Here is a 55361-nt window from a genome sequence, read left to right on the forward strand (position 1 = left end):
GCGGTCGTGATTGCATTGACGTCACAGCAGATGGCTGTGGCGCGCGGCACCCATGTCGACGCGGCGGGGCAGGTCGTGATCTGCACGGGGCAGGGGGTCCAAACCATAACCGTTGATCGGGACGGTCAGCCGGTTGAGGTTGTCCATATCTGTCCTGACTGCGTTGTGACGTTTGCGGGCATACTGCCCCTCATTGCGCAGCATGATGTGCCCGATATCTACCTTCTAAACACGCAGTATCGTGTTGAAGATGTTGCCGGTTTCAGCGCGCGCCCATTGATTTGGAATGGCCGCGGGCCACCGCGATCTGTTTGAAACTGACTTTCACTTTTTCAACATCTTGCAGATCACATCAGGAGCCATCCTATGTCTTTCATCACGTCCCTTATCGGCGTGCTTTCAGCGCTGACCTTTGCCTGTCCGGCCCTTGCCGACATCGAAATTCATGACCCCTATGCGCGGTCCTCAAACCCGATGGCCGGTGCGGCCTTTATGATCATTCACAATGATGGTGACGTGGATGACCGCCTCGTCTCGGTCATCTCTGAGGTTCCGGCGCGCACGGAACTTCACACCCATATCGAAGACGCGGACGGCGTTTTGCGCATGACCCACCTTGAGGACGGTATGGACCTGCCCGCAGGCGGAAAGATCGCGATGAAGCGCGGCGCCAAACATGTGATGTTCATGGGGCTGGGCGATGGATTTGAAGATGGAGAGGTCATCACCATCACCTTCCAATTTGAACAGGCCGGTGACGTTGTCGTCGAAATCCCCGTGGATCAAACCCGGACCGAGGTCATGGACCACAGCGATATGGACCACGGCACGTCAACCGATGAGGGTCACGACCACTAGGTCAACACCTCAGCCACCCAAGCCGGCACCACTTCGGTAGCCGGACCAAACCGGGCGTCCGCGAAATCGGACGCCCGTTCACTGGGGGCGAGGTTAAGCTCCAACGTCGCCGCCCCGGCCTGACGGGCCACGCGCACGAAGCCTGCGGCAGGATAGACCACGCCACTGGTGCCGATGGCCACAAACAGATCGGCCTGCGACAGTGCGGCGCCGATGCGGTCCATGTGATAGGGGACCTCCCCGAACCAGACCACATCGGGCCGCGCCTTGCCGCCACAGGCGCAGCGCGTGTCCACATCCATGACCGCAGGTGCAGGCCACCGGGCATCACAGTCCGCACACAGCGCCACCAGATGGGTCCCGTGCATGTGGATCACATCCCGCGATCCGGCCCGTTCATGCAGGTCATCCACGTTCTGCGTGACCAAGGTGACCTGCGCCCGCGGGTCCTGCTGCAAAGCGGCCAGCGCCACATGGGCCGCGTTGGGCTGGCACGACCGCACCTTGGCCCGCCGCATGTTGTAAAACGCATGCACAGCAGCCGGATCTTCGGCAAAGCCTTCGGGCGTGGCCAGCTTCATCAGGTCCGCGTTTTCCCACAGGCCGCCCTTGTCACGGAACGTTCCCATCCCGCTTTCCGCAGAAATCCCCGCCCCTGTTAAAATCACGATGCGCATGGCGCGTCCTCTGCTATGATCACCTCATGCACCGTATTCTTTTCGTCTGTCTGGGCAACATCTGCCGGTCCCCCACGGCGGAGGCCGTCACGCGCGCCAAAGCGCCCCACCTGGCCTTGGACAGTGCGGGCACCGCTGGTTATCACATCGGCAACCCACCTTAGGGCCCCATGCAATCGGCGGCCCGCCCGCGCGGCTACGACCTGTCCGGCCTGCGCGCGCGTCAGTTTTCGCCCAATGATTTCAACAGCTTTGATATGATCGTCGCCATGGACGCCGACAACCTGCGCGATATTGAGGCCCAGCGGCCCGCAGGCAACACCACCCCTGTCACGATTTTCACGCCCGACGGCGCGCCCGTGCCCGACCCCTATTATACCCGCGATTTCGACGGCTGCCTTGATCTGATCGAAGACTGCGCCGACCGTCTGATCGCAGGTCTTAGCCGCACTGACGACGCGACGCGCTGATAAAGCTGCGGTAGCGGTCCCAAAAGGCGTCATTGGCGCGGGTGTCGCTGATCTTGGTGGCGTGCGCGACCTCTGGATCGTCAAAGAACGAGGCCACGCGGCTGCGGTCCCGCGCGCTCAACTCCGCATTGGCGACCCCTTGGACGCAGGTGCACAGCTGCACGGAGGCCGCCGATCTGTCCGCCGCCAAACAGGCGCGGCTGATTTCACCGGTGGCACCCCGGGTCGAGCCGGACCGCCCCCCACAGGCCGCCAAGGCCACCATGCACGTTAAAAGGACAATTGCCCGCATCATCTCACCTCACTCTGGCCCGCCGATTTTGTGGTCTGGGCTGTTTGCTGCTGGGGCGAGTATGGCATGGGGGGCAGGGTGGGGCAATGCGCGGTTGGGGGCGTATATGGTTTCAGGTGATAGTGCCCCGTTCTCGAAGTACAGTAGTTCTAAGCTTGAATGCGAGAATTGTTTCATTGGGGAAATAAATTGCAGTATCGTACAGTTTTAGTCCAAGCTTAAGAATATGAAATGAAAGGGGTATAAGTGAATTACGAGTCGCCCGCATTAAACAAGATTCATGATAAACGGATCGTCGCAAAGAACGAATGCTTTTTCATCGGGTTTATTGAAGGAATAGTTGCAAATAATCGTGTCGATGTTTCGGAAGTTGAGCCGCTGCTTGCAGAATGCGCGGCCTTGTGTCGACAGGTGCATGATGAGGATGCATTTGAAATAATTGAAGAAGCCTCTGCCGGTCATTTCGATACGGTTGCTGAACTCCTAGAACTCCTCCGCCAGATCATCGAGATCCGGCTCTTGAACATAGATCAAAATTGCAAACGATCGTCGGCGAATAGGATTTTAGGGTTTTGTGCGGGCATTAATTGCGATGCAGATATAACGAAACGCGAGGCAGAAGAGCTGCTGGAGAAGCTAGATAGCGATCATGATCTGTCATCCGACCCAAGAATTTCAGCTCTCTATTTACGTGTGGTTGACGCTCTTGAAGACGGGCTCATAGATAGCGATGAGTCGGACGAGATTGGAAATCTAATTGCGGCGCTCGTGGGCGACAGCTTTTCCGACACCGGTATTGCAAGTTCCGACTCCATCCCTGTCATTCAGGATTTGGATCAAGTCGATATGGAAACCCTTGAAGGGAAGAAAACTATTCTGACCGGAAAATTTCGCTTCGGGACGCGCAATGAAGTGACAGAGAAGTTGACAGTCTTCGGTGCGGATGTTCAGCGCAACACGACCAATCAAACTGAAATAGTAATAGTAGGCTCAGAAGGTTCCCCATTTTACACGCATAAGAACCATGGCGGAAAACTTGCAAAGGCCCTCAACCGTAGAATGGCCGGAACCCTGCCACGAATTTATGTCGAAGGTCAGTTTCGCAAGCTGCTAGGTTGAGGCCTGAATATGTGGTCGAGTGCAGCAGATTGGGAGGCAAAGTAGGTGCGCCGATCCTCCTCACCAAACCCCATTGCCAAACCCCCTAAATCGCACCATATCCTGCACCATGACCGACATATCAAAAATCCGCAATTTCTCCATCGTCGCCCACATCGACCACGGGAAATCCACGCTCGCTGATCGCCTGATCCAGTCCACCAACACGGTGGCCGAACGGGATATGAAGGCGCAGATGCTGGACAGCATGGACATCGAACGCGAACGCGGCATCACCATCAAGGCCAACACCGTCCGCATCGATTACACCGCGCAGGACGGCGAAACCTACGTTCTCAACCTCATCGACACACCCGGTCACGTCGATTTCGCCTATGAGGTCAGCCGCTCCATGCGTGCCGTCGAAGGCTCGCTTTTGGTCGTGGACAGCACCCAAGGGGTCGAAGCGCAGACGCTCGCCAATGTCTATCATGCGATTGAGGCGGACCACGAATTGGTCCCTGTTTTCAACAAGATCGATCTGCCCGCGTCTGATATTTCCCGCGTGGCCGAACAGGTCGAGGACGTCATCGGCATCGACGCCTCCGGCGCCATCGCCGTCTCCGCCAAGACCGGTCAAGGCATCGAAGAAACGCTTGAGGCCATCGTCACCCAACTGCCCGCGCCCAAGGGCGACCCGGACGCGCCGCTGAAAGCGATGCTGGTCGATTCATGGTACGACAGCTATCTGGGCGTGATCGTTTTGGTCCGCATCATCGACGGCAAGCTCAAGAAGGGCGAAAAGGTTAAATTCCTCAGCAACGGCACGATCCACCACGTGGACCGCATCGGCGTCTTCCGACCTGAGATGACGATGATCGAAGAGCTCGGCCCCGGCGAAATCGGCTTTCTCACCGCGTCGATCAAACAGGTCCGCGACACCCGCGTGGGCGATACAATCACCCACCAACGCTCCGAAGTCACCGCCCTGCCGGGCTTCAAACCTGCGCAACCGGTGGTCTTCTGTGGCCTCTTCCCCGTGGATTCCGCCCAATTCGAAGACTTGCGCGAAAGCATCGACAAACTTGCGCTGAACGATGCGTCGTTCAGCTTTGAAATGGAGTCCTCCGCCGCACTCGGCTTCGGTTTCCGCTGCGGCTTCCTCGGGCTTTTGCACCTCGAAGTGATCCGCGACCGGATCGAGAGGGAGTTCGACATCGAACTCATCACCACCGCGCCCTCGGTCATCTACCACATCCACATGAAGGACGGCACCAAGCTCGACCTTCATAACCCCGCCGACATGCCCGACGTCACGCTGGTCGATCACGTGGCCGAACCGCGCATCAAGGCCACGATCCTCGTGCCTGATGAATATCTGGGCGAGGTCCTGAAGCTCTGCCAAGACCGCCGCGGCATCCAGGAAGACCTGACCTACGCCGGCACCCGCGCCATGGCCGTCTATGACCTGCCGCTGAACGAAGTCGTCTTCGACTTCTACGACCGCCTGAAATCGGTCACCAAAGGCTACGCATCCTTCGACTACCAACTCACCGGTTACCGGCAGGACAATCTGGTGAAGATGTCCGTGCTGGTGAACGAGGAGCCCGTCGACGCCCTCTCCATGATGGTCCACCGCGACCGCGCCGAGGCCCGAGGCCGCGCCATGGTCGAAAAACTCAAAGACCTGATCCCCCGTCACATGTTCAAAATCCCGATCCAGGCGGCGATCGGCGGCAAAGTCATCGCGCGAGAAACCCTGTCCGCCATGCGCAAAGACGTCACTGCGAAGTGTTATGGCGGCGATGCGTCAAGAAAACGTAAACTGCTGGACAAGCAGAAAGCGGGTAAGAAAAAGATGCGCCAGTTCGGGAAGGTGGACATCCCGCAAGAGGCGTTTATTTCGGCGCTTAAGATGGACAGCTAAAAGCGGGCCATTTTTTGTGCGCGTGCGTGGCAGGGTATTGCGTAGCAATGCCCTTACGCACTCAGGAGCTAAGGCTCGCTAAGGAAGAGTGGTCCAATTTAGCGCGAGCGCGTAGGCATTGTGGAGTTGAGGCAGATAGTACTGCGAAAAGGAAACATTATTTCGAAAGGCTTTATAAATGAACTGAAGGTCCTTCTTCGGCCCGTAGGTCTAAATTGGTATCGCCTTGCACAAACCGTTTTTGGCGTTTTTTCGTTTCATTCTCTCGGGTTCATTTTAGGATTGCCGAAACAGGCTTGGGGTTTGATTGACCTGGCCACCGTAACATATCTCTCATCGCAGCTGGCAGTATTCTTATTTATCGGCTTAGTCGTTTGCTGGAGTTCAAAGAGCCTGTTGCTCTCTGCAGGGGGATTTGGGAACTTCCTGCTCGCAAAGTTCGCTGTCCGCTCTCGTGTCTCGATCCATGACAAACGCAAACAAAGATGGATGCAAATCCGTGAAGTTGCGACGTTGAGCTTTGTTGAAAAATACGGATTTCTCATTTCGGTTGTTTCTGGGGCGCTTGTCTTTTTCCTGTTCTATCTGGGCGCTGCAATAGTGAATGTCTTCTGGGCGGCTTTCTTCTTTATCATGTTTTCCTTGTTGGGCCTTCGCTCAAAAAGGTACCCGAGGAAATTTACTAGCCTAGCCTTTTGGTTGAACGACTCAGTTGGCAATTCTATCTTGGTCGCCTTTATCATATTGATTTGCGTCGTTACGGGCTACTCACGAAACGAGAGTTTGCGCAAAAGTCCTGACGGCACGATGATGATCGATCAGACTGAGTTGGAGGTATCGTTGATGACACATTCTTCTCTAGGCCCAATCTTTTTCGATCACATCAATAATGAGTACTTAGTATTTGAGAAACTACCGGCGTTTCTTTTGATCAGTGATCAATAATTTGAAGATTAGCCAAACGCTCCGCGTTTGGCTGCGCCGAACCGCCCCCACGGAGCGGGCGCTTCTCGCCCACCCCTCGGTTCGGGCGCGCCCTAGATTAGAAGTTGTATGAAACTCAGATGCCCTCGGGGCTCCGCCCGTGATTGCCCCAAAAATGTCCACTTGACGTCTCACCCTACTGGTTCAGGCAATCACACCCACCGACGGAACGCCCGCCAACCCACGTATAACCCTCATGATCCAATCAGAGGGCCCCGTCATGTACTACCTGCCACACCTGTTCATCGTCACCGCTGGCGCCGCGTCGCTTCTGGTTTTCCTCACGGGAACAACCTTTTAGCCGAAAAACGCCCGCACCGTCGCCTCGAATTCGCGCGGTTTTTGCGCGTGGAGCCAGTGGCCTGCGCCGGGCAGTTTGGCGAATTTCGCATCCGGGAAAAGCCGTTTGATCTCAGGCCGGTGCGCGGCGGTAACATAGTCGCTGTCTGCCCCCGACAGGAACAACGTCGGCCCCTCAAACGCCCCAGATACCTCAGGAAACCCGATGATCTTGGGCATCTCGGCCTCCAGCACGTCCAAATTCAACGTCCAACGTTTGCCTTTCACATCAAGGCTTTGCAGCAGGAAATCCCGCACCTCAGGGTCCAGCGTTTCCCCCGCCTGGCCCCGCCGTTCCACCCCCGACAAATCCACCGCGCGCATGGCCGCGATGTGCTGCGCTTGGCTGTGGCTGTAGCCCACGGGCGCGATGTCCGCGACGATCAGTTTCTCAACCAAATCAGGATGTTGCAGGGCCAGCACCATCGCGGCCTTGCCCCCCATGGAATGACCCACCACCAGCGATGGCCCCTCCAACAACCCCGCCAGATCATCGGCCATGTCAAAGTAGCTTTGCGTGTCGAACCAAGGGCTGGCCCCGTGGTTTCGCATGTCAGGGCAGATCACGTAAAACGCATCCGACAGCCGTTTCGCGATCACGTTCCAGTTTCGTCCCGATCCGAAAAGACCGTGTGCAATCAACAGGGTAGGGTTCGACGGGTCGCCATGGGTGAGGATATTGAGCATCCCATTTGACTAGCCCCCCACGGGCGGAATTGAAACCCCCGCCCAACCGCGCTACCCCGTAACCATGGACATCGAAACCGCCGCCGAAAACATCCGCGCCCTGATCGAGGAGCGCCTGCGCCTCAAGGCCCGCAGCCTGTCCCACGGCGTGCGCAAGGCGGGGCGGTTGTTGCCCACTTGGGCGCGGCGTGAGGCGCGGTATCTGGTTCAGGCCGCTGAAATGGCGCGTCACCCGAAAATGCAGGCCCGGATTGACGACGCGCGGGTGGCCAAGGCCCATCGCGACCTCACCGAATACCTCACCTCCATCGACCCGAAGGAACGGCGAAAGACCCGTGTTCTGAATGTCTTAGGCGCGGTCAGCTTTAATCTGATTGTCGTGGTTGCAGCTTTCATCACCTATCTGGTCTGGCGCGGATTTGTTTGACCCCAGCGGGGCGCGAATGACCAAGGTGACGGTCACGAAGCTGACGTAAAGCAGCAGATACCAACTGCCCATTTTGCTGATCGACGCCCAGTCAAAGTTTGCCGATCCGGCGTAGACCCATGTGCCCGTCAGGGTGCCGATATTCTCAGCCACCCAAAGGAAGAACGACGCCAGGAACGCCGCGACGGGCAGGGGCATCCAATAGGTCTGGCCCACGGTAAAGGTGATCCGCGTGCGCCCGTAGAGAAGCACTGTTGCCGCGAACAGCCCCCACCGGATGTCCCAGACAAAGTGGTGCGCAAAGAAATTCACGTAGATCGCCACGGCCAAAACGACCGTCATCCAGAAAGGCGGGTAGGGGGCGAACCGCATGTCGAAAATGCGGATCACCCGCGCGATGTAGCTGCCCACGGACGCATACATGAACCCGCTGAACAGTGGCACACCCATGACCATGAAAACGGCCTCTTCGGGGTAGGCCCATGATCCGGCGCTGACCTTGAAAAACTCCATGGCGGTGCCGGTTAGGTGAAACAGCAAGATGACCTTCGCCTCTTTGAGGGTTTCCAGCCGAAACAACAGCATAGCGGCCTGTGTTAAGACGGCGAAGACAAACAGGGCGTCATATCGGGTGATCAGCCAATCATCGCCCCAGATCGCTTTTGTGCAAATTACGGCCACCAACAGCAGCCCGCCAAACAGACACGCCCACCCCTGTTTAAGAACAAACATCACGAATTCTGCAACCCCGTGGGGCAGTCGGCGGCGCACCCATGTGCCAAAGCCACGTTCGAGGGATCTTGTGCTATTCATATCCCCCAAATGCACGAAAGCCGCCGTGGATGTCCACGACGGCTTTGCGCATCACTTGTGCAGATGTCTTACAGGTTTGGATACATCGGGAAGGTATCGCAAAGCGCCTCAACCTCGGCGCGCACCTTGGCCTCAACCGCACCGTTGCCGTCTTCGCCGTTCGCGGCCAGACCGTCGACGACTTCGACGATCCAGTCAGCGATCTGGCGGAATTCCACCTCGGTAAAGCCGCGCGTCGTACCTGCGGGGGACCCCAGACGCACGCCGGAGGTGACCATGGGCTTTTCAGGGTCAAACGGGATGCCGTTCTTGTTGCAGGTGATGTGGGCGCGTTCCAGCGCGGCCTCGGTCGCGTTGCCTTTGACACCCTTGGGGCGCAGGTCCACCAGCATCACGTGGCTGTCCGTGCCGCCCGTGACGATGTCCAGACCGCCCTTCATCAGTTGATCGGCCAGTGCTTGGGCGTTTTTGACCACCTGTTCCTGATAGGCTTTGAACTCGGGGCGCAGGGCCTCACCAAAGGCCACGGCCTTACCGGCGATCACATGCATCAGGGGGCCGCCCTGAATGCCGGGGAAAATGGCGGAGTTGAACTTCTTCGCCAACGCCTCGTCATTGGTCAGGATCATGCCGCCGCGTGGGCCGCGCAGGGTTTTGTGCGTCGTCGTCGTGGCCACATGGGCATGGGGGAAGGGGGATGGGTACAGACCCGCTGCCACCAGACCGGCAAAGTGTGCCATGTCGACCAGCAGGTACGCGCCCACAGAATCCGCAATCTCACGCATGCGTTTGAAATCGATGATCCGCGGAATGGCGGAGCCACCGGCGATGATCAGCTTGGGCTGATGTTCCGTCGCCAGTTCTTGCACTTGGTCGTAGTCCAACAGGCTGTCCTGCTTGCGCACACCGTATTGGATGGCGTTGTAAATCTTGCCCGACTGGTTCGGCTTGGCCCCGTGGGTCAGGTGACCACCGGCGTCCAAGGACATGCCCAAAATGGTGTCACCGGGTTTGATCAGCGCCTGAAATACACCTTGGTTGGCCTGCGAACCGGAATTGGGCTGCACATTGGCAAAGCCGCAATCAAACAGCTGCTTGGCGCGGTCAATCGCCAGGTTTTCGGCCACGTCCACGTGCTGACAGCCACCGTAATAGCGACGGCCAGGATACCCTTCGGCGTATTTGTTCGTCATGACGGAGCCTTGGGCCTCCATCACGGCGGCGCTCACGATGTTTTCGGATGCGATCAGCTCAATCTCTTTGCGCTGACGGCCCAGTTCAGCGCCAATGGCGGCAGCCACTTCGGGGTCGCGGGTGTCCAGTTTTTCGGTGAAAAAACCGTCGTCTTTGGTCGGGGCGTTCATGGCAGCGTCCTTTCGGCGTTGGGTTTGCGGCCTTTTAAGCGGTCCGCCTGCGCCATTAAACCCCAATTTTGCGCATGATCTTTATGCCGCAGGCGGCAGTTTGCGCCCGATCCGCGACTTGCGTTTCCGAAATGGGCGGGCGACAACAGATGGGAAACCCTTCAAGGACAGGGCCTTACAATGCCAAAACAGCTTGCCTTTGTGGCCAGTGACGCCCCCATCGCCCAACAGGCGCGCACGGCATTGACGCAGCAATATGGCGGTGTCGCGGTTGAGGACGCAGATATTATCGTGGCCTTGGGCGGGGATGGCTTCATGTTGCAGACCCTGCACAACACCCAAAACCTGCCCGCGCCAGTCTACGGGATGAACCGTGGCACGGTGGGCTTTTTGATGAACAGCTATTCGTCCCAAGGCCTGCGCGACCGTCTGGACCGCGCCGAGGAAGAGGTCATCAACCCGCTTCACATGGCGGCCACCTGTGTCGAAGGCCAACAACACAACGCCCTTGCGATCAACGAAGTGTCGCTTTTGCGCGCAGGGCCGCAGGCTGCGAAATTGCGCATCCATGTGGATGGCAAAATGCGGATGGAAGAACTGGTCTGCGACGGCGCGTTGTTGTCCACGCCCGCAGGGTCGACCGCCTACAACTACTCCGCCCACGGGCCGATTGTGCCCATCGGGTCCGATGTTCTGGCGCTGACGGCGGTTGCGGCCTTTCGCCCCCGCCGGTGGCGTGGCGCGCTTTTGCCCAAATCCGCGCGCGTCACCTTTGAGGTCACGAACCCCGACAAACGCCCCGTCAATGCGGATGCCGATGGCGTGTCTGTCAAAAACGTCGCAACCGTCGATGTCTGGTCCGCGCCAGAAATCGCGCACCGTATCCTGTTTGACCCCGGTCACGGTCTCGAAGAACGGCTGATCCGCGAACAATTCGCCTGACGTCTCACATTTTCTTTGGAACGAATGTCCGTGGCTTTGGTTGTATCCCCGAAGCCGCGCGGGGCGGGACCTCGCATGTGTCACAAGAGAAGGAGACACCGATGAACTGGGATGTCGTTAAGGGAAAATGGAAAGAAATCAAAGGTTCCGCCCGTGAACGTTGGGGCGAGTTGACCGATGAAGACCTTGATGAAGCCCACGGTGAACGTGAACAGCTCGTGGGTAAGGTTCAACAGAAATACGGCAAGACCAAAGCCGAAGCCGAGCGTGAAGTCGATGACTTCATCGCCAGCCTCTGAGGAGGCTGAACATGGTAGGGGGGCGGCTCTGTGGTGGGGTCGCCCTTTTACCCAGTCCCGATTTTCGGGGCGATTGAAAACCGCAGGTGGCACCGCCTGCGGTTTTTTATTTGGCGTAACCGATGGTTTGCAGCGCTGTTTTGATCTCATCCAAAATCGCAGGGTCATCGATGGTCGCAGGCAGTTTGAACGCCTCGCTATCCGCGATCTTCACCATCGTGCCGCGCAGGATTTTGCCGGACCGTGTTTTCGGCAACCGGTCCACCACGCAGCACAGTTTGAACGCGGCCACAGGCCCGATGGTGTCGCGCACCAGTTTCACGCAGCCCTGCTCCACGTCCTCGGGCGCGGTCTCCACCCCTTTGCTGAGGCAGACAAACCCCACCGGCAGCTGACCTTTCAACGCATCCGTCACCCCGATGACGGCACATTCGGCGACATCCGGATGGGCGGCGAGAACTTCTTCCATCGCACCGGTCGACAACCGGTGTCCGGCGACGTTGATCACGTCATCGGTGCGCGCCATAATATAAAGGTACCCGTCCTCATCAATCATACCCGCATCGCCGGTTTCATAATAGCCCGGAAAGGTGGTGAGGTAGGATTTCAAGAACCTCTCTTCGGCATTCCACAACGTGGGCAGGGTGCCCGGCGGCAGCGGCAGCTTTACCGCAATGGCGCCCAGTTCACCGGCGCCCAAAGGATGGCCCTCGTCGCTGAGGATTTGCACATCAAATCCCGGCATCGCCACCGTGGGCGACCCCAGCTTCACCGGCAGCGGTTCAATCCCCACCGGATTGCCCGCAATGGTAAAGCCCGTTTCGGTCTGCCACCAATGGTCGTAAATCGGCTTGCCCAGCTTGTCCTGCATCCATTCGATCGTGTCCGGATCGGCCCGCTCACCGGCCAGATAAATCTGCCCCAGACAGCTCAGGTCATATTTCTTCACGAACTCACCCGCAGGGTCTTCGCGTTTCACGGCGCGGAAGGCCGTGGGGGCCGTGAAGAAGGATTTGACGTCGTGTTCTTCGATCACCCGCCAAAAGGTGCCCGCGTCGGGGGTGCCGATGGGCTTGCCTTCGAAGACAATGGTGGTGTTGCCGTGGATCAGCGGCGCGTAGCAAATATAGCTGTGCCCCACGACCCAACCCACATCGGACGCCGCCCAGAACACATCGCCGGGGTCCACGTTATAGATGTTCTTCATGGTCCAGTTCAGTGCCACCAGATGCCCCGCCGTGGGCCGCACCACGCCTTTGGGCGCGCCGGTGGTCCCGGATGTATATAGGATATAGGCCGGATGGGTGCCCTCAACTGGGACACAGGCGGCGGGGGCGGTCCCCTCCTGAAAGCCATGCCAATCCACATCTCGCGCGCCTAGGTCACAGGGGTGTTGTTCTCGTTGCAAGATCACGCAGAAATCTGGCGTGTGGTCGGCCAGTTCGATCGCACCGTCCAGCAGGGGTTTGTAATCCACGACCCGCCCCGGTTCCAACCCGCAGGACGCGGCGATGATCGCCTTGGGCGTCGCATCATCAATCCGCACCGCCAATTCATTGGCTGCAAAGCCACCGAAAACCACCGAGTGGATCGCCCCCAACCGTGCGCAGGCTAACATCGCCTCCAACGCTTCGGGCACCATGGGCATGTAGATGATGACGCGGTCGCCCTTGCCGACACCTTTCGCCGCCAGACCACCGGCCAAAGCCGCCACGCGGGTCTGCAATTCGGCATAGGTGAATTTGGCCTTGGTTCCAGTGATGGGGCTGTCATAAATGACCGCCACCTGATCCCCGCGCCCCTGTTCCACATGGCGATCTACTGCGTTGTAGCAGGTGTTCACCTTTGTATCGCGGAACCATTCATACAGCGGTGCCTTGTCGTCAAACAGCGCCTTGGTCGGGGCCACATCCCAGTCAATCGCCTCCGCCGCCTTTAGCCAGAACGCTTCAGGATTGTCCTGCCAACTTTGGTAAACGTCGCGATATGCCATATGAATGTCCCTTCCCTCACTGGGACATGTGTAAAAGGACGGGCAGGCCACGCGCAAGCAATAGGGCCTCGCAAATTTGCGAAATTATCCCAGCCATCCGCGGGTCAGTTGCAAAGTTGCAAATACGATCAGCCGTATTGCTGCACCGGCGTGCCCGCAATGGCGGCCATGTTCAACAGGCCCCGCGCGGTGATCGCAGGTGTCACGATGTGGGCGCGGTTGCCCATGCCCATCAGGATCGGCCCGACCTCAAGCCCGCCTGCGCGCATTTTCAGGATGTTGCGCACCCCGCTGGCCGCATCTGCATGGCCAAAGATCAGCACATTGGCGACCCCCTGCATCCGGTTATTTGGCATCAGTCTCGCCCGCAGGTCGGGATCAAGGGCCGCATCGATGTTCATCTCCCCCTCATAGGCGAAATCAACCTTTTGGGCGTCGAGGATATCCATCGCCGCGCGGATGCGTGTGCCCGTGTCGCAATCCAGATTGCCAAACTGCGACTGCGCGCAAAAGGCGATATTGGGCGCAAGGCCGAACCGCTTTACATGACGTGCCGCCCCGATGGCCGATTGGGCAATCTGTTCGGGGGATGGTTCAGACCGCACATGGGTGTCCGCAATGAAAAGCGGCCCGTCTTCCAAAATCATCATCGACAACGCGCCCTGCACGCTGTGGTTTTTGCCCAGCACGTTTTCGATGTACTTCAGGTGCCAGCGGAACTGCCCGAAGGTGCCGCAAATCAGGCTGTCTGCCTCACCGCGTTCCACCATGACGGCGCCGATCGCCGTCGTATTGGTGCGCATGATCGCCCGCGCCAGATCGGGTGTGACCCCCTTGCGTGCCATCAGGCCGTGATAGGTTTCCCAATAATCCCGGTATCTTGGGTCGTTTTCGGGGTTCACGATGTCCAGCTTGCTGAGGTCCATTTCCAACCCCGCCCGCAACGCCCGTGCGCGGATCACGTCCGGTCGCCCGATCAGGATGGGGGTCTCTGTCGTTTCCTCCAAGATCGCCTGTGACGCGCGCAGCACCCGTTCGTCTTCGCCTTCGGCAAAGACGATCCGCCGCGCTGCTGTGGCCGCCGCCTGAAACACGGGCCGCATCAGCATGGCGGATTTGAACACGGACGCGTCCAGCGCTGCCTTATAGGTCGGAATATCCACCTCGCGTGTGGCTACACCTGTTTCCATGGCGGCCTTGGCGACCGCGCTGGCCACCACCCCCATGAGGCGCGGATCAAAGGGTTTGGGGATCAAATACTCCGCCCCGAAAATCAGCTGCTCGCCCTGATAGGCCGACGCCGCCTCAGCACTTGTGGTGGCCCGCGCCAGCGCCGCGATCCCCTCAACACAGCCGATCTGCATGGCGTCGTTGATCTGTGTGGCGCCCACATCCAGCGCGCCGCGAAAGATAAACGGAAAGCACAGCACGTTGTTGACTTGGTTGGGAAAATCACTGCGCCCCGTGGCGATCAATGCGTCCGGTTTCACCGCCCGCGCATCGTCGGGCAGGATTTCCGGCGTGGGGTTGGCCAGCGCAAAGATGATGGGCGTGTCCGCCATTTTGGCAACCATATCGGGCGTCAGAACACCGGGGCCGGACAGCCCAAGGAACATATCTGCCCCGCCGATCACATCGTCCAACGTCGCGGGCTTGGTGCCCTGCGCGTAACCTGCCTTTTGCGGGCTCATATCCGCCTCGCGGCCCTCGTAAACCAGCCCCTCAATATCGCACAGCCAGACGTTTTCGCGTTTGACCCCCAGCTTTAGCAGCATGTTCAGGCAGGCAATGCCCGCCGCCCCGCCGCCGGTGCTGACGATCTTGATGTCCTCAAACCGTTTACCGGCCACCCGCAACGCATTGGTCGCAGCCGCCCCCACAACAATCGCCGTGCCGTGCTGGTCGTCGTGAAACACGGGGATGTTCATCCTCTCACGGCACAGCTTTTCCACGATAAAACAATCCGGGGCTTTGATGTCTTCGAGGTTGATCGCGCCAAAAGTCGGCTCCATCGCGCAGACGATATCGGCCAGTTTTTCGGGATCCGGTTCATTTAGTTCAATGTCAAAGCAATCGATGTCCGCGAACTTTTTGAACAGGACAGCCTTGCCCTCCATCACCGGTTTTGACGCCAAGCCGCCGATGTTGCCCAGCCCCAGAACGGCCGTGCCGTTTGTCACCACCGCCACCAGATTTCCGCGCGATGTGTAGTCCCGAGCGGTGGCCGGATCGGCCTTGATTTCAAGGCAGGCCTCGGCCACGCCAGGGCTGTAGGCCCGCGCCAGATCACGCCCGTTGGCCAAGGGCTTCGTCGCCCTGATTTCCAACTTCCCGGGCTTGGGGTGCCGGTGATACTCCAATGCCGCCTGCCGCAGTGTTTCTTTGTGCGTCTCGTTGGGCGTATCGGCCATGTCGGGCTCTCTTTTCTGTTCGGTTTGGATGGGGTCGCACGAAGTGGTTTAACGTTAAACTACTTTTTGCGACCTAAGGTCAATTCGTCTGTCATACACAGGTGCATTGGGCTCTTGCAATTCCTGTTAGCGCACAACACCCTGCGCAAATGACGGAAAATGCTGATATTCGCGCCGAAGTGTGCCTGCCCACCGCTGATTTGACCGCAGACATCGGGTTTTTCACCAAAACGTTGAAGATGCGGATGGACACGATCTATCCCGCCGATGACCCCAGCGTCGCGGTCTTCTCCGGACACGGCCTGCGTGTAAGGCTGGATCAGTCCAGCCAAGCGCCCGCCGGTCACATCCGCATTCTCACCGATACACCGTGGACCGATGGGCAGCTGACCTCACCTGGCGGGACGCGCGTTGATATCGCCCCCCTCGATCCGCCGTTGCAGATGCCGCAAACGGACCACGCCTTTGTGGTGCGCCGTCTGGCCGATCAAGCGCCATGGGTCATTGGCCGCGCGGGGATGCATTACCGTGATCTGATCCCCACACGGCTCGGCGGGTCCATCATCGCGTCCCACATCCGCATCCCCGATGGCGGACCGGTTCCCGATATGGTGCATTTCCACAAGGTCGGGTTTCAGCTGATCTATTGTTATCGCGGCTGGGTCGATGTGGTTTACGAAGACCAAGGCGGCCCCATCCGCCTGCACGCAGGCGATTGTTTCATCCAACCCCCCGAAATCCGCCACCGCGTGTTGGAGGCCTCGGACGGCATCGAAGTCATCGAAATCGGCGTCCCAGCAGAACACGTCACTGAAATCGACCACGACATGACCCTGCCCACCCCACACCATCGCCCCGACCGCGAATGGCAGGGGCAAAGGTTCGTGCACAATGTTGGTAAAGACGCCCCGTGGCATCCGTTCCGCCTGCAAGGGTTCATCGCCCGCGACACCACCATCAACGACGCCACAAAATCCGTCGCAGGCGTTCAGGTCATCCGTCGCGGGCAGGGCACGCCAGAATGGACGCGCCATGATGCCGACATTCATTTCACCTTCGTGATGGAGGGCGCCATGACGCTGCAGGGTGAGGGCAAGGACCCCCACCGGTTGGAACCCGGCGATGCCTTCGTCATCCCGCCGGGGCTGATGACCCGCTATGCCGACCCGACCGAAGACCTTGAATTGCTTGAGGTTTCCTTGCCGGGTGCCTTCAGCACAACTGCTTAATCCGCCTGATCTTCCAGCAGGCGGATGCGTTCCATCGCCTGTTGCTGGTTCAATGCTGCATCAAACGGCTCATCCAGTTTGTCGCACAGTTTTTGCAGTTTTGCGGCCTGCACTTCGGTCATAGGGGCGTCCGCATCGTAATGCGGATCGAGGTTCAAATTGGCTTCCGCCACGCGCAATGTGTTGGGCATGTTGATCTCCTTTCGTGCTTAACCCTTGGTCCGCCTGTCCGGTTCCCCCTTGCGCTTGGGGCCACGGGTTGCGACAAATCTGACCAACACAGGAGCTGCCCCCATGTCCCTTCTCGACGCTGCCCGCGCCGTGCGTGAAAACGCCTACGCCCCCTATTCCAACTTCAAGGTCGGCGCGGCCCTGCGCACCGCTGACGGCACGGTTTTCACCGGGATCAACGTGGAAAACGTGGCCTACCCCGAAGGCACCTGCGCCGAAGCGGGGGCGATCGCAGCCATGTGCGCCACCGGCGCGCGTGAGATTGCTGAGGTCGCGGTGATCGCCGACGCCCCAGCCCCCGTGCCCCCTTGCGGTGGGTGCCGCCAGAAGATCGCGGAATTTGCGGGGCCGGATGTGGTCGTGACCATGGCCACCACCGACGGCGCGACCTTGCAGATGACCGTGGCCGATCTGCTGCCTGGCCGGTTCGATGCCTCCCACATGGATCGCACCTGATCCATGGATGCGCGCACGATCATTGCCAAAGTTCGGCGGGGCGATACGCCCACGGCGGATGAATTGGCGTGGTTCGCGGGGGGGCTGGCCACGCGCGACGTGTCCGACGCACAGGCCGGTGCCTTTGCCATGGCCGTCTGCCTGAACGGCCTGTCAGACGAAGGCCGCGTGGCGCTGACCACCGGAATGCGCGACAGTGGGGAGGTCTTGTCATGGGACCTGGGCGGTCCCGTCCTCGACAAACATTCGACCGGCGGGGTGGGGGACCCAGTGTCGCTGCTGCTGGCACCCGCCTTGGCGGCCTGCGATGTCTTCGTGCCCATGGTGTCGGGGCGGGGCCTTGGCCACACCGGCGGGACGCTGGATAAACTCGACTCCATCCCCGGCCTCAGCACCACCCAGACCACCGCCAATTTCCGCAAAATCACCCGCGATATCGGCTGCGCCATCGTCGGGGCCACCAAATCCATCGCACCTGCAGATAGACGGTTATATGCTATTCGGGACGTCACAGCGACGATTGAGTCCGTTGATTTGATCTGCGCGTCGATCCTGTCCAAGAAACTGGCCGCCGGTCTGGACGGTCTGATCCTCGATGTGAAAACCGGCAGCGGGGCGTTTATGAAAACGCCCGAAGACGCGGCCACGCTGGCGCGCGCGCTGGCCTCTACCGCCAATGGCGCAGGCACGCCCACCGCCGCCTTCATCACCGATATGTCGCAGCCGCTGGCCCCGGCCCTTGGCAATGCCACCGAAGTGGCCGTTTGCCTTGAACTGTTGTCCGGCAACCGCGCCGCCGCCCCCCGTTTGCATGACGTGACCGTGGCGCTGGCCGGGCGTCTTCTGGCGCTGGCGGGTCACTCTGAAGGCGAAGCCGAGGAGAGGGTCGCCGCCGCCATTTCCTCAGGCCACGCCATGGTCTGTTTCGCCGCCATGGTCCGCGCCATGGGCGGACCGCCCGATATCGCCGAAGACTGGCACACCCACCTGCCCAAGGCCCCCGTGGTGGGCGACGTGCCCGCCATGCGCGACGGATATGTCACCGCGATTGACGGCGAGGCTCTGGGCCTGGCCGTGGTGCGCATGGGCGGCGGGCGGCAGGTCGAAACCGACCGCATCAACCCCGCCGTGGGCCTGTCCGACGTGGTGGACTTGGGCCGCAAAGTATCCCGTGGGGACCCCATCGCTACGATCCACGCCGCGGATGAGGCCAGCGCCGAACAGGCCGCCCGCGCAATCCTCGACGCGATCACCATCGCGGATGCAGCCCCCGACCTTCCCGATCTTATCCGTGAACGGATCGACCCATGACCGACGCCCGCGCCTTTCTTCTGGTCATCGACAGCGTCGGCATCGGCGGCGCGCCCGACGCGCATAAGTTCTTCAATGACGACACGCCCGACACAGGCGCGAACACGCTGGGCCACATCGCACAGGCCTGTGCTGCAGGACAGGCCGAGGACGGGCGCAGCGGCCCGCTGAACATCCCCACTCTCAACGCCATGGGGGCAGGGGAGGCGATCAAACTGGCCACCGGCCTCGACCTTGGCTGGCCCGCGCCCACCGGTGCCTTTGCCGTCGCGACCGAGGTCAGCATGGGCAAGGACACCCCGTCGGGCCATTGGGAACTGGCCGGCGTGCCCGTCCCGTGGGATTGGACGACCTTCCCCAAAACCACCCCCGCATTCCCGCCGGACGTCACCGCGCGCATCTGCGAATTGGCGGGCACGACCGGCATCCTGTGCAACGCCCACGCCTCCGGCACAGGGGTCATCAACACCTTCGGGGCCGAGCACGTCAAAACCGGCTGGCCCATCTGCTACACCTCCGTGGACAGCGTCTTGCAGATCGCCGCCCATGAGGACCACTTCGGCTTGGACCGTCTTTTGACGCTTTGCGAGGCCCTCGCCCCCATGCTGCACGACATGAAAGTCGGCCGCGTCATCGCGCGGCCCTTCGTAGGGACGGACGGCGCATTCGAACGCACGATCAACCGCCATGACTATGCCATTGCCCCGCCCAGCCCCACCTTGTGCGACTGGGTTCAAGGCGCAGGCCGATCTGTGCAAGCCATTGGCAAGATTGGGGATATCTTCTCAATGTCCGGCATTGATGAGGTCCGCAAAGGCGCCGACGCGACCCTCATGGACCACCTGTCCGACATGATCGACACCGCCCCCGCAGGCGGGCTGGTCTTCGCCAATTTCGTGGAATTCGACAGCCTGTATGGCCACCGCCGCGATGTCTCAGGCTATGCGCGACATCTGGAATGGTTCGACGCAGCCCTTGGCCAGCTGTTGCCCAAAGTGCGGCCCCATGACCTGCTGATCGTCACGGCTGACCATGGCAACGACCCCACATGGACGGGCGGCGATCACACCCGCGAACGGGTGCCGGTCTTGATCCACGGCGCAGGACAGCGCACCCTTGGCCATGTGGCGTTTGTCGATGTGGCAGCCTCCGTCGCGGCGCATCTGGGCGTCCCCTCATACAACGGAACTTCTTTCCTATGACCTATCAGTCTTTGCCCAAAGTCGAATTGCACACCCACCTTGAGGGCTGCGCGCCGCCCGCCTTCATCCGTGGGCTGGCACAGGAAAAATCCATCGACATTTCCGGTATTTTCAACGCCGACGGCACCTATGCCTATCGCGACTTTGATCACTTCCTAAAGGTGTATGAGGCCGCCTGCACGACCCTTCAGACCCCGCAAGATTTCTACCGTCTGACCCGCGCGGTGCTCGAAGAAAGTGCGGCCCACGGCGTCGTGTATCAAGAAACCTTCGTCAGCCCCGACTTTTGCGGCGGCGGTGATCTGGCCGCTTGGCGCGACTATATGGCCGCGATGAAACAGGCCGCCGATGAGATGGACGACCAGATCACGCTGCGCGCCATCGTCACCTGCATCCGCCACTTCGGCCCCGACGCCGCCAAACCCGCCGCCCTCTGCGCGGCTGAAACCTTTGGCGATTTCATCACCGGCTTTGGCATGGCAGGGGCCGAAATGGTGGGCCGTCCGGGCGATTACGCCTATGCCTTCGACATGGCGCGAGAGGCCGGGATGCCGTTGACCTGTCACGCAGGCGAATGGGGCGGGCCGGACATGGTCGCAGACACCCTGCGCGATTTGCGCGTGGCCCGCATCGGCCACGGCATCAACGCCATCAAAGACCCCGCTTTGGTGGATCAACTGGCCGAACACGGCGTGGTGCTTGAGGTCTGCCCAGGCTCCAACGTGTTCCTCAAAGCCTCGGGCGATTGGCCACAGCACCCCATCGCCAAACTGCGCGACGCGGGCGTCAAAGTGACCGTCTCAACCGATGATCCGCCGTTTTTCGGCACCACCATGACCCGCGAATTCGACATGCTGGCCCAGACCTTCGGCTGGGATGAGGATGATTTCAAAGCCCTCAATCAAACCGCCCTCGACGCCGCCTTCTGCGACGCCGCCACCCGCACCAAAATTGCCAAACGACTGGACACCCAATGACGACCTTGCCGCACCTGACCCATGTCACGCACCCGCTGGTGCAACACAAACTGACGCTGATGCGCGACCAAGACACGCCCACTGCGGTCTTCCGCCAGCTTCTGCGCGAAATCAGCCAGCTTCTGGCCTATGAGGTCACGCGCGAATTGCCCATGACCACGAAATCCATCGAAACCCCTATGGAAGCGATGGAAGCGCCCACGTTGGAGGGCCGCAAACTGGCCCTGATTTCCATCCTGCGGGCGGGCAATGGTCTGCTGGACGGCATGTTGGAACTGATCCCGTCGGCCCGTGTCGGGTTTGTGGGCCTCTACCGTGACGAAGAAACCCTGCAGCCGGTGCAATATTATTTCAAAGTCCCCGATCATCTTGAGGACCGCATGGTCATCGCCGTGGACCCGATGTTGGCCACGGGCAATTCGTCGATCGCGGCGATTGATCTGCTTGAGAAAGCGGGCGCAAAAGACATCCGATTCCTGTGTCTTCTGGCCTCCCCCGAAGGGATCGCTGCCATGAAAGAGGCGCACCCCGACGTGCCCATCGTGACCGCCGCAGTGGATAGTCACTTGAATGACAATGGATATATTGTGCCAGGACTAGGGGATGCGGGCGATCGCATGTTTGGCACTAAATAAGGGCAACAATTCCTTTACTTCCTAGGCATTGTTCTGCATGCTTCCACAATATCTTGTGGGGGCAAATATGCAGTTTTTCAAAAAACGATCCGTCGTGTTCTCGACCGTCACTGCCGTGGCGCTTGTTTTGGGGGCTCAGGCGTCGGCGCAAGCGCTGCGCGATGCGACTGGACCGGCGGAATTTCCGCCGTCGTCTTACACCGGCAACCAATACGTGGACAGCCGTGGCTGTGTCTTCGTGCGCGCAGGCATCGGCGGCACCGTCAACTGGGTCCCCCGTGTGTCGCGGTCGCGCGAACAGCTGTGCGGCTTCCAGCCGACACAGGTCGCAGGTGCCACGCGCACAGCACCGATCGCAGACGTGCCCAACCCGTTGGACACACCCGTCGCGGGCCTTGCCCCACGAGATGAGGTCACGCCAGCCCCCGCACCGGTCGTGACAGCGGCACCGGCCCCGGTTGCTGCCCCGACACCCGCCCCGGCCCCTGTCGCCACGCCCCCCGCCACCGCGCGGCTCGGCTTGCCGACCTCAACCGCCGGTTCGATCAACCCGCTGACAGCCCGCCCTGCCAATGCCGCACCTGCACCCGCAGCTGCTCCGGCCCCTGTGGTCACGGCCAGCCCATCGCCACGCGTCATCACGCCTGAACCAGCAGCCGAGCAGCCGCGCACCATCACCCGCGCCGAAGCCTGCGCAGGCCGCACGGGCATCCAGCCCAATCTTGTCAGCCGCAGAACCGGCCAGCCCATCGATTGTGGCGGCACAACAGCCCCCGTGCAAACCGCGACCGTCGTGGCCCCTGTCGCCGCTCCAACACCGGCCCCCACACCCGTGGCCCCCGCACAGCGACGGTTTTCGCTGGCTGAGGCCTGCGCCGCCGTGGAAACGCGTGGCCTGCAATTCGTCAGCGCCACGACAGGCCAGCCTCTTGATTGCGGCGAACGTCTGCGCGGACGCACCATCGCAAGTGCGGCACCGCGGTCCGGCGGTCTGTCGCTGGAACAGCTGCGCGCTGATCTGAACGCGCCGCAGCGGCCCTATTCCAACCCTCTCGATGCGGCACCGGGCAGCGTCTTTGTGCCCCCTGTCGCCACACGGGCGGCCACGACCACACGGCCCTATTCCAACCCACTTGATGCCCCTCCCGGTGCGACCTTTGTGCCGGGTGTGAACACGCAAGTGGGCGCGACCTGCGCTTACGGCGCGGTCGGTACGGTCGAAGGCCTGCCTGTGCGCTGTGGCCCGCAGGCGCTGTCGCCTTCGGGTGGCGGTGCAGTTCAAACGGTCGGCCGCGCCCAAGCGCGCACCTTGGGGGAGCTTCAGCCCCAAAACACGGTCGCGGCCTTGCTGGGCCAGCAGCCCGCGCCCTATTCCAACCCAACGCGCGGCGTCTCTGCCGCGAATATCACGGTCCCCCACGGCTACGCCCGTGTCTGGTCTGATGGGCGGTTGAATACGCAACGCGGTCTGCCGACCACCAATGTGGTCCCCGCCGGCACTGTGCGCTACGCCACCCAGCCGCGCGCGCAGGTGCAGGCCACGCCGCAGACGACCACCCGCGCCGTGGCCCCCGCCCCAAGGCGTGAGGCGATCTCGGGCCACCGCTATGTACAGGTCGCCACCTTCGCCAGCCGTGATCAGGCACAGGCCGCCGCGCGCGCTTTGCGGTCCCGTGGCCTGCCCATGCGGATCGGCGTGTTTGAAAACAATGGCCGCCAACTGCGCATGGTTCTGGCCGGTCCGTTCGGCAGCGAACAGCAGTTGCAATCGGCCTTGGGCACCGCCCGTGGCGCGGGCTACGGCGGGGCCTTCACCCGCCGCTGATCCGGACACCACAAACCGATCAAAGGGCCTCGCCAAATGCGGGGCCCTTTTTCGTTTTCGCACTGACACAGGATCTTAGCTGCAAATGCCCTGCAGGCTGATCCATTCCGCATCGGTCAAAACCGGCAGGACATCGCGGCCCTGCATGGGGTCGGCCTCAATCAGGCCCAAGGTGGTTTCACCGGTGATGTCCACGGAATAGGCAAAGGGGGTCGATGGCAGCGACGCTGCCTCAAACAAATCCAGCAAAATCGCATCAGACACCCGTGGGGGTGGATCGGCCAGCAGGGTTTCGGCGTAGCCGCGCAAGGTCTCAGGTGCGATGTCACCGGTCGTCAGCAAAGTGAACGTCGTGCCCAGCCCCGTGGCCTGCAACAGCCGCGCCAAGGGATCCTCGGCGCGCAACTGCCCTGCGGCGGCAATGACATGGCCTGCCACCACGGCAGGGTCCTCGGTGTCCTCGATCAAATCGCGGTTCAGCACGATCAGACCACCCGGCAGATACAGGCTGATCTCAGACCCCGACGGCACCACAAAGACCTGACCGCCCGCCTCAGCCCCCAAAGTGCGGCGGTGCAGCTTGGCCAGCGCCTCCGCACCCAAGGTGCTGCGACAGGTCTGTCCCGTCATCCGTTGAATATGGCCCAGCAGCGTGGCCCCGATCTCGGCGCGTTTGACCTGCGGGACCACGGACATGGTCTGGCGGATCAGCGCATCGGGCAGCCAAAAGACGCCCAAGCCGAGAACTGCCGCCACCGTGGCAATGACACCCAAACTGCGCAACCGCCCCGGCCGTGCGCGTCTGCGGCGCACGGTCTTGCGGACCTTTTCCATGGCGTCGGTCATCAGATCGTCTTCGATCTCAAGGGTTTCGGTCGCCCCTGCATCGGGCGAAAAGACGGCAGGTCGCACACCGGGATTGACCCGCGACACCGCAGGCAGGGACCAATGGGTCAGGGGTCGTCCGGCGGTGTCAGAAATGACCAAGGTCGCGGCCCCGAAAGACACCAGAACCTCACGCAGTTGCGCATCTGGTGCCGCACGCCACAGCCCGCCGCTCTCCAATCGGGAAAATTCTGTCAGTGCCGTGTGTTGCGATGCCATCTGGGGCCTGCTCTGCCTCCGGTTTCGTCACACTATAGGGGGGCGGTGCGAAAATGACAGCCCCGCGCGGGGGGCAAATCCTGTCACAGGATTTGGCCCCTCACGCCAACGTCTTGCGCAATTCGAACTTCTGGATTTTGCCGGTCGATGTCTTGGGCAATTCCCCGAACACCACTTTCTTGGGGCATTTGAACCCCGCCAGCCTTTCACGCGTAAAGGCAATCAACGCAGCTTCATCCCCGTCGCGGCCCTCTTTCAATTCCACAAAGGCGCAAGGCACCTCGCCCCATTTGTCGTCGGGCATCGCCACCACCGCACACAGCATCACATCAGGATGCCCCATCAGCGCACTTTCCACTTCCACGGATGAGATATTCTCCCCCCCCGAAATGATGATGTCCTTGGCCCGATCCGCAATCTGCATGGACCCGTCAGGGTGTTGCACCGCCAAATCCTCGGAATGGAAATAGCCCCCCGCAAAAGCCTTCGCCGTGGCCTCAGGGTTTTTCAGATAGCCTTTCATGACCGAATTGCCGCGAATGACGATTTCCCCTTGGGTGGCCCCATCCATGGGCACCTGTTCCATGGCGTCGGACATAACGGTGATGTCCTCCATCTGTGGAAAGGCCACACCCTGACGCGCCTTAATGGCGGCCTGTTCGTCTTGCGGCAGAGCGTCCCAATCGGCGTTCCACAGACATTCGGTGACATGGCCGTAAGTCTCCGTCAGCCCGTAGACCTGTTGGACATGAAACCCCAGCTTGCCGATGGCGGCCAAGGTGGCGGGGGCAGGGGGCGCGCCTGCGGTAAAGACCTCAACCGTGTGGTCAAAATCGCGGCGCTCGTCGTCTTTCGCGTTGACCAACAGGTTCAACACAATGGGCGCGCCGCCGAAATGCGTGACCCCTTCGTCCGCAATGGCATCATAAATGGCCTTGGCCGAAATATCGCGACAACACACAACCGTGCCGCCCATCATCGGCATCATCCAGGTGTGGTTCCAGCCGTTGCAATGAAACAGCGGCACGATGGTTAGAAACACCGGATAAAGTGTCATCCGCCATGTCACCGGCGTGCCAACCGTCATCAGGTATGCGCCGCGGTGATGGTACACGACCCCCTTGGGCCTGCCAGTCGTGCCGGAGGTGTAGTTCAGCGCAAGGCTCTCCCATTCATCCTCGGGCATGATCCAGTCAAACGCAGGATCGCCTGCGGCCAGAAAGGTCTCGTAATCAATCTGTTCGCCGATCTCGGGCACACCGGCTTGGGTGTCGGGCACTTCGACGACCAGCGGGGCCTCGCCCTCCATCAGATCAATCGCGGCCATGCAGACGGGCAGGAACTGGCTGTCACACAACACGACCTTGGCCCCACCGTGGTCGAAAATATAGGCGATGGTGTCCACATCCAGCCGGATGTTGATGGTATTCAGAACCGCCCCACAGGCGGGCACCCCGAAATGCGCCTCCGCCTGTGCGGGCACATTGGGCAACAGCGTCGCCACCACATCACCGGGCGCCACCCCCGCCATCTGCAGCGCCGAGGCCAGCTGGCTGACCCGTGCATGATACTGCGCATAGGTCAGGCGCATATTGCCATAGACCAGCGCCTCACGGTCGGTAAACACTTTGGCCGCCCGCGCCAGATGGCTCAGCGGGGTCAGGGGCACGTAATTGGCTGGCGTTTTGTCCAGCCCGGTCTCGTCTTTCATCCAGCCCATGTGCCGCCCTCCCGAAGCGATGGTGTCAAATGTCAGACATTAGGTTCCCCGCCTGCGCGTAAATGTCAAACCTCAAAAAGGCGCGCGGTGCCGCCGGTCTGCAAAACGTCGCATCTGTGCTTGCACGCAGTCGCCGAAATCGCCACCCTCGCCCCATGCAAACCACCCGTCCGGCTCTGTCTACTTTGTGTACCCTTACGGGGATGTTCGTGCTGGCCGCGACCGACAATCTGATCGTGATCGTCACCGAAATGTCGTCGCTGTGGGTGTTTCAGACCCTGCGTGCCATTGTGGCCATCGGGCTGATCTTTGCGATGGCGCTTTTGGGGCTTGTCAGCCTGAGGGCACGTCGTCCGCGCTACGTGATCTTGCGCAACTTCTTCAACGCCTTTGCCTTGCTGGTTTACTTTGGCTGTCTGGCCTTCCTGCCCATCGGCGTGGTCGTCGCAGGCTTTCTGACAGCGCCCATCTTTGTGCAAATCCTTTCTGTGCTGTTTCGCGGCCAGACCATCGGGATCTTCCGCGCTGTGGCGGTGGTCCTTGGCTTTGCGGGCGCGCTGATGGTCGTCTGGCCTGAGGACGGCGGCCTGACATGGCTGTCGCTGACCCCGATCCTTGCGGGGCTGTTCTACGCGATCTCCGCCATCGGGACCCGTGTGTGGTGCGAGGGCGAGGGCACTATGGTCATGACCTTTACCTACATCGCCATTCTGGGGGCCTTCGGTGCGATTGGTCTGGGCGTGCTGACGGTCTTTCCTGTGGACGCCCCCGCCGGGGCTGCGGGCTGGTTGCACCGGGGCTATGTGACGCCGGACTGGGCGACATGGGCTGTGATCGCAACCCAAGCGGTCGGGTCCATCGCCGGGGTCTTGTTGCTGACGCGGGGTTATCAGTTGGGCGAGGCGTCTTACGTGTCGATCAATGAATATTCCATGATCGTCTTCGCCAGCCTCTTTGCGTGGCTGATGTGGGGGCAGACCTTGGGCGTCATCGCCCTCATCGGGATCGCCTTGATCATTCTGTCAGGTATCATCATCGCGCTGAGGTCGTCATGATCGTCTCACGCGGGCGGGGCTATATCTTTGTGCACATCCCCAAAACCGGCGGCACCTCTATGGCCTTGGCGCTTGAGGATCGGGCCAAAGCGGATGACATCATGGTGGGCGACACGCCCAAAGCCATCAAACGGCGCGGACGGCTTAGGGATGTGAAAACGGCGGGTCGGCTTTGGAAACACAGCACACTGGCCGATGCCGAAGGGCTGATCAGCCGCGTGGACATGGCCGATTTGTTTACCTTCACCCTCGTGCGCAACCCGTGGGACCGCATGGTCAGCTACTACCACTGGCTGCAAACCCAAACCTTTGACCATCCCGCTGTGACGCTGGCGCAAACCTGTGACTTTAGCCGCTTTCTGAACACCGACCTGACACAGCGCACTTTTCAGGCCAGCCCTTACAGCCACTACATGACCGACGGGGCAGGGCAGGTGCATGCGGACCTCTATATCCGGCTGGAACACTTTGAAGACGACGTGGCCCCCCTTGCGGCCCACTTGGGTTTCACCCCGCAACTGCCCCATGCCAATGCCAGTGACCGTGCCCGCGATTGGCGGTCGTTCTATACCGAGGCCGATGCAAAACGGCTGGCGGATATCTGCGCGCCAGACATTGCAGCCCACGGATATGCGTTCGATCCGGCGTAATTCCCCGCCCCGACGTCCCCGATTGTTTCCGCATTTGTGGTTAATCGACCGTTTACCAGTTCATTTCCCGTTAACCTTGTCCAATGCCCCAAAGATGCCGCTTTGTCGGCCAAGGTCGGTCTTGGGAATCACTCCAGATGGTTTTGTTGCTACTGACGCCCCCTGCCAGGGACGTCGGATAAAAAAGAAAAATTTGGGGATGATGATATGTTTGCTTGGAATACCGCCACGTGGAACACTGCCGCTGGATCTGACGCACCGCTGCCAAAACTGGATGCACGGACGTCCGGCATGGTCGCGGGCACCAAGGTCGCCACGGGCTCCGGCTGGGCGCGCGTTGAAACGATCAAGGCCGGCACGCAGGTTCTGACCTTTGATGGCGGTCTGCAAACAGTCGTCTCCGTTACCCGTCATGTCCTGATGGCCGACACCACCGACATCGCAAGCTGGCCCATGGCCGTGCCCGCCGGTGCCCTTGGCAACCGTGAGCCGATGACGATCCTGCCCCACCAGCCCGTCATGATCGAAAGCGATCTGGCCGAAGAGATGACAGGCGACCCCTTTGCCCTGATCCCCGCGACCTCCCTTGATGGTCTGCGCGGCATCACCCAGTCCCGCCCGGATGCTTGGGTCGAAGTGATCCAACTGCATTTTGAACAAGACGAAATCGTCTTCGCCAACATCGGCGCTTTGTTCTTGTGCCGCGCCGAGGCCGACCTGACGGCGGCCCCCACGTCAGGCTATGACGTGCTGTCCTTGGATGAGGCCGATGATCTGGTCGATTACATGATGGCCGAGGTTGGCAGCACAGCACCTGCCGCAGCCTTCAAAATGGCGGTCTGCGCGGCCTAAAGGCCACAGGCTGGCGGCCCGCACACGCGAGGGGCCCGATCCACGACAAAGACAGCTGTCCCTTCCCCCAGAACGGGGCGGGTGTCTTGGGCCCTGACTTTGGCAACAAGGTCAGGGCTTCGTTCTGTCCAAGGGGCCGTCCTACGCGTGTTCAGATTTCGCTGCTGTTCTCATCCATGATCGATCCCGAGGGGTTGAACAGATAGATGTCATCGGGCCGCACTTCCCGTGCGAGGGCCTCGATCTGTGCTTGCGATGTCAATCCCTCCGCCTCGATCCGCGCGGCCATGGTGGCGTAGTCTGTCGCGTAATCGTTGGTGCCAAATGTCTCAGGCAACCGGACCAGACGTTGTTCGGTGACCACGCCGTTGACGCAGAAGTCCAGCGTCGGGCAGGGCTTGCTGGCAATCGCATTGATCCATTTGCCCGACCCGATCAGCACCCCCGCATAAAGCAGTGCCGCGCGGCTTTCGGACACGCCTGTGGCCAGCAGGGCCTCATGAAACATCCGCTGGGTCTGAAACCAGCCCCGCACGGGGCGTTCGGATTTCGAATACCAGTCGTGCAAGACCGCCGCAAGCACATAGCTGGGGTCAAACGGGACACCTGCAAACCGCTGCGCCCATTTCGGGATGGAGGCCCCATCCGTGCGGAACCCCGCATCGGCCTCCCAGCCGACGCCGTATTGATCGGTGAAGCCGAAGTTTTCCGCGATGGTGCAGGATCCGACGTCCTGACAGCCCGCCGGTTGCAAAACAACCTGCCCGCTAAATTGCGCCTGCGATGGTCCGGAACAGGCGATGAGGCCAAGAATTGTCAGGGGAAGGGCAATCTGTTTCATCATAAAGGGCTCCGCAAAAAAGGTGTAATATTCCTTTTTTCTAGCCGCGCGGCCCTCAAACGCAAAACGCCGCCCCTAGGGTGGGGCGGCGTTTCACGCATTATTCACGAAGTCTAAGCGGCTTTGCTGTCGGACCCCGTGCCAAACCGGCCATAGAAGGACTGGCCGCTGTCGGCCATGTCCCGCAGCAGGGCAGGGCAGGCGAAACGATCGCCAAACTTTTCCGTCAGCTCATCACAGCGTGCGGCGGCATAGGGCGCCCCAAGAATATCGAGCCAGCTGAACGGGCCACCTGACCATGGCGCAAAGCCCCAGCCCAGAATGGCGCCCACGTCGCCTTCGCGGATGTCCATCAACACGTTCTCTTCCAGCGCGCGCACGGCCTCAAGAACTTGGGCAAACAGCAGACGATGCTGCACCTCGACCAGTTCAGGCTGGTCGTCCTTCACGTCGTAGCGGTCGCGCAGACCGGACCACAAAAGCTGACGTTTGCCTTTTTCGTCGTAGTCGTAGAAGCCCGCGTTCGCCTTGCGGCCCAGACGCCCCTCATCGGCCATCCAGAAGATCAGCTCATCCGCGGTGTCATCGTAGGCATCGCCCATGGCGGCTTTGGTGGCCTTGGCGATTTTGACGCCCAGATCGATCGATGTTTCATCGGTCAGCTGCAAGGGCCCCAAAGGCATCCCCACCAGCTTGGCCGCGTTTTCGATCAACGCGGGCTCCACACCCTCTTGCACCATGCGCACGCCTTCGTTGACGTATGGCAGGATGCAGCGGTTGGCGTAGAAGAAACGTTCATCATTCACAACGATCGGCGTCTTGCGGATCTGGCGCACAAAGTCGAGGGATTTGGCCACCGCCACATCGCCTGTTTCCTTACCGCGGATGATTTCCACCAGCAGCATCTTGTCCACGGGCGAGAAGAAGTGGATGCCGATGAACTGTTCAGGCCGCACAGAGGCCTTCGCAAGTTCCGTGATCGGCAAGGTCGACGTGTTGGTGGCAAAAATCGCGTCGTCGCCGATGATCGCCTCGACCTTTTTGGTCATCTCGGCCTTCACGCCCACGTCTTCGAACACCGCCTCGACGATCAGGTCGCAGTCTTTGAGAGCCTCGAGGTCCGTGGTGGCGTTGATCAGGCCCAACACCGCCTCTTTCTTCTCTTCGGTGGCCTTTTTGCGGGCGATGCCCTTGTCCATATAGGCGGTGGTGTAGGACTTACCTTTGTCGGCGGCCTCTTGCGTTTGGTCAATCAGCACGACCTCAATCCCCGCCAATGCCGACACGAGGCTGATACCAGCCCCCATCATGCCCGCACCCAGAACGCCGACCTTCTTGACCTTCTGGTCGGCCACGTCGGGACGGTTCGCGCCCTTTTCCAGCGCTTCCTTGTTGATGAAAATCGACCGGATCATCGCCTCGGAGGACGGGTTCATCAGCACATTGGTGAACCAGCGCGCCTCAATCTTCAGGGCCGTGTCAAAGGGCACCATCGCGCCTTCGTAAACGGCAGACAGCAGCGCCTTGGCGGCAGGGTAAACACCCATCGTCTTGCCATTCACCATGGCGGACGCGCCCACGAAGGTCATGAACCCCGCAGGATGATACGGCTCACCCCCGGGCATTTTGTAGCCCTTTTCGTCCCATGGCTTGACGATCTTGGGTTCTGACAGAACCCACTCTTTCGCCGCCGCGACCGGATCATCAACCACCTCGTCTATGACACCTGCGGCCTTGGCCTTTTTGGGGTCGTTCAACTTGCCCTCAAGCAACAAAGGGGAGGCCGCCATGGCACCCATCTTGCGCACAAGGCGCGTGGTGCCGCCCATGCCGGGGAAGATGCCGACCATGATTTCAGGCAGGCCGATCTTGGCCTTCGGGTTGTCGGCGGCAAAAATCCGGTGGCACGCCAGCGGGATTTCCAGACCGATGCCAAGCGCCGTGCCGGGCAGGGCGGCTGCAATGGGCTTGCCGCCTTTGTTGGTCTTTGCGTCCATGCCAGCGCGTTCGATCTTGCGCAGGATGGCGTGGGATTTCATCAGCCCGTCCATCAGGCCCTTGGCCGGATCATCCCCCGCTGATGCTTTCATCTTGGCGATGATGTTCAGATCCATCCCGCCCGCAAAAGTGTCTTTGCCAGACGTGATGACGATGCCTTTGACCGCGTCATCGGCCAACGCCTCGGTGACGCAAGCATCCAGCTCCTCCCAGCCCTCAAGGCTGAGAACGTTCATGGATTTGCCTTGCACGTCCCAAGTGATGGTCGCAACGCCGCTCGCATCTGTTTTCATTGTAAAATCAGTCATATCAGATGCTCCTTAAACGCGTTCAATGATGGTCGCCGCACCCATGCCGGATGCGATGCACAAGGTGGCAAGGCCGACCTCTTTGTCGGACCGTTCCAACTCATCCAGCAGCGTGCCGATGATGATCGCACCGGTCGCCCCCAGCGGGTGGCCCATGGCGATGGACCCGCCGTTTACGTTGACAACGGAATGGTCCACATCAAACGCCTGCATGAAGCGCAGCACGACGGACGAAAACGCCTCGTTCACCTCAAACAGGTCAATGTCGCTGATGGACATGCCGCTGTCTTCGAGGATTTTGTTGGTCACAGGCACGGGACCTGTCAGCATGATGGTTGGATCGGTGCCGATCTTGGCCGTCTGACGGATGCGCGCGCGGGGCTTGAGGCCCATGCGCTCGCCATATTCTTTTGACCCGATCAAAACGCCTGCCGCACCGTCCACAATACCGGACGAGTTACCGGCGGTGTGGATGTGGTTGATCCGCTCCAGATGGGGGTATTTCATCAGCGCGATCTTGTCGAAGCCGGGCATCATTTCACCCATGTCCTTGAACGCGGCTTTCAGCCCACCCAAGGACTGCATGTCCGTTTCGGGGCGCATGTATTCGTCGTGGCCGAGGATTTCCAAACCGTTTTGGTCGCGCACAGGCACGATGGATTTGGCAAAGCGGTTGTCATCCCACGCGGCTTTGGCGCGCTTTTGTGATTCTGCGGCCAGCAGGTCCGCATCATCGCGGGAGAACCCGTATTCGGTGGCAATGATGTCGGCAGAAATGCCTTGCGGGACGAAATACGTCTCCATCGCGATGGAGGGATCGACGGCAATCGCCGCACCATCGGACCCCATGGGCACGCGGCCCATCATCTCCACGCCGCCTGCGATATAGGCATCGCCCGCGCCGCCCTTCACTTGGTTGGCGGCCAGGTTCACAGCCTCCATCCCCGATGCACAAAAGCGGTTGATCGCAAGGCCCGGAATGGATTGGTCCAGATCAGACGCCAGCACCGCCGTCCGCGCAAGGCACCCGCCCTGTTCTTTCACCTGCGTGACGTTGCCCCAGATCACGTCTTCCACGGCGTGACCTTCAAGGTTGTTGCGCTCTTTCAGCGCGTTCAGAACACCGGCGGACAATCGGGCCGACGTCACTTCATGCAGCGATCCGTCCTTGCGGCCCTTGCCGCGCGGCGTGCGCACGGTGTCGTAAATATAAGCATCGGTCATCTGGGGTCCTCCAGTCAAAGCGTCGTTCCCTTTGACGTGAACGTCAACGATGCAAAATTCAAGATTATCGTCGCGTCACAGATGCAAATGACCTTTGGGTCTAGGCGCGATCCGCGGGGCTGCCGGGCATTAGATCATAGGGCGCTTTGTAGCCCTCCGTGTCCTCGATCCGGCCCAACCATGCGTCGATCTTTGGAAACTCCGCACGATTAAATCCATAAGGTTCAGGGTAATAAAGGTATCCGCAGCAGGCGATATCCGCGATCGTCAGCGCGTCACCGGTCAGATAGGGGGTGTCCGCCAGCTGTGTCTCAAGGATCTTGAGGGCCGACATCAACCGCATATGCATAAACCCGTTCACATCTGCGTTGCGTTTGTCTTCGGGCAGAAAATTGGTGTTGAACCGCAAGGGTCCCGCCACGCCACTGACCTTATGGTTGTCGAAAAACATCCAGCGTAACACGTCACGACGCTCTGCCGCCGACCGCCCGCCCAGCTTGCCGGTCTTGGAGGAGACGTAGTCCTGAATCACACCCGATTGGGTCAGGATCAGATCACCGTCTTCCATGACCGGAACCTCACCCATGACATTCATGGCCCGAAATTCAGGCGTCCGAGACGCGCCATTGAAAAAGTCGACAAACACCGGCTCCCACTCCGCACCGGACAGTTGCAGGGTCAGGGCCGCCTTATAGGCATTCCCGCTTTCGCCAAAGCAGTGCAGTTTGATCATGGGCTGGGGTCCTTTCGGGACAATATGTTTTGGCCAGACTGGGCGATTGCGTCCGGTTTGCCAACCCGCAGCCCCCGTCAAACATCGCGCGCCGCCGCAGCTGAGGGCCATTAAGGGTAACGCGCCCTGTCGCCGGTCTGCGCGTCCCCTGTTTCATCTGGCCCGAAAAACTCCCCCCGGAGGGCCGGCCCGCCCCCCGCGCCCCCGTCAGCGTTTGCGCGCCTCAAGCTCCGAATTGAACAGCCGCAACCGGTGCCCGAAGGTGTCTTCGTCGATGACGGAATCGAAGTTTTCGAACAGAAAGGACAAGGCCTCGCCCTCATCCAGTCCCGCCTCGGATGCAAACCTGCGCAACCGGCGATAGCCGTCTTCGGTCATGGCACAGGGAAAACGGCGGGTCAGGCGAAAACGTTTTGGCATCGGGTCCTCGGATATGGAAAGGGCGGACCGAAGTCCGCCCCACCACCTTAGAAGTTTGCCGCGTCCAACGCCATCACCGTGTCGGCGCCGGTGTTGATCCGCGCCAGATGGGTCGCGGTCATCGGCAGTTGCCGCGCCATGTAATAGCGGCCCGTGGCGATCTTGGTCTCGTGGAAATCGGTGTCGGTGTCACCGGCGGCGAGTGCCTCCATCGACGCTTTGCCCATCTTGGCCCACATCAGACCCAGACACACATGACCCATCATGTGCATAAAGTCATAGGACCCAGCCAATGCATTGTTGGGGTTTTTCATGCCATTCTGCATGAAATACATCCCCGCCGCCTGCAGGTCTTTAGACGCAGCTTTCAGCGGCTCGAGGAAGTCTTTCTCGAAGGCTTCATCGCCTTTGTTCTCGGCGATGTAGGTCTTGATCATCTCGAAAAAGCCCATGATCGTCTTGCCGCCGTTCAGGCCCAGTTTGCGGCCCACTAGGTCCAGCGACTGCACGCCGTTGGTGCCTTCATAGATCATCGTGATCCGCGCATCGCGGACGAATTGCTCAAGCCCCCATTCCTGGGTAAAGCCCGATCCGCCCAAGGTCTGTTGGGCCAGAACGCAGGTCTCAAACCCTTTGTCGGTCAGGAAGCCTTTGACCACAGGCGTCATCAGCGACACCAGTGCATCGGCCTCTGCATCGTTGTTTTTGTGCGCGCGGTCGATCAGGGACGCGCCCCAATACGTAAACGCACGGGCGCCTTCGACGAAGGCCTTTTGATCCATCAGATTGCGGCGCACGTCAGGGTGCACGATGATCGGATCGGCGGGCTTGTCGGGGGCCTCAACGCCGGTCACGGCACGGCCCTGCAGACGGTCACGGGCAAAGCCCAATGCGTTCTGATAGGCGACCTCACCCTGCGCGTAGCCTTGCAGGCCCACGCCCAGACGGGCCTCGTTCATCATGGTGAACATGGCGCGCATGCCTTTGTGCATCTCACCGATCAGATAACCGGTGGACCCATCATGGTTGATCACACAGGTGGAATTGCCGTGGATGCCCATCTTTTCTTCCAGACCGCCACAGGACACAGAGTTCCGCGCCCCAAGGGAGCCGTCTTCATTGATCAGGAACTTCGGCACGATGAACAGCGAAATGCCTTTGACGCCTTCAGGGCCGCCCGGGATTTTCGCAAGCACAAGGTGGATGATGTTGTCGGACATCTCATGCTCACCGGCGGAAATCCAGATTTTCTGGCCGGTGATCTTGTAGCTGCCGTCGTCCTGCGGTTCGGCCTTTGTGCGCATCAGGCCAAGGTCGGTGCCGCAGTGGGGTTCGGTCAGGTTCATGGTGCCGGACCATTCGCCGGTGGCCATCTTGGGCAGGTAGGTCTGTTTTTGCTCTTCCGTGCCGTGGGCCAGAATCGCGGCCATGTTGCCGTGGGTCAGACCGGGGTACATGTTGAATGCCATGTTGGCGCTGACCATGGGTTCCATCGCAGCGGTGTGCATGATGTAGGGCAGGCCTTGGCCGCCGTATTCTTCGGGCATGTCCATGGCCATCCAACCGCCTTCCGCCATCTGGTCGTAGGCCTCTTTGAAGCCGTCGGGCACGCGCACGACGCCGTTCTCAAGATGACACCCTTGTTTGTCGCCCACCACGTTCAGTGGGGCCAGAACTTCGGATGCCAATTTGCCGGCCTCGGTCAGGACGGCGTCTGTGAAATCGCGGTCAAGATCGGCAAAGCCCGGAATGTCCATTTCGGAAATCTTCAGGACATTGTGCAGCACGAACTGCTGGTCTTTGGTCGGTGCGTTGAAAATCGGCATCAGGCCCTCCTTGGGGTGTGGTGGGGCAGGGGTGGCTTAACTGGCCACCGCCTGCTGGGGTTCGATTTGGGACAGGCGCGCGCGGCCCCAGTCCATTTGGGTTTCAAGTTCTGCAATGGCCTCATCCAACTCAGCGCGCTGCGCCTTCATGTCAGAGAGGTGCTTTTCGGCCAGCACATAGGTTTCACGCAGCTGCGTCGCCTGGTGATCGTTCATGTAGTACAGGTCCAGAAGCTGGCGGATTTCCTCCAAAGAGAACCCAAAGCGCTTGCCGCGCAAAATCAGCTTCAGCCGCGCGCGGTCGCGCTTGCCGTAAAGACGTTTTTGCCCGACGCGCTGCGGAAACAGCAGTTCCTTGGCTTCATAGAAACGAAGCGTCCGGGGCGTTACATCAAAATCTTCGCACATCTGGCGAATGGTCATCGTTTGATCCGTCATAACTTTATCCTCATAGCGGTTCGATAGGGCGCAGGTGAGGAGCTTTGTCCCACCTTACAAGAAAAGATGACGCGGACGTAAACGTAACGCCGCGTCACAACGAGGTTTACGAAAGGTCAGGAAAGTTTTACCCGCGCAAGGCGCAATAATCTAAGTGGGAAGAATTCATAGGCATTCCCCTTTGGCCTTATTTATAAGGGTTTTGAGGTAAGGATTTCCTTACCTTCGCATGATCCGACTGCTTGTGTGATGTCTGTTTGTGGCACAACCAGAGGGGTTGTGTGGCCCTAGGCCGCCCGTCATGTCGCCCGCGCAAGGCCCCTGATCGGCCGCATCCGCGCGTCCGCTCTGAAGGTCGGGAACCCTAGGCGAGGTTCGCGGCCGTATCATCGCGCAGGCGGCGCAATTCATCCATGGTTTCGTCCAGCTGGCGGCGCTGTTCTTCCAGCTCCCCCAATTGGCGGGTGGCGTAATCGACCCATGTTTTCATCTGCGCCTCGGTGCCTTCGTTTTCGTAGATCAGCAACCACTGGCGGATTTCTTCCAAAGGAAAGCCAAACTTGCGCCCGCGCAGAATCAACGTCATCCGCGCCATTTCCTTGGGGCCATAATACCGCGACCGGCCTTCGCGTTCAGGCGACAAAAGTTCGATATATTCATAGTAGCGCAACGTGCGCGGGGTCACATCAAACTTTGCACACATTTCCTTAAAGCTCAGCCGTGGCTCGGACATGATCTGCCTCCCTTTTGTGCGATCCTAGACCCGCCGCGCGTGCAGGGCAACGGGGGGCGGGTCACGAAACCGCTTGCGGCCCCGACGTCGTCGGGGTTCAAAAGGATCATGAGTGAAGATCGACAAGCCAAAATCGCCAGCCAGTTTATCGCAGCCCTGCCGCACGCCAGCGCCTTGGGCATGACCCTGACCGAGATCGGCGGCGGCCATGCCACCATCACGCTGCCCTACGACACCAAACTGGTGGGCGACCCTGAGACGGGCGTCATCCATGGCGGGGCCGTATCGGCCCTGCTGGACACCTGTGGTGGTGCGGCGGTGATGGTCCACGACAGCCTGCCCGTGGGCACAGCGACGCTGGATTTGCGGATTGATTATATGCGGCCCGCCACCCCCGGCCAGACGATTGTCGCACGGGCCGAATGTTATCACGTGACCCGGTCGGTGGCCTTTGTGCGCGCCACCGCTATGGATGACGACGTGGACCGCCCCGTCGCCACAGCGACCGGCGCCTTCGCCATCCAGACCCAGAAAGGGCCCAGAGCATGAAGCGCCCAGAACCTGTCCAAGTGATCAAACAACGCCGTGACGCCGCCCTGCAATCGCTGATCGAGGGCGTGCCCTACATCCAATACATGGGCTTTCGGTTTGACCGGCGCGGGGATGAATTGACCGGCATCATGCCCTATCAGGACAGTCTGATCGGCAACCCCATGTTGCCTGCCCTGCACGGCGGGGCCACGGCGGCCTTTCTGGAAACCACGGCGATTATCGAACTCAGCTGGGGGATGATGTGGGAACGGATGGAGGCCGGTGAGGACGTGACCGGCCTGCGCCTGCCCAAGACGATTGATTTCACGGTGGATTACCTGCGCTCCGGCCTGCCGCGCGACGCCTATGCGCGCGCGCGGATCAACCGCTCTGGCCGGCGCTATGCCAGCGTTCATGTGGAGGCATGGCAGGACAACCGCAGCCGCTTGTTTGCCCAAGCCACGGGGCATTTCCTGATGCCCCAGCCGCGCGACGGCGATGTCGATGTCTGACCGGATCACCATCCTCGCCCTGCATGATCTGGCGGAGGCTTTGGGCCTGCGCGCCATCGCCGAAGGCATGGGGCACGACGTCCGCCTGCTGCGCCCCGGTGCACCCGCTGAGGTGCCGGGCATGTTGCGCCAGGCGGCAGAGGACGACGTGATGATCCTGTCGGCCCATGGCGGGCCACGCGGATTGTTCATGGGGGAATATGGCAAGGGCGTCGACGTGTCCTTGATGGACGGGCCGTGGCTGGTGACAGCACGCGCCTTTGACGGGCTGGCGTTGCGCGATGATGCGGTCCTGATCTCCACCGCCTGTGCGACCCGCGAAAGCGGGCTGGCCGAGGCTGTGTTCAAAACCGGTGGCCATCTGGTGGCCCCCAACGGGGACCCCCAAGGCCGCGTGATCCTGCCGTGGATCGCCGCCTGCCTGCTGTCCGCCCACAAGGGCCTGCCCGCGGCTGTGGCCGCCGCCAATGCGCTGGTCGAACCGCCCGACCGCTTCAGCTATGGCTGACGCGCCCGCGCTGACCCACCGGCGTATCCTCAACATCGCGGTGCCGGTGGTGCTGGCCAATATCACGGTGCCGCTGTTGGGTCTGGTCGACACCGGCGTGGTAGGCCAGATGGGCGAGGCGGCCCCCATCGGGGCTGTGGGCATCGGTGCTGTGATCCTCACCGGTCTTTACTGGGTTTTCGGGTTTTTACGGATGGGCACCACGGGCTTTGCAGCCCAAGCGCTGGGGGCGGGCGACGGTTGGGAAACCTCCGCCATTTTGATCCGCGCGCTGGGGATCGCGGCCATGGGGGGGCTTGCGATCATCGTGCTGCAGGCCCCGCTCTTTGCCTTCGGGTTCTGGCTGTCACCTGCGAGTGACGAGGTCGAAACCCTCGCGCGCAGCTACATGGCCATCCGCGTCTGGTCCGCGCCGTTTCTAATTGCCACCTATGCCGTGACCGGCTGGCTGGTGGCCGCCGAACGCACGCGGGATATTCTGGTGATCCAGCTGGTGATGAACGGCATCAACATCGGGCTTGATCTGGTGTTTGTGCTGGGCTTTGGCTGGGGGGTGCAGGGGGTGGCCGCAGCCACCGTGATGGCCGAAGTCACCGGTTGCGCGCTGGGCCTGTGGTATTGCCGCGCGGGTCTGCGCGCAGACGTCTGGGCCGACCGCGCGCGCCTGCTGGACCGCGCAAAGCTGACACGCTTTGCCGCCGTCAACGCCGACATCCTGATCCGGTCGCTGCTGCTGCAATCCATCTTTATGTCGTTTCTGTTCTTTGGGGCGCGCTACGGCGACACGCGGCTGGCCGCCAACCACATCCTGCTGCAGTTTCTGGGCTTCACCGCCCACGCCATGGATGGCTTTGCCTTCGCGGTCGAAGCGCTCGTGGGGCAAGCGCTGGGCGCACGCAACCGCGCCGCGTTTCGGCGTGCGGCGGTGATGGTCAGCGGCTGGGGCTTTGGCATCGGCGTGCTGATGGCGGCGATGTTCGGTCTTTTGGGTGGGCCGATCATCGACCTGATGACCACGGCGCCCGACGTGCGCGCAGCGGCGCGGGATTACCTGATCTTTATGGCGCTGACCCCGTTCTTGTCCGCAGCCCCCTTCATGCTGGACGGCATTTTCATCGGCGCCACCCGCACCCGCGACATGCGCAACATGATGGCGGTCTCCGCCGCGATTTACTTTGCTGCGGCGCTGGCGCTCATGCCGCTGGCCGGCAACACCGGCCTGTGGATCGCCCTGCTGATCAGCTTTGCCGCGCGCGGCGTCACGCTGGCGGCCAAATACCCCGCGCTGGAACGCGACGTGGGAGCGTAAGAGGCCACGCTAGGGCCTTTCCAAGACGGCTTGCGGGGCACCGCCCGTTCTCAGCTGAAAACCTCCCCCGGAGGTTTTCCAAGACGGCTTTGGGCTCCGCCCGTTCTGCGCCTGAATTGATCCGCCTGATCAATTCCGAGACGGCTCGGGTCTCCGACCATTCTGCGCCTGAGACGCCCCACTGGGGCCTCTCCAAGACGGCTTGAATTCTCTGGTTCTCAAATACCTCGGGGGGAGGCCGCAGGCCGGGGGGCAGCGCCCCCACCCCGCCGCGCAGCGGCGCGGGTCGGATTGGCGCAGCCAATTCGATCCTACAAAATGGCCAACACATCCTCGGGCGGACGCCCGATCGCGGCGCGGCCATTGTGGATCAACACGGGCCTTTCGATCAAAATCGGGTGGGCGGCCATGGCGGCCAGCAGCGCGTCTTCGCTTGCCGTGGCCAGCCCCATCTCTTTGAACAGCTTTTCACCGCGCCGCATCATCTCATCAGCGGTGACACCCAGCGCGTTGCGCACGGCGATAATCTCTGCCTCGGTGGGCGGGTCTTGCAGGTAGAGGCGCACCGCAGGTTGCAGGCCGCGCTCTTGCAGCAAGGCCAGCGTTTGGCGGGATTTTGTGCAGCGCGGGTTGTGCCACAGGGTCATCTGCGCGGGCATCATAGCCAATCCTCGCGTCCGGTGCCCACGGCGTCTGCCACGGATGTGAACCCGTCGCGGGCCAGCAAGGCGTCAAGGCCTGTCGCAATCTCAGCAGCCAATGAAATCCCGCCGTAGACCAGCGCGGTATAAAGTTGCACGGCTGAGGCCCCTGCGCGGATTTTGGCATAGGCTTGTTCGGCCGATCCCACGCCGCCGACCCCGATGATGGGCAGGTCCGTAAGGCTGGACAGCAAAGCCACCACGCGGGTGGATTTGTCAAACAAGGGCTGGCCCGATAGCCCGCCGGTCTGGCCTTTGTGCGTGCTGCGCAGCCCGTCGCGGTTCAGTGTGGTGTTCGTGGCGATGATGCCCGCAAGTGCGGGGAAATCGCCCAGCACATCCAGAATATCGCGGATTTCGTCGCCGCCCAGATCCGGTGCGATTTTCAGGAAGACAGGTCCTGCAAAACTGGCGTCATGGCTGGCGTGAATGACCTGGGTCAACAGCGCATGGAGCGCGTCGCGGCCTTGCAGGTCGCGCAGACTTTCGGTGTTGGGGGATGAGATGTTGATCGTGGCGAAATCCACATGCGCCCCGCAGCGTGCAAGGACTTTGCCGAAATCTGCCGCGCGGTCGGGGCTGGTTTTATTGGCGCCAAGGTTGAGGCCCACGACCCGCCCTGAAGGACGACCCGCGAGCCGCTTCGCAATCACATCCATCCCTTGGTTGTTGAACCCGAACCGGTTGATCGCGGCGCGGTCTTCGGTCAGCCGGTACAGACGTGGGCGGGGGTTGCCCATCTGCGGCAGGGGGGTTGCAGCGCCGACTTCAAGAAAGCCGAAACCGCAGCGCGCCAGAGGGGCCAGCGCCTCGGCGTTCTTGTCGAAGCCTGCGGCAAGGCCCACGGGATTGGGCAGATCAAGGCCCGCCACCTGCGTGCGCAACCTGTCTGATGTGACCGGCCCGCCCTTGGGCCCCAGCCCAGCGTTGAGCGCCTTGAGGGCTAGACCATGGGCGGTTTCGGGATCAAAGCTGCGCAGGGCCCGCAGGCCGATCTGTTCGATCAGGCTCATGTCAGGTCCAGCACGTGCTGGCCCCCCACCAAGGGCATGGGGCGGACCCAGACAAGGTCGGATCGCAACAGGGGGCGGTTGTAGATGTGGGGGAACTTCGCGCCGCCGCGCGACACTTCCCAGACCAGATCGTCACCAAAGGTGTCGGCCTCCAGTGCCGCAAGCATCAGCCCTTCGGCCCCGGCGAAATGTTTGTCCGCCGTTTCCTGCGCCTGTTCGGCGGTGGAGGTGTGGATGTAGCCGTCGGCCACGTCAATCGGGGCACCCGCGAAGGTGCCCGATGCATCAAACGCCGCCCATTGGTCGGCGGTCAGGATTTTGTAAATCAACATGGAGGGACGTTTTCCATCCCGCGTCTGCCGCGTCAAGCGTGCGGGTGCCTAAAGCTTGGGCGGTGCTGGGCGCGCGAAGGCGACGTTACGAAACCTTCACGGACTTGGCTTTGACTCTTGCCGGTGACCCAGCGCAAGCTGGAGGCAGAACACAACCAACGGGGATGAACATGCTCACCAGATTGCTATCAACGACAGCCGCCTTCACGATGATCGGCGGGATGGCTGCGGCGGAATACACGCTGCACATCATCCACATCAATGACCTGCACAGCCGGATCGAACCGATCAACCGGTTCGACAGCACCTGCAGCGCGGAAGACAACGCGGCGGGCGAATGCTTTGGCGGTGTGGCACGGGTCAAGACGATGATCGACCAGCTGCGCGAGGAACTGGCCGGTGAAAACGTGATCGTGCTGGACGCGGGCGATCAGTATCAGGGCAGCCTGATGTACACGACCTACAAGGGTGACGTGGAAATCGAGATGATGAACGCCATCGGCTTTGATGCCATGGCCGTGGGGAACCACGAGTTCGACGACGGTGACGCTGGTCTGGCGAAGCTGGCCGATGGCGTGAATTTTCCCGTGATTTCCGGCAACATCGACGTCAGCCAGTCGAACATTCTGGCGGGCAAAGTAGCTAACCATGTGGTGCTTGAAGTGGGCGGCGAACGCATCGGCATCGTCTCGACGGTGGCTACCGACACGGTCGAGACCTCCTCGCCCTCTGACGCGGTGATCTTCATCGATGAGGCCGAAAGCCTGGCTGCCGATGTGGCCACACTTGCAGCAGATGGGGTCACCAAGATTATCGCGCTGAACCACGTGGGCGTGAACCGCGACATGGCCGTGGCCGAGGCCGTTGATGGGCTTGATGCAGTTGTGGGCGGGCATTCGCACACGCTGTTTTCCAACACCGAAGAGGGTGCGATGGCCTATCCCACGATGGTCGGCGACGTGCCTGTGGTGCAGGCCTACGCCTATTCCAAATATGTGGGCCATCTGACGCTGGTCTTTGATGACGACGGCAATGTCACCTCTGCCACCGGCGACACGATCCTGCTGGATGCCTCTGTGGCCGAAGACGAGGCGATTGTCGCCCGCGTGGCCGAACTGGCCGGTCCCATCGAAGAGATGAAAACGCAAGTTGTGGCCGAAAGCACTGAGGTGATCGAAGGATCGCGCGAGGTTTGCCGTGCGATGGAATGCGCCATGGGCAACCTTGTGGCCGATGCGATGCTGGACCGTGTGGCGGATCAGGGCGTTGTCGCCGCGATCCAGAACGGGGGTGGCTTGCGCGCCTCTATCGACAGCGGTGAGATCACCATGGGCGAAGTGCTGACCGTGCTGCCGTTCCAGAACACACTGGCCACATTTGAGGCCACAGGCGCGGACATTCTGGCCGCCCTTGAAAACGGTGTGGGCCAGGTTGCGGACGGGGCCGGTCGGTTCCCGCAGGTGGCGGGCATGACCTTTACGGTTGATCTGTCCATGGAGCCGGGCAGCCGCGTGTCGGATGTGATGGTGGACGGTGCAGCGCTGGACGAGGGCGCGACCTATCTGCTGGTCACCAACAACTACATGCGCAATGGCGGTGACGGCTATTCCATGTTCGAAGACGCGGTCAACGCCTATGATTTTGGCCCCGGTCTGGAACAAGTTGTCGCTGATTATCTGGCGGAGAACGGACCCTACACGCCCTACACAGACGGGCGTATCGAAATGAAATAAGCGCGTCTTTTATGCGCGTTTGGCCCCGTCGCGGTTTACCTGCGGCGGGGTTTTTCGTTTTGGGGAGTGGGATTTGAGTTTTTTTGGCCAGATGAAGGGGGGACGGTGTACTGCCCTTTCAACGTGGCGCGTTAAGGTTAATGGGCGGTGTTAACGGTTATCGGTTTCGTCGCGGTCCGGACAAGGCTCGGACGGACGGCGGGTGGGGGCCGCGGTGGCGTTTCGGCCACCGGGGTCAGCTTGCAAATGGACCCGCCCCTGCACCCGATCTGCGCGCCCTTTGCAAAGGATGCGCGTGGGTGGTCTGAGGGGCCGGCAGTCCCGAAATATCCATGGCGCAGGCGTGTCAGGCCCACGGGTTAACCAAGGGCGAAGATGCGATGTCGGGATTAGCGCCGGGTAAATGCGGCGCGCGCTGGGTGTTGCGGGGTGGGTGTTGCCTGGTGGGCGGTGTGGCCCTATTTTGCGCCCCATGGGACATCCTTTGGAAGATTTGATCGATGCGCGCATTCGGGCAGCCCAGCAGGACGGCGCGTTTGACGACTTACCCGGCCAAGGCGCGCCTTTGCCGCCTGAGGAGGACCCCGAGAACGCCTTGATCAGCCGTTTGATGCGCGAGAACGGCGCGGTGCCCGAGTTTGTGTCCCTGTCACGCACGTTGGAACAGTTGCGCGCGGAATTGGCCGAAACAGGTGACCGCACGCGGCGGTCCGAGATCCTCAAAGAGATGTCGATGATGGATGCGCGGATTGATCTGGCCCGAAAGGCCTACCGCCGCTAGGCTGGCCCCATGTCTGACGTCCAAGCCCAGTATGAGGCCTTCCCCTATCCCGAACGCGACCCTGCCGATGAGGCCAAGCGGCTGATCACCGGATCGCCGTCCGATCCGCGTGAGATGGATCATGTCCTATGGGGCGGCCAGCGGGATTGGTCGCGGCCCTTGCGCGCTTTGTGTGCCGGCGGGGGCACGGGGGATGGGTTGATCCAGCTGGCGCAGCTGATGACCTCTGCCAAACGACCGTATGAGATCGTGTATCTGGATATGTCGCAGGCGGCGCGCCGTGTGGCGGAGGCGCGGGCGGCGGCGCGGGGGCTAACGGGGATCACCTTTGTGACCGGATCGCTGTTGGATGCGGCAGACCATGGGGTGTTTGATTACATTGATTGTTGCGGGGTACTGCATCATCTGCCGGACCCTGCGGCGGGGTTTTCGGCGCTGCGTGCCGCGCTGGCCTCCGGTGGGGGGCTTGGGTTCATGGTCTATGCGCCTTACGGGCGGGCGGGGGTTTATCCGCTGCAAGAGGCCTTTGGCGCGCTCTTTCAAGGGATGGACCCCGCCGCGCGGCTGACGGCGGCACGCGCGGTTTATGACACATTGCCCGAAGGGCACGTGTTCAAGCGCAACCCTCATGTGGTCGATCATGAGGTGTCGGATGCGGGGTTTTATGACCTGTTGTTGCATTCCCAAGATCGCGCCTTTGATGTGGCGTCCTTGTTGGATGTCATGGAGCAGACGGGTTGGGATTTGGCCGGTTTTTGCAAACCGGCGGCCTATGATCCTGCGCGGTTTGGGGCGGTGCCTGACGGGATGGACGGGCCTGCGCGCTGGGCGGTTGCAGAAAAGCTCAGCGGGTCGATGAAGGTGCATGTGGGCTATGCCCGTGCGGCAGGCGGGGCGGTGCCCAAGGGCGGTATGGACCGGATCCCGCATTTGCACGGGCTGCCAGCAGCACCACTGGTCAAGGCGGTTCAGGCGGGCAAGGCCCTGCCGATCAAACACGGGGGCGAGACGGTGCGCGTGACGCTGCCCAAGGGGGCGGCACCGGTTTTGGCGGGGGTCAACGGGCGGCGATCCTTGGCGCAACTGGCGAAGGGCGCGGGGCTGGACCCCATCGCGTTCCATGCAGTTTGGGGACCGGTGGAGGCGGCGCTGTGCGGCTGGGGGCTGATGCTCTATTCCAACCTGTTGAAGGGGCGCTAGGGATGTGCGGACGGATGGCCATCACCTTACCCCATGACGCCATGGCGCAGATGTTTGACGCGGCCCCCGCAAATGATCTGCCTGAGGTGCCCAATTACAATGTCTGCCCCACGGTGCAGGTCGCAACTGTAACGGCCGACGGTGGCGCGCGGCGGTATCGACCCATGCGGTGGGGCTGCATCCCCCATTGGTACAAAAAGCCAAACGGCGGGCCGCTGTTGATCAACGCGCGGGCCGAGACCATCGCGGAGAAGCCTGCCTTCAAATCCGCCTGTCGCGCACGGCGCTGCATCATTCCCGCCGCCGGTTTTTACGAATGGACCCGGCTTGAGGACGGCACCAAGCTACCGTGGTACATCCAGCGCAGCGATGCGGCGCCCATGGCCTTTGCCGCGATCTGGCAGGACTGGGGAGAGGTGGGTGCAACGGCGGCCATTGTCACCACGGCGGCCAATGCCGCCATGGCCGAAATCCACCACCGCATTCCGGTCATACTGGAGCCCTCAGACTGGGGCCTGTGGCTGGGGGAGGAAGGCAAAGGGGCGGCTACTTTGATGCAAGCCACGGGTGAGGACACCTTGCAGTTTCACCGGGTGGACAAGGCCGTCAATTCCAACCGCGCCACGGGGCCGGAGCTGATCGATCCGCTGGACGTCTGACGCCACCGCATCCCCCAGTTTGCCGCTGATTGGGATGTAAACACGCGATTTTGGGTCGAAAACCCGCAATATCGGGCCAAAACCGACAGAATCCTTGTCTCATCACGACATTCACGTGATGTTAACCCTAGGGAAATAAAAAATTAGGGAACAATTATGTCTATCAAACCTCCTTTGTCGGACCTTCCGATTAAGACAGCTGATAGCGGTTTTTACAGTGGCTTCAGTGTCAATGTGGCCGTGATCAGTAAGATCATCATCTCCGTTCTGGCGGTGTGGTGCATTGTCTGGCCCATTCAGGCGGGCGCTGTTCTGGGCAACTGGAATGCCGTCATTCTTGAGATTTTCGCATCGTGGTACATCTGGGTGACGGCGGCGTTCGTGATCACCTGTCTGATCTTGGCGCTGTGGCCGACGTCGGGCCGCATGAAGCTGGGCGCGGATCACGAAGTGCCGGAATTCACCAACTTTTCGTGGTTTTCGATGATGTTTGGTGCCGGTATCGGTGTGGGCATGTTGACGTGGGCTGTGGCCGAACCGGTGGCGCATTTCCAGAACAACCCGTCGGTTATTCAGGGCCTCACGGATGCGAGCGCGGAAAACAACATCATGGCGGCCTATGAATGGTCCTACCTGAACTGGGGGTTCAGCGCATGGGCGACCTATGCGATTGCCGGTCTGGCGCTGGCGTTCTTCGCCTACCGCCGCGGGCTGCCGCTGACGATCCGGTCCTCGCTGACGCCGCTGTTTGGTAAGGCGCTGTCGGGTCCGCTGGGCAATATCATCGACATCGTCGCCGTTGTGGCAACGATCCTTGGCGTGGCGCAGACGCTGGGCTTTGGTGTGGAACAGTTTGTCGCCGGTCTGAACCGGATCGGCATCAGCGGGCTGGTGATGGAAGACGGATCGGCTACAACGGTCGGCATCATCGTGGCGCTGTTGTTCATCATGGGCGCGTCGACCCTGTCGGCCATGTCCGGCGTGGGCAAGGGCATCAAATGGCTGTCCAACATCAACATGGTTCTGTCGATCTTCCTGCTGGGCTTCTTCATCATCTTCGGGGCCACATGGTTCGGCGTGAACGCCTTCTTCGTGGGCTTTTGGGAGTACCTGAAGGCACTGCCATGGATGTCGTTCAACGTCTTCGTCTCGGACGGTGTGGAAGGGTCTGAAAGCTTCTTGCTGGCGCAGTGGCAGGGCTGGTGGCCCGTGTTCTACTGGGCGTGGTGGATTGCATTTGCACCCTTCGTGGGCCTGTTCCTGGCACGGATTTCCCGTGGCCGGACGATCCGCGAATTCGTGCTGGGTGCGATGATCGTGCCTGCGCTGATGTGCTTTGTCTGGTTCGCATGGGCCGGTGGCACCGCGATTGACCTGACGCTGAACGGTGAGGCAGGCGACACGATCTTTGGCGCGGCAAACGGCGACAAGATCTTCGCCATGACCGAGTTCATGCTGGCCCCAATTGCTGAGGCGCTGGCCTGGGCGATGGCGGTTCTGATCGTGGTCTTGCTGATGACGTTCCTTGTGACGTCGGCTGACTCTGCGGTGCTGATCGTGAACACCATCAATGCGGCAGGCGACGAAGGCCCGAAAGCGCGTCCACATATCCTGTTCTGGGGTGCGGCACTGGCGCTGGTGGTTGGCGGTTTGCTGATCTCTGGCGGCACAGGTGCCATTCAGACGGCGATGGTCATCGGCGCGCTGCCGTTCTCGGTGGTGATGGCGCTGATGTGTATTTCGCTGCTGAAAGCGGTCTACAACGATGGTCGCCGTGAGGCGGCGGGCGTTGAATCCGTGACAGTAAACACGCAGGCGACACCGGCTGAATAAGCCCCGATCATTTTGAGACTTCAGAGGCCCCGCAGTGAAAGCTGCGGGGCTTTTGCGTGTTTATCCGTGGTCGGCGCGCAGTTGGGTCTTCTGGACCTTGCCCATGGTGTTGCGCGGCAGCGCGGGCAGGACCACGTAGCGGCGGGGGTGTTTGAACCGCGCAAGCGCGGCGGTGACCGCTTGGGTCAGGGTCGCGTCATCGGGCGGGGTGTCCGCATCCGTGGGCACGATGGCGGCCACGGTTGTTTCGCCAAAATCCGCATCGGGCACGCCAAAAACGGCTGTTTCCAAAACGCCTGGAACGGCGTTCAGCACGTCTTCGATCTCCTTGGGATAGATGTTGTAGCCGCCCGAGATGATCAGGTCCTTGGCGCGGCCTACGATGGTCACGCGGGCGTCCGCGTCCATGGTGGCAAGGTCGCCGGTGATGAAAAACCCGTCCGTCGTCATGTCCTCGGCGGTTTTGTCGGGCATGTTCCAATAGCCTTGAAAGACGTTGGCGCCGCGGACCTCAAGCGTGCCGATGTCGCCCGCAGGTGTGGGCTGGCCGTCTGTGCGGATGCGGACCTCAACCCCGGGCAGGGCCATGCCCACGGTGCCCGCGATGCGCGGGCCGTCGTAGGGGTTTGAGGTGATCATATTCGTCTCCGTCATCCCGTAGCGTTCGAGGATGCGGTGGCCGGTGCGGTCTTCGAACGCGCGATGGGTTTCGGCCAGAAGCGGCGCCGAGCCGGAGATGAAAAGCCGCATATTGGCGGCCCTGTCGCGGGTGAGGCGTGGGTCGGCCAGCAAGCGGGTGTAAAAGGTTGGCACGCCCATCATCAGGGTGGATCGGGGCAGTTCGTCAAAGATCGTATCAAGATCAAACGCCCCCATCAGCCGCACCTGCGCGCCTGCCAGAAGTGCGGTGTTCATCGCCACGAACAGCCCGTGGGTGTGAAAGACCGGCAGGGCGTGGATCAGGCGGTCTTGATTGGTGATTTGCCACAGGCCTTTCAGGGAGTGGGCGTTGGACAGCAGGTTGCGATGCGACATCATCGCGCCCTTGGACCGCCCCGTGGTGCCGGAGGTATAGAGCAGCCCCGCAAGGTCATCCGCCCCGCGCGGGACGGTTTGAAAGGTGGTGGGGGCCGCATCGGCGGCATGGCTGAGGGTGCCAGTCCCGATGGTGCCCAGCGTCAGGACCGGGCGGGGCGCGCTGATGGGAGTGATGTCTGCTATAGCGGCCGGCGCGCAGACCACGAGGGCGGGGTCCGCATCTTCGATGAAATAGCGCAGCTCGGCCTGCGTGTAGGCGGTGTTGAGCGGCAAAAACACCGCACCCGACTGCAGGCAGGCTGCATAAAGTGCCAGAAAATCCGCGCATTTGGGGGCTTGTACCACCACGCGGTCGCCGGGCTTTACGCCGTTGTGCACAAGCACATGGGCGATTTGCGCGGCACGTTTGGTGAAGTCATCAAAGGACAGGGTGGTGCCACTATCCAGCGCCAGAAACGGGGCAGTGTTGCCCCGATGGGGCGCGATGAGCGCGTCGTAAAGCAGGTTTGTCATGGCGCGGGACTATAGGGATTTTTGCCCCTCTGCCCAGATGATTTGGCGCATGTGGCGTCTTGACCCTGTCAGCGAGGCGGCGTATTCCATCCCCACACGGCGCGGGCGTTGTGTAGTGGTAAGACCTTAGCCTTCCAAGCTAATGACGCGGGTTCGATTCCCGCCGCCCGCTCCATCAGTTTTTCGGGACAGATTGATCTGCGATCAGCACCTGCGGTGGGCGGTGTGCAAATTTTCTGCGAAAATTTGGCCTCCGGCGGAGGTATTTCAGAACCCAAGAAGCAGGCGGCTGCGCGTCCCTGACCTGTTGTGCCTTCGGGCGCGCCGGATTAAGTCTGCCTTTAAGGTAAGTGAGGAGTGATCATGGCGGAGGCCCCCAGAGCAGCGAGCGAGGAGCGCGCGCGGTCCAAAGAGATCGGTGCGCTCGGCGCATTGTGGCCCTTCTTGCGGCCTTATGGCTGGATGATCGCTCTGGCTGTGACGGCGCTGGTGATCACGGCGGCCATGTCGCTGGTGTTGCCCTTGGCAGTGCGGCGGGTTGTCGACAATTTCGAGTCCGCGGATGTGGCCTTGCTGGACGGCTATTTCGGTGCGGCCATTGGCATTGCGGCCGTGTTGGCCGTGGGCACGGCGTTGCGGTATTATTTCGTAACACGGCTGGGCGAACGGGTGGTTGCAGACATTCGGATGGCCGTTTTTGACCGCATGATCGGGATGAGCCCCGCGTTCTACGAGCGGATCATGACCGGTGAGGTGTTGAGCCGGATCACCACGGATACGACCCTGATCCTCAGCGTGATCGGGTCGTCGGTGTCCATTGCCCTGCGCAATCTGTTGATCCTGTTTGGCGGCATCGGGTTGATGCTGTGGACCTCTGTGAAGATGTCGTTGATGGTGCTTTGGCCCATTCCGGTGATTATCTTTCCGATCATCATTCTGGGCCGCAAGGTGCGCCGGTTGAGCAAGGAAAATCAGGACTGGATTGCGCAGAGTTCGGGCGATGCGTCAGAACAATTGTTGAGCGCGCAGACGGTGCAGGCCTTCACCCATGAGGGGCCGAGCCGGTCGAGTTTCCACCATGTGACCGAACGCAGTTTTGAGGCCGCGCGCCGCCGGATCGGGACGCGGGCTGTTCTGACGGCGATTGTGATTTTCATGGCGTTTTCGGCCATCGTTGGCTTTTTGTGGATGGGCGCATCGGACGTGCGCTCCGGTGTGATCACCGTGGGCGAATTGGTGCAGTTCATGATCTATACAATCATGGTCGCGGGGGCCGTGGCCGCTCTGACCGAGATTTGGTCGGAGTTGCAGCGCGCGGCCGGTGCGACGGAGCGGCTGGTGGAATTGCTGACGGCTGAGGACGCGGTGCGTGATCCGGCGCAGCCTGTGGCGGTGCCCGACCGGCGCCATGGTGAGATCGCCTTTGAAGACGTGCGGTTTTCCTATCCGGCGCGGCCCAATGTGGCGGCGTTGGATGGTGTGTCCTTTACCGTGCACCCCGGTGAGACGGTGGCGCTGGTGGGCCCGTCCGGGGCGGGCAAGACGACGATCATTCAGCTGTTGTTGCGGTTTTATGATCCGGCGGCGGGGCGCGTCGTCTTTGACGGGGTGGACTTGGCGAATCTGACGCGGTCCGATTTCCGCCGCCACATGGCGCTGGTGCCACAGGACCCGGTGATCTTTGCGGCCTCGGCCCGTGAGAACATCCGCTTTGGCCGACCTGAGGCAACGGATGCCGAGGTGGAGGCTGCGGCAAAGGCGGCTGCGGCGCATGACTTTTTGTCGGCCTTGCCTGAGGGCTATGACAGCTACGTGGGCGAACGGGGTGTCATGTTGTCGGGCGGACAAAAACAGCGGATCGCCATTGCGCGGGCGATTTTGCGAGATGCACCGGTGTTGTTGCTGGATGAGGCGACGAGCGCTTTGGACGCGGAATCTGAGCGTGCGGTGCAGCAGGCGGTGGATCATCTGTCGGCGGATCGCACGACCCTGATCGTGGCGCACAGGCTGGCCACGGTCAAGAAAGCGGACCGGATTTTGGTGTTTGATCAGGGGCGGATTGTAGCGCAGGGCACCCATGATGCGCTGGTGGCCGAAGACGGGCTTTATGCGCGGCTGGCGCGGTTGCAGTTCACCGACGGGATTGCGGCGGAGTAGGGGGAGGGGTTTTCGGTTGATGCGCCGAAGGTCAGGTTTGAGGCCACTTTCCCGTTTTTTTTGTAATACAACTAATGTCTGCTACACCGAGTGGGGTAAAAAACTTCAACAACTGCTTGAGTTTTGAACGGAGCATTTAGCGGTGGAAAATAGGCCGCTTGTCTGTTGTTCCGCAAAATACCCTCTGTACTAAACCGGCGACCACGATCAAAAATCTGGCCTAGGATAGAGCTAATTTTGTTTTCGCCTCGCGCCTTCGATGGCTCTTTCAATCCGCTCTAAGCTTGTTTTGATGAGTCTGGTTTGCTCTCTGTGGGTGTTGGTGCCAAATATTATTTCGTTACTGACCTCAACCAAATCTCCTAATTCGTCGGCCAACGCCTCTTCATTTGGAAACCTATGAGAAGAATTTTGCGCTTGCATATGAAGTGACCACGTTCTCAATCCGTTTAGACTTTTTGCAAGATTTTGGTCCTGTCTCTTGTAGGAAGAAAATTCCTCCCGATTAAAATCTGCTGCAAAAGTGCCAAAACGAGGCTCATTTTCGAAGCTGTTCGATTGGGTGCGTTGCTGTTGTTGCTCAAATATTGTCTCGAGACGCTCGAATGCCCGACGTAGATCCCGTGCGGATTCTTCAATATTCTCATATATTTGGTTTGAGTTTTTCGCGCTCCATTTCTCGTCGTCTCGTATCTTTAAGAGAAATTATTGATACGATTGACTGAATGATAGTTCCGACGGTGCCTATAGATGCCACAGCCAGCATCGAGACTGTAAAAAGGTCGGGATCAATCTCGTGGCTAACTGGGTGGGGGCCATTTTCTTGCATTTTTACTCCAAAATGTCCTTCAGAAATTTTATGAAGGATAGGCCGAATGCTCAAGCTATCACAGCGTAAAACCTTACTCTGGCGGTCTTTATGGCCGTTCGTCATCGCCATCCTAGCAATCACGTCCTTGGCCATTATCGAACCCTGGCAGCCAAAGCCCTGCCGACTAAAACCTCCACCCCATCCACGAGCTGATCCGTCACGCGTTGCGCCTTCGCCTCGACTTAGGTCACGGCCTTCGCGCTCCTTAATCTGGCCGAGTAGATTAAGGACTCTGCTGCATTTCTAGTTATCGCTCAGCGAATGGGGTCACATCGACAGGCAACGAAAGCAGACCTTCAAAGGTCAATTCCAGTCGGCCAACTTGCCCCGCAAAGCGCCCCACCAGCCCCCCAAACCCCAAATACCGCCACGTCCCACTTGCGCAGCGCGGCGTTCCGCCACATCGTGGGCGCAGGGACACGAAGCCGCCGGAGGAGGCGGCCTTTACTTAGGGAGGTGCGACCATGACTTTTGCGTCAATGGCCGATCGGAATGCGATTGAGAATGAAATGCCATGGGCGGAGCGTGAGCTGCCCCATTCGGTCTGGGCCCAACTGGGTGAGACGGCAGGCAAATACGGGGACCGAAAGGCGGTCACGTTCCAGATGTTTTCGGGTGAGAATGACCCCGACGAGACGCTGACGTGGTCGCAGTTGCAGGGCAAAGTGGCCCAGACGGCGAACCTCTTCCGTGATCTGGGCGTTGGGTCCGATGACGTCGTGGCCTTCCTGCTGCCCAATTCCATGGAAACGGTGCTGACCTATTTGGGCGGCACAGTCGCGGGCATTGTGAACCCGATCAACCCGTTGCTCGATGCCGATCAGATCGGCGCGATCCTGCGTGAGACCAATGCCAAGGTGCTGGTCACCCTGCGCGCCTTCCCCAAAACGGATGTGGCGCAAAAGGCGGCGGAGGCCGTGGATTTGGCGCCCAACGTCAAGACGGTGGTTGAGGTTGATTTGCTTAAATACCTCACCGGTATCAAGAAACTGATCGTGCCGCTGATCCGCCCCAAGGTGAAGGTGAACCACGGTGCCACGGTGATTGATTTCAACAAATCCATCGCAAAACAGCCCAGCACGTTGAAATTCGACGACCCCAAAGAAGACCGCGTTGCGGCCTATTTCCACACAGGCGGCACCACGGGCATGCCCAAGGTGGCACAGCACCGCAATTCGGGGATCATCTACAACGCGTGGCTGGGCAACCGATTGTTGTTCACCCATGAGGACGTGCAAATGGTGCCGCTGCCGCTGTTCCACGTCTTTGCGACGATTGTGGCCATGGGGGCGTCGCTGTCCTCGGGGGCGCAGATCGTGTTCCCAACACCGCAGGGGTATCGCGGGGATGGCGTGTTCGACAATTTCTGGAAGCTGATCGAACGCCACAAGGCGACGTTCATGATCACCGTGCCGACGGCCATGTCGGCCCTGATGCAGCGCCCTGTGAATGCCAATATCGACAGCCTGCGGTTGGCCTTCTGCGGGTCAGCCCCGCTGCCGCTTGAGCTGTATAAGAAGTTTGAGGCCGCCGCCGGTGTGAACATCTGCGAAGGCTACGGTCTGACGGAGGCCACGTGCCTTGTGTCCATCAACCCGCCTGAGGGGGAGAAGAAGGTCGGCTCCATCGGATGTCCGTTCCCCTATACCAACGTGCGCATCGTCGATCCTGCGACACAGCTTGATCTGGGCACTGATGAGATCGGTGAGATTTGCGTCTACTCCCCTGGTGTCAGCCAAGGCGACACCTATACGGAGGCCGACAAGAACGCGGACCTCTATTACCCCGGTGCCAACGTCAAAGCGCGCCAGTATCTGCGCACGGGCGATCTGGGGCGCATTGATGAGGACGGGTATCTGTGGATCACGGGCCGCGCCAAGGACCTGATCATCCGCGGGGGTCACAACATCGATCCCGCCGAAATTGAGGAGGCCTTGGCCGGTCACGCGCAGGTGGCCTTCGCCGGTGCCATCGGCCAGCCCGATGCCCACGCGGGTGAGGTGCCAGCCGCCTATGTGGAACTGGTCGACGGGGCCTCTGTCACGGTGGAAGAACTGATGGAGTTCGCCAAAAACCACATCCATGAGCGTGCAGCCTTCCCCAAGCATCTGGAAATTCTGGATGAATTGCCCAAAACCGCCGTGGGAAAAATCTTTAAGCCTGACCTGCGCAAATCTGCGATCACGCGGATTTACAACAAGGCGCTGGCGGAGGCCGGTGTGGGGGCGGAAGTGACCACTGTCACGGAAGACAAAAAGCGCGGGCTGGTGGCCCAAGTGACCAAGACCGGTGAGGCCACTGATGAGGCCGTGACCGCTGCA

Annotated in this window: 52 protein-coding genes, 1 tRNA gene and 1 pseudogene (1 of these 54 running past the window's edge); 30 read left to right on the forward strand and 24 right to left on the reverse strand. The window is 60.8% G+C overall.

Features of this window, described 5'->3' with window-relative positions; translation table 11 throughout:
- Positions 1-21: 21 nt before the first annotated feature.
- On the reverse strand, positions 22-204 hold the full coding sequence (locus ACTG36_RS11895) for a hypothetical protein (protein ID WP_375281444.1): 183 nt from the start codon (positions 202-204) through the stop codon (positions 22-24).
- Positions 205-366: 162 nt separating this feature from the next.
- Here ACTG36_RS11895 and ACTG36_RS11900 point away from each other — a divergent pair, with 162 nt between their 5' ends.
- Positions 367-858 carry a copper chaperone PCu(A)C gene (locus tag ACTG36_RS11900; RefSeq protein WP_375281445.1) on the forward strand — a complete coding sequence of 164 codons (492 nt, stop codon included), beginning with the start codon at positions 367-369 and terminating at the stop codon, positions 856-858.
- Here ACTG36_RS11900 and ACTG36_RS11905 read toward each other — a convergent pair.
- Positions 855-1535 (reverse strand): NAD-dependent deacylase, encoded by a 681-nt coding sequence (locus ACTG36_RS11905; protein WP_375281446.1) that lies wholly within the window; start codon positions 1533-1535, stop codon positions 855-857. The genes ACTG36_RS11900 and ACTG36_RS11905 overlap by 4 nt on opposite strands.
- Positions 1536-1561: 26 nt before the next feature.
- Here ACTG36_RS11905 and ACTG36_RS11910 point away from each other — a divergent pair.
- Positions 1562-2005 (forward strand): annotated as a pseudogene (locus ACTG36_RS11910) (low molecular weight protein-tyrosine-phosphatase).
- Here the strand turns inward: ACTG36_RS11910 and ACTG36_RS11915 are convergent.
- Positions 1977-2300, reverse strand: a complete 324-nt coding sequence (locus ACTG36_RS11915) for an arginine transporter (protein ID WP_439142442.1) — start codon at positions 2298-2300, stop codon at positions 1977-1979. The pseudogene ACTG36_RS11910 and the gene ACTG36_RS11915 sit on opposite strands and share 29 nt — an antisense overlap.
- Positions 2301-2543: 243 nt before the next feature.
- On the opposite strand from ACTG36_RS11915, the gene ACTG36_RS11920 reads away from it, so the two are divergent.
- From ACTG36_RS11920 to ACTG36_RS11930, 3 genes are all read left to right on the forward strand, one after another.
- Positions 2544-3416: a hypothetical protein gene (locus ACTG36_RS11920; protein WP_375281449.1), complete on the forward strand. Its 873-nt coding sequence runs from the start codon at positions 2544-2546 to the stop codon at positions 3414-3416.
- A gap of 109 nt (positions 3417-3525) precedes the next feature.
- Positions 3526-5322, forward strand: a complete 1797-nt coding sequence (lepA, locus tag ACTG36_RS11925) for a translation elongation factor 4 (RefSeq protein WP_375281450.1) — start codon at positions 3526-3528, stop codon at positions 5320-5322.
- 303 nt (positions 5323-5625) lie between these two features.
- A complete protein-coding gene (locus ACTG36_RS11930) occupies positions 5626-6267 on the forward strand; it encodes a hypothetical protein (RefSeq protein ID WP_375281451.1) in 642 nt (213 codons plus the stop codon).
- A 336-nt stretch (positions 6268-6603) separates the two neighbouring features.
- Here the strand turns inward: ACTG36_RS11930 and ACTG36_RS11935 are convergent, their stop codons facing one another.
- On the reverse strand, positions 6604-7332 hold the full coding sequence (locus ACTG36_RS11935; RefSeq protein ID WP_375281452.1) for an alpha/beta fold hydrolase: 729 nt from the start codon (positions 7330-7332) through the stop codon (positions 6604-6606).
- Positions 7333-7396: 64 nt separating this feature from the next.
- On the opposite strand from ACTG36_RS11935, the gene ACTG36_RS11940 reads away from it, so the two are divergent.
- Positions 7397-7759 (forward strand): hypothetical protein, encoded by a 363-nt coding sequence (locus tag ACTG36_RS11940; protein ID WP_375281453.1) that lies wholly within the window; start codon positions 7397-7399, stop codon positions 7757-7759.
- Here ACTG36_RS11940 and ACTG36_RS11945 read toward each other — a convergent pair.
- Positions 7682-8572, reverse strand: coding sequence for a DUF817 domain-containing protein (locus tag ACTG36_RS11945; RefSeq protein WP_375281454.1), 891 nt, complete (start codon positions 8570-8572; stop codon positions 7682-7684). The genes ACTG36_RS11940 and ACTG36_RS11945 overlap by 78 nt on opposite strands.
- Positions 8573-8640: 68 nt before the next feature.
- Positions 8641-9936 carry a serine hydroxymethyltransferase gene (glyA, locus tag ACTG36_RS11950; RefSeq protein WP_375281455.1) on the reverse strand — a complete coding sequence of 432 codons (1296 nt, stop codon included), beginning with the start codon at positions 9934-9936 and terminating at the stop codon, positions 8641-8643.
- Positions 9937-10116: 180 nt separating this feature from the next.
- Here glyA and ACTG36_RS11955 point away from each other — a divergent pair, with 180 nt between their 5' ends.
- A complete protein-coding gene (locus ACTG36_RS11955) occupies positions 10117-10878 on the forward strand; it encodes an NAD kinase (RefSeq protein WP_375281456.1) in 762 nt (253 codons plus the stop codon).
- Between the two features lie 101 nt (positions 10879-10979).
- Complete coding sequence (locus ACTG36_RS11960; RefSeq protein ID WP_375281457.1) at positions 10980-11177, forward strand: CsbD family protein; 198 nt, start codon at positions 10980-10982, stop codon at positions 11175-11177.
- 106 nt (positions 11178-11283) lie between these two features.
- Here the strand turns inward: ACTG36_RS11960 and ACTG36_RS11965 are convergent, their stop codons facing one another.
- A complete protein-coding gene (locus ACTG36_RS11965; protein WP_375281458.1) occupies positions 11284-13170 on the reverse strand; it encodes a propionyl-CoA synthetase in 1887 nt (628 codons plus the stop codon).
- Between the two features lie 128 nt (positions 13171-13298).
- A complete protein-coding gene (locus tag ACTG36_RS11970; protein ID WP_375281459.1) occupies positions 13299-15581 on the reverse strand; it encodes an NADP-dependent malic enzyme in 2283 nt (760 codons plus the stop codon).
- 149 nt (positions 15582-15730) lie between these two features.
- Here ACTG36_RS11970 and ACTG36_RS11975 point away from each other — a divergent pair, with 149 nt between their 5' ends.
- A complete protein-coding gene (locus ACTG36_RS11975; RefSeq protein ID WP_375281460.1) occupies positions 15731-16810 on the forward strand; it encodes a cupin domain-containing protein in 1080 nt (359 codons plus the stop codon).
- On the opposite strand, the gene ACTG36_RS11980 is transcribed toward ACTG36_RS11975, so the two are convergent.
- A complete protein-coding gene (locus tag ACTG36_RS11980) occupies positions 16807-17001 on the reverse strand; it encodes a DUF3072 domain-containing protein (protein ID WP_375281461.1) in 195 nt (64 codons plus the stop codon). The two genes, ACTG36_RS11975 and ACTG36_RS11980, sit on opposite strands and share 4 nt — an antisense overlap.
- A gap of 103 nt (positions 17002-17104) precedes the next feature.
- On the opposite strand from ACTG36_RS11980, the gene ACTG36_RS11985 reads away from it, so the two are divergent.
- The 6 genes from ACTG36_RS11985 to ACTG36_RS12010 all read left to right on the forward strand — a co-directional run bounded on the left by ACTG36_RS11985 (position 17105) and on the right by ACTG36_RS12010 (position 23447).
- Positions 17105-17497, forward strand: coding sequence for a cytidine deaminase (locus tag ACTG36_RS11985; RefSeq protein WP_375281462.1), 393 nt, complete (start codon positions 17105-17107; stop codon positions 17495-17497).
- 3 nt (positions 17498-17500) lie between these two features.
- Positions 17501-18808 carry a thymidine phosphorylase gene (locus ACTG36_RS11990; RefSeq protein WP_375281463.1) on the forward strand — a complete coding sequence of 436 codons (1308 nt, stop codon included), beginning with the start codon at positions 17501-17503 and terminating at the stop codon, positions 18806-18808.
- The gene (locus ACTG36_RS11995) at positions 18805-20010 is read left to right on the forward strand and encodes a phosphopentomutase (protein WP_375281464.1); all 1206 of its coding nucleotides are present in this window, start codon (positions 18805-18807) and stop codon (positions 20008-20010) included. Before ACTG36_RS11990 ends, ACTG36_RS11995 begins: the two co-directional genes overlap by 4 nt.
- Positions 20007-20987: an adenosine deaminase gene (locus ACTG36_RS12000; RefSeq protein WP_375281465.1), complete on the forward strand. Its 981-nt coding sequence runs from the start codon at positions 20007-20009 to the stop codon at positions 20985-20987. The genes ACTG36_RS11995 and ACTG36_RS12000 overlap by 4 nt, the downstream gene beginning before the upstream one ends.
- Complete coding sequence (upp, locus tag ACTG36_RS12005; protein ID WP_439142449.1) at positions 20984-21622, forward strand: uracil phosphoribosyltransferase; 639 nt, start codon at positions 20984-20986, stop codon at positions 21620-21622. Before ACTG36_RS12000 ends, upp begins: the two co-directional genes overlap by 4 nt.
- Before the next feature lie 67 nt (positions 21623-21689).
- The gene (locus ACTG36_RS12010) at positions 21690-23447 is read left to right on the forward strand and encodes an SPOR domain-containing protein (protein WP_375281467.1); all 1758 of its coding nucleotides are present in this window, start codon (positions 21690-21692) and stop codon (positions 23445-23447) included.
- 75 nt (positions 23448-23522) lie between these two features.
- Here the strand turns inward: ACTG36_RS12010 and ACTG36_RS12015 are convergent, their stop codons facing one another.
- Together ACTG36_RS12015 and ACTG36_RS12020 are read right to left on the reverse strand one after the other, a co-directional pair.
- Positions 23523-24551, reverse strand: a complete 1029-nt coding sequence (locus ACTG36_RS12015; RefSeq protein WP_375281468.1) for a hypothetical protein — start codon at positions 24549-24551, stop codon at positions 23523-23525.
- A 100-nt stretch (positions 24552-24651) separates the two neighbouring features.
- Entirely contained in the window at positions 24652-26271 is a 1620-nt protein-coding gene (locus ACTG36_RS12020) for an AMP-binding protein (protein ID WP_375281469.1), read from the reverse strand.
- Positions 26272-26474: 203 nt separating this feature from the next.
- Between ACTG36_RS12020 and ACTG36_RS12025 the strand changes: the two genes are divergently transcribed.
- From ACTG36_RS12025 to ACTG36_RS12035, 3 genes are all read left to right on the forward strand, one after another.
- On the forward strand, positions 26475-27326 hold the full coding sequence (locus tag ACTG36_RS12025) for a DMT family transporter (protein ID WP_375281484.1): 852 nt from the start codon (positions 26475-26477) through the stop codon (positions 27324-27326).
- Entirely contained in the window at positions 27323-27976 is a 654-nt protein-coding gene (locus tag ACTG36_RS12030; protein WP_439142452.1) for a sulfotransferase family 2 domain-containing protein, read from the forward strand. The genes ACTG36_RS12025 and ACTG36_RS12030 overlap by 4 nt, the downstream gene beginning before the upstream one ends.
- Before the next feature lie 207 nt (positions 27977-28183).
- Positions 28184-28828 carry a Hint domain-containing protein gene (locus ACTG36_RS12035; RefSeq protein WP_375281471.1) on the forward strand — a complete coding sequence of 215 codons (645 nt, stop codon included), beginning with the start codon at positions 28184-28186 and terminating at the stop codon, positions 28826-28828.
- Between the two features lie 151 nt (positions 28829-28979).
- Here ACTG36_RS12035 and ACTG36_RS12040 read toward each other — a convergent pair whose 3' ends face one another.
- The 8 genes from ACTG36_RS12040 to ACTG36_RS12075 form a co-directional block, all read right to left on the reverse strand.
- Positions 28980-29672 (reverse strand): DUF1353 domain-containing protein, encoded by a 693-nt coding sequence (locus tag ACTG36_RS12040; RefSeq protein ID WP_439142454.1) that lies wholly within the window; start codon positions 29670-29672, stop codon positions 28980-28982.
- A 110-nt stretch (positions 29673-29782) separates the two neighbouring features.
- On the reverse strand, positions 29783-31975 hold the full coding sequence (locus ACTG36_RS12045; RefSeq protein WP_375281473.1) for a 3-hydroxyacyl-CoA dehydrogenase NAD-binding domain-containing protein: 2193 nt from the start codon (positions 31973-31975) through the stop codon (positions 29783-29785).
- Positions 31976-31987: 12 nt separating this feature from the next.
- Positions 31988-33199 (reverse strand): acetyl-CoA C-acetyltransferase, encoded by a 1212-nt coding sequence (locus ACTG36_RS12050; RefSeq protein WP_375281474.1) that lies wholly within the window; start codon positions 33197-33199, stop codon positions 31988-31990.
- A gap of 100 nt (positions 33200-33299) precedes the next feature.
- A complete protein-coding gene (locus ACTG36_RS12055; protein WP_439142457.1) occupies positions 33300-33932 on the reverse strand; it encodes a glutathione S-transferase family protein in 633 nt (210 codons plus the stop codon).
- A gap of 207 nt (positions 33933-34139) precedes the next feature.
- Positions 34140-34352 carry a hypothetical protein gene (locus tag ACTG36_RS12060; RefSeq protein WP_375281476.1) on the reverse strand — a complete coding sequence of 71 codons (213 nt, stop codon included), beginning with the start codon at positions 34350-34352 and terminating at the stop codon, positions 34140-34142.
- 47 nt (positions 34353-34399) lie between these two features.
- A complete protein-coding gene (locus tag ACTG36_RS12065) occupies positions 34400-36178 on the reverse strand; it encodes an acyl-CoA dehydrogenase C-terminal domain-containing protein (RefSeq protein WP_375281477.1) in 1779 nt (592 codons plus the stop codon).
- A 36-nt stretch (positions 36179-36214) separates the two neighbouring features.
- A complete protein-coding gene (locus ACTG36_RS12070; RefSeq protein ID WP_375281478.1) occupies positions 36215-36616 on the reverse strand; it encodes a MerR family transcriptional regulator in 402 nt (133 codons plus the stop codon).
- A gap of 364 nt (positions 36617-36980) precedes the next feature.
- Positions 36981-37349, reverse strand: coding sequence for a MerR family transcriptional regulator (locus ACTG36_RS12075; protein ID WP_375281479.1), 369 nt, complete (start codon positions 37347-37349; stop codon positions 36981-36983).
- Positions 37350-37457: 108 nt separating this feature from the next.
- On the opposite strand from ACTG36_RS12075, the gene ACTG36_RS12080 reads away from it, so the two are divergent.
- Genes ACTG36_RS12080 through ACTG36_RS12095 form a run of 4 tightly spaced genes read left to right on the forward strand, consistent with a single transcriptional unit; the run spans position 37458 to position 40209 of the window.
- Positions 37458-37898, forward strand: a complete 441-nt coding sequence (locus ACTG36_RS12080; RefSeq protein WP_375281480.1) for a PaaI family thioesterase — start codon at positions 37458-37460, stop codon at positions 37896-37898.
- Complete coding sequence (locus ACTG36_RS12085) at positions 37895-38392, forward strand: PaaI family thioesterase (protein WP_375281481.1); 498 nt, start codon at positions 37895-37897, stop codon at positions 38390-38392. Before ACTG36_RS12080 ends, ACTG36_RS12085 begins: the two co-directional genes overlap by 4 nt.
- Positions 38385-38900 (forward strand): hypothetical protein, encoded by a 516-nt coding sequence (locus ACTG36_RS12090; RefSeq protein ID WP_375281482.1) that lies wholly within the window; start codon positions 38385-38387, stop codon positions 38898-38900. The genes ACTG36_RS12085 and ACTG36_RS12090 overlap by 8 nt, the downstream gene beginning before the upstream one ends.
- A complete protein-coding gene (locus tag ACTG36_RS12095; protein WP_375281483.1) occupies positions 38893-40209 on the forward strand; it encodes an MATE family efflux transporter in 1317 nt (438 codons plus the stop codon). Before ACTG36_RS12090 ends, ACTG36_RS12095 begins: the two co-directional genes overlap by 8 nt.
- 311 nt (positions 40210-40520) lie before the next feature.
- Here ACTG36_RS12095 and arsC read toward each other — a convergent pair whose 3' ends face one another.
- The 3 genes from arsC to ACTG36_RS12110 are packed head-to-tail and all read right to left on the reverse strand — an operon-like array spanning position 40521 to position 42255.
- Positions 40521-40871, reverse strand: a complete 351-nt coding sequence (arsC, locus tag ACTG36_RS12100; RefSeq protein WP_375281917.1) for an arsenate reductase (glutaredoxin) — start codon at positions 40869-40871, stop codon at positions 40521-40523.
- The gene (locus ACTG36_RS12105) at positions 40868-41923 is read right to left on the reverse strand and encodes a quinone-dependent dihydroorotate dehydrogenase (RefSeq protein WP_375281916.1); all 1056 of its coding nucleotides are present in this window, start codon (positions 41921-41923) and stop codon (positions 40868-40870) included. Before ACTG36_RS12105 ends, arsC begins: the two co-directional genes overlap by 4 nt.
- The gene (locus ACTG36_RS12110) at positions 41920-42255 is read right to left on the reverse strand and encodes a DUF952 domain-containing protein (RefSeq protein WP_375281915.1); all 336 of its coding nucleotides are present in this window, start codon (positions 42253-42255) and stop codon (positions 41920-41922) included. The genes ACTG36_RS12105 and ACTG36_RS12110 overlap by 4 nt, the downstream gene beginning before the upstream one ends.
- A gap of 170 nt (positions 42256-42425) precedes the next feature.
- On the opposite strand from ACTG36_RS12110, the gene ACTG36_RS12115 reads away from it, so the two are divergent.
- The 5 genes from ACTG36_RS12115 to ACTG36_RS12135 all read left to right on the forward strand — a co-directional run bounded on the left by ACTG36_RS12115 (position 42426) and on the right by ACTG36_RS12135 (position 48461).
- Positions 42426-43988, forward strand: a complete 1563-nt coding sequence (locus tag ACTG36_RS12115) for a bifunctional metallophosphatase/5'-nucleotidase (protein WP_375281914.1) — start codon at positions 42426-42428, stop codon at positions 43986-43988.
- Between the two features lie 472 nt (positions 43989-44460).
- A complete protein-coding gene (locus ACTG36_RS12120; protein WP_375281913.1) occupies positions 44461-44769 on the forward strand; it encodes a DUF1992 domain-containing protein in 309 nt (102 codons plus the stop codon).
- A 9-nt stretch (positions 44770-44778) separates the two neighbouring features.
- Entirely contained in the window at positions 44779-45969 is a 1191-nt protein-coding gene (locus ACTG36_RS12125) for a class I SAM-dependent methyltransferase (protein WP_375281912.1), read from the forward strand.
- Positions 45970-45971: 2 nt separating this feature from the next.
- Positions 45972-46628 (forward strand): SOS response-associated peptidase, encoded by a 657-nt coding sequence (locus tag ACTG36_RS12130; protein ID WP_375281911.1) that lies wholly within the window; start codon positions 45972-45974, stop codon positions 46626-46628.
- Positions 46629-46784: 156 nt separating this feature from the next.
- Positions 46785-48461 carry a BCCT family transporter gene (locus tag ACTG36_RS12135; protein WP_375281910.1) on the forward strand — a complete coding sequence of 559 codons (1677 nt, stop codon included), beginning with the start codon at positions 46785-46787 and terminating at the stop codon, positions 48459-48461.
- Between the two features lie 60 nt (positions 48462-48521).
- Here the strand turns inward: ACTG36_RS12135 and ACTG36_RS12140 are convergent, their stop codons facing one another.
- Positions 48522-50012 (reverse strand): AMP-binding protein, encoded by a 1491-nt coding sequence (locus tag ACTG36_RS12140; protein ID WP_375281909.1) that lies wholly within the window; start codon positions 50010-50012, stop codon positions 48522-48524.
- Positions 50013-50113: 101 nt separating this feature from the next.
- Between ACTG36_RS12140 and ACTG36_RS12145 the strand changes: the two genes are divergently transcribed.
- Together ACTG36_RS12145 and ACTG36_RS12150 are read left to right on the forward strand one after the other, a co-directional pair.
- Positions 50114-50187 (forward strand) — tRNA-Gly (locus tag ACTG36_RS12145).
- 188 nt (positions 50188-50375) lie between these two features.
- A complete protein-coding gene (locus tag ACTG36_RS12150) occupies positions 50376-52169 on the forward strand; it encodes an ABC transporter transmembrane domain-containing protein (RefSeq protein ID WP_375281908.1) in 1794 nt (597 codons plus the stop codon).
- 643 nt (positions 52170-52812) lie between these two features.
- On the opposite strand, the gene ACTG36_RS12155 is transcribed toward ACTG36_RS12150, so the two are convergent.
- On the reverse strand, positions 52813-53133 hold the full coding sequence (locus ACTG36_RS12155; RefSeq protein WP_375281907.1) for a hypothetical protein: 321 nt from the start codon (positions 53131-53133) through the stop codon (positions 52813-52815).
- A gap of 371 nt (positions 53134-53504) precedes the next feature.
- On the opposite strand from ACTG36_RS12155, the gene ACTG36_RS12160 reads away from it, so the two are divergent.
- Positions 53505-55361: the 5' portion of an acyl-CoA synthetase gene (locus ACTG36_RS12160; protein WP_375281906.1), read on the forward strand. It continues 39 nt past the right edge of the window; 1857 of the gene's 1896 nt are visible here — the first part of the coding sequence; its start codon is at positions 53505-53507; the stop codon falls past the right edge of the window.

The sequence above is a fragment of the Pseudooctadecabacter sp. genome, assembly GCF_965657175.1.
In the GTDB taxonomy this organism is placed as follows: Bacteria; Pseudomonadota; Alphaproteobacteria; order Rhodobacterales; family Rhodobacteraceae; genus Octadecabacter.

What these genes read in the sequence shown, in the direction of transcription:
- ACTG36_RS11895 (WP_375281444.1), bottom strand. Translation starts at nt 204, where the DNA reads ATGCTGCGCAATGAGGGGCAGTATGCCCGCAAACGTCACAACGCAGTC.
- ACTG36_RS11900 (WP_375281445.1), top strand. Translation starts at nt 367, where the DNA reads ATGTCTTTCATCACGTCCCTTATCGGCGTGCTTTCAGCGCTGACCTTT.
- ACTG36_RS11905 (WP_375281446.1), bottom strand. Translation starts at nt 1,535, where the DNA reads ATGCGCATCGTGATTTTAACAGGGGCGGGGATTTCTGCGGAAAGCGGG.
- ACTG36_RS11915 (WP_439142442.1), bottom strand. Translation starts at nt 2,300, where the DNA reads ATGATGCGGGCAATTGTCCTTTTAACGTGCATGGTGGCCTTGGCGGCC.
- lepA (WP_375281450.1), top strand. Translation starts at nt 3,526, where the DNA reads ATGACCGACATATCAAAAATCCGCAATTTCTCCATCGTCGCCCACATC.
- ACTG36_RS11935 (WP_375281452.1), bottom strand. Translation starts at nt 7,332, where the DNA reads ATGCTCAATATCCTCACCCATGGCGACCCGTCGAACCCTACCCTGTTG.
- ACTG36_RS11940 (WP_375281453.1), top strand. Translation starts at nt 7,397, where the DNA reads ATGGACATCGAAACCGCCGCCGAAAACATCCGCGCCCTGATCGAGGAG.
- ACTG36_RS11945 (WP_375281454.1), bottom strand. Translation starts at nt 8,572, where the DNA reads ATGAATAGCACAAGATCCCTCGAACGTGGCTTTGGCACATGGGTGCGC.
- glyA (WP_375281455.1), bottom strand. Translation starts at nt 9,936, where the DNA reads ATGAACGCCCCGACCAAAGACGACGGTTTTTTCACCGAAAAACTGGAC.
- ACTG36_RS11955 (WP_375281456.1), top strand. Translation starts at nt 10,117, where the DNA reads ATGCCAAAACAGCTTGCCTTTGTGGCCAGTGACGCCCCCATCGCCCAA.
- ACTG36_RS11960 (WP_375281457.1), top strand. Translation starts at nt 10,980, where the DNA reads ATGAACTGGGATGTCGTTAAGGGAAAATGGAAAGAAATCAAAGGTTCC.
- ACTG36_RS11965 (WP_375281458.1), bottom strand. Translation starts at nt 13,170, where the DNA reads ATGGCATATCGCGACGTTTACCAAAGTTGGCAGGACAATCCTGAAGCG.
- ACTG36_RS11970 (WP_375281459.1), bottom strand. Translation starts at nt 15,581, where the DNA reads ATGGCCGATACGCCCAACGAGACGCACAAAGAAACACTGCGGCAGGCG.
- ACTG36_RS11975 (WP_375281460.1), top strand. Translation starts at nt 15,731, where the DNA reads ATGACGGAAAATGCTGATATTCGCGCCGAAGTGTGCCTGCCCACCGCT.
- ACTG36_RS11980 (WP_375281461.1), bottom strand. Translation starts at nt 17,001, where the DNA reads ATGCCCAACACATTGCGCGTGGCGGAAGCCAATTTGAACCTCGATCCG.
- ACTG36_RS11985 (WP_375281462.1), top strand. Translation starts at nt 17,105, where the DNA reads ATGTCCCTTCTCGACGCTGCCCGCGCCGTGCGTGAAAACGCCTACGCC.
- ACTG36_RS11990 (WP_375281463.1), top strand. Translation starts at nt 17,501, where the DNA reads ATGGATGCGCGCACGATCATTGCCAAAGTTCGGCGGGGCGATACGCCC.
- ACTG36_RS11995 (WP_375281464.1), top strand. Translation starts at nt 18,805, where the DNA reads ATGACCGACGCCCGCGCCTTTCTTCTGGTCATCGACAGCGTCGGCATC.
- ACTG36_RS12000 (WP_375281465.1), top strand. Translation starts at nt 20,007, where the DNA reads ATGACCTATCAGTCTTTGCCCAAAGTCGAATTGCACACCCACCTTGAG.
- upp (WP_439142449.1), top strand. Translation starts at nt 20,984, where the DNA reads ATGACGACCTTGCCGCACCTGACCCATGTCACGCACCCGCTGGTGCAA.
- ACTG36_RS12010 (WP_375281467.1), top strand. Translation starts at nt 21,690, where the DNA reads ATGCAGTTTTTCAAAAAACGATCCGTCGTGTTCTCGACCGTCACTGCC.
- ACTG36_RS12015 (WP_375281468.1), bottom strand. Translation starts at nt 24,551, where the DNA reads ATGGCATCGCAACACACGGCACTGACAGAATTTTCCCGATTGGAGAGC.
- ACTG36_RS12020 (WP_375281469.1), bottom strand. Translation starts at nt 26,271, where the DNA reads ATGGGCTGGATGAAAGACGAGACCGGGCTGGACAAAACGCCAGCCAAT.
- ACTG36_RS12025 (WP_375281484.1), top strand. Translation starts at nt 26,475, where the DNA reads ATGTTCGTGCTGGCCGCGACCGACAATCTGATCGTGATCGTCACCGAA.
- ACTG36_RS12030 (WP_439142452.1), top strand. Translation starts at nt 27,323, where the DNA reads ATGATCGTCTCACGCGGGCGGGGCTATATCTTTGTGCACATCCCCAAA.
- ACTG36_RS12035 (WP_375281471.1), top strand. Translation starts at nt 28,184, where the DNA reads ATGTTTGCTTGGAATACCGCCACGTGGAACACTGCCGCTGGATCTGAC.
- ACTG36_RS12040 (WP_439142454.1), bottom strand. Translation starts at nt 29,672, where the DNA reads ATGATGAAACAGATTGCCCTTCCCCTGACAATTCTTGGCCTCATCGCC.
- ACTG36_RS12045 (WP_375281473.1), bottom strand. Translation starts at nt 31,975, where the DNA reads ATGACTGATTTTACAATGAAAACAGATGCGAGCGGCGTTGCGACCATC.
- ACTG36_RS12050 (WP_375281474.1), bottom strand. Translation starts at nt 33,199, where the DNA reads ATGACCGATGCTTATATTTACGACACCGTGCGCACGCCGCGCGGCAAG.
- ACTG36_RS12055 (WP_439142457.1), bottom strand. Translation starts at nt 33,932, where the DNA reads ATGATCAAACTGCACTGCTTTGGCGAAAGCGGGAATGCCTATAAGGCG.
- ACTG36_RS12060 (WP_375281476.1), bottom strand. Translation starts at nt 34,352, where the DNA reads ATGCCAAAACGTTTTCGCCTGACCCGCCGTTTTCCCTGTGCCATGACC.
- ACTG36_RS12065 (WP_375281477.1), bottom strand. Translation starts at nt 36,178, where the DNA reads ATGCCGATTTTCAACGCACCGACCAAAGACCAGCAGTTCGTGCTGCAC.
- ACTG36_RS12070 (WP_375281478.1), bottom strand. Translation starts at nt 36,616, where the DNA reads ATGACGGATCAAACGATGACCATTCGCCAGATGTGCGAAGATTTTGAT.
- ACTG36_RS12075 (WP_375281479.1), bottom strand. Translation starts at nt 37,349, where the DNA reads ATGTCCGAGCCACGGCTGAGCTTTAAGGAAATGTGTGCAAAGTTTGAT.
- ACTG36_RS12080 (WP_375281480.1), top strand. Translation starts at nt 37,458, where the DNA reads ATGAGTGAAGATCGACAAGCCAAAATCGCCAGCCAGTTTATCGCAGCC.
- ACTG36_RS12085 (WP_375281481.1), top strand. Translation starts at nt 37,895, where the DNA reads ATGAAGCGCCCAGAACCTGTCCAAGTGATCAAACAACGCCGTGACGCC.
- ACTG36_RS12090 (WP_375281482.1), top strand. Translation starts at nt 38,385, where the DNA reads ATGTCTGACCGGATCACCATCCTCGCCCTGCATGATCTGGCGGAGGCT.
- ACTG36_RS12095 (WP_375281483.1), top strand. Translation starts at nt 38,893, where the DNA reads ATGGCTGACGCGCCCGCGCTGACCCACCGGCGTATCCTCAACATCGCG.
- arsC (WP_375281917.1), bottom strand. Translation starts at nt 40,871, where the DNA reads ATGATGCCCGCGCAGATGACCCTGTGGCACAACCCGCGCTGCACAAAA.
- ACTG36_RS12105 (WP_375281916.1), bottom strand. Translation starts at nt 41,923, where the DNA reads ATGAGCCTGATCGAACAGATCGGCCTGCGGGCCCTGCGCAGCTTTGAT.
- ACTG36_RS12110 (WP_375281915.1), bottom strand. Translation starts at nt 42,255, where the DNA reads ATGTTGATTTACAAAATCCTGACCGCCGACCAATGGGCGGCGTTTGAT.
- ACTG36_RS12115 (WP_375281914.1), top strand. Translation starts at nt 42,426, where the DNA reads ATGCTCACCAGATTGCTATCAACGACAGCCGCCTTCACGATGATCGGC.
- ACTG36_RS12120 (WP_375281913.1), top strand. Translation starts at nt 44,461, where the DNA reads ATGGGACATCCTTTGGAAGATTTGATCGATGCGCGCATTCGGGCAGCC.
- ACTG36_RS12125 (WP_375281912.1), top strand. Translation starts at nt 44,779, where the DNA reads ATGTCTGACGTCCAAGCCCAGTATGAGGCCTTCCCCTATCCCGAACGC.
- ACTG36_RS12130 (WP_375281911.1), top strand. Translation starts at nt 45,972, where the DNA reads ATGTGCGGACGGATGGCCATCACCTTACCCCATGACGCCATGGCGCAG.
- ACTG36_RS12135 (WP_375281910.1), top strand. Translation starts at nt 46,785, where the DNA reads ATGTCTATCAAACCTCCTTTGTCGGACCTTCCGATTAAGACAGCTGAT.
- ACTG36_RS12140 (WP_375281909.1), bottom strand. Translation starts at nt 50,012, where the DNA reads ATGACAAACCTGCTTTACGACGCGCTCATCGCGCCCCATCGGGGCAAC.
- ACTG36_RS12150 (WP_375281908.1), top strand. Translation starts at nt 50,376, where the DNA reads ATGGCGGAGGCCCCCAGAGCAGCGAGCGAGGAGCGCGCGCGGTCCAAA.
- ACTG36_RS12155 (WP_375281907.1), bottom strand. Translation starts at nt 53,133, where the DNA reads ATGGCCAAGGACGTGATTGCTAGGATGGCGATGACGAACGGCCATAAA.